The following is a 56,753-nucleotide window of genomic DNA, read 5'->3' as shown; positions in this document are numbered from 1 at the left end:
GAGGCCACCAAGGACGAGGTCGCCGACCAGTTGGAGCACGGCACGCAGCGGTCGTACGACGTGTTCGCGCAGTGCCGGGAGTGCGGGCGGGCGTACTGGAAGGGCGCGCACCACGAACAGCTGGAGGCCATCGTGGAGCGCGCCCTTCAGGAGTTCGCGGGCGAGCGCTGACCCGGTCTACTTCTTCTTCACATCACCCTTCCCGCAGGCGATGCCGTCCTTGTCGCGGTCCAGGCCGTGGCGGTCGCGGCCGGCGACGGCGAGGCCGGTGCCGTAGCCCTTCTTCTCGAGCCAGTCGCAGCGTTCGGCGATCTGGTTCACCTTCTTCGGGAAGGTCCACGGCACGCACTGGCTGACGGTGCCGTAGGAGTGGTCGCAGCCGTCGTACCCGGCGGGCATCTCGTGGCCCTCGTGGCCCTGGTGGTGCTGGACGTCGCTCTTGGCGGTGCTCTCCGGGCTCACCGTGGTCCTCTCGCTGGCGGGGACCTCGGTCAGGTCCTCCGCGAAGTCCTGCACCCGGGCCGCGGCGACCTGGCCGTCGGCGCCGACGCGCACCCACTTCGACACCGAGGGGACGCCGTTCGCGTCCACCACCGACAGCATGTACCAGCCGGGCGGCGCCAGGTCGGGGTTGCTGGTCAGGCTGAGGTCGATGGTGTTCCCCTCGACCGTCATCGGCAGGTCCACGTAGCGCTGGTTGGGGTCGGAGGAGTGGGTGATCGCGGCCGGGCGGATCAGGGACGCCTTCACCACCGGCTTGTCGACCGTGATGCGCTGCGAGGTGCCGTACGCCCACTCGGTGCCGGCCACCGAGGTGATCTGCGGCCGGTCGCCCTTGAACAGGTACGGCGGCTTGTAGATCGACACCCGCTGGTCGAAGGAGCCGTCGCCCGGGTTGTCGCCGACGCTCAGGACACGGCCGTCGGGCAGCAGCAGGGACGAGGAGTGGTAGGTCCGCGGGACGGGGTCGGTGGCCAGGCCCGGCTGGAACTCGTTGGTCGCCGGGTCGTACATCGACGCCTCGAAGACGGGGTCCTCGCGGTAGGTGTGCAGGGCGCCGCCGGTCTCCAGGACCTTGCCGTCCGGGAGGATGACGGCCGACACGTACACCTTGCCCTGGTCGCCGGTCTGCGCGGTGCCGTCCTGGTAGTGGCCCTGCGGCAGGTCGGGGCCGGGCACGTACTGCGGCGAGTCGGCCTTCATGTCGATGACGTCGGTGAGCCGGTGCGCGTCGGGCGCGACGGTGTGGTTGCCGCCGCCGATGGTGATGACCTTCTGGTCCTGGGCGGGCGGCAGCAGCACCGACATCGACTGGTCCCGCTCGTCCTTCTTGCGCAGGCCCGGTACGTCGGCGATGGCGCCGGCGTCGTAGTCGTAGACGGAGGCGCCGGTGCCGGGCAGGCCGTTGCCGAAGACATGGCTGCCGGTGTAGAAGAGGCGGCCGTCCTGGAGCAGGATCATCGACGGGTACAGGCCCCAGAACGTCCAGGCCTGCTCGGCGTCGCCGAGCGGCAGCCACTTGTTCTGGGCGTAGGAGAAGTGCTCGTTGACGACCGTGCCGGAGGAGTCCTCGGCGAGGCCGCCCAGCGAGATGACGTCACCGTTGCCCATCGCGGTCGCGGACGGGTACCAGTGGCCCGCCAGCATGTCGTTGACCTTGATGTACTGGTTCAGGTCCGGGTCGAAGACGTAGCTGGAGCGCAGGCCCTTGTAGCCGACGCTGCCGTCGGGCTCGGCGTAGTCCTTGTTGCCGCCCATGACCAGCACGCGTCCGTCGGGGAGCTGGACGTGTCCGGCGCAGAAGAAGTCCTCCGGCGTCGGGATGTCGGTGTAGGTGCCGGCCACCGGGTCGTAGACGGACGTCTTGAAGGTGCCGGCCGCGAACATGTCGAGGTCGTTGCCGGAGCCGGCGATCAGCAGCACCTTCCCGGTGTGCAGCAGCACCGAGTGGATGGCCCGGACCGGCATCTCGGTGGTCTGGACGGTCCACTCGCCCTTGCACTCCGGTCCCGTGCCGCCCGTGGCGCAGGGGTCGGGGTCGGAGGGGACGGTGGCGTCCGTCATCGCGTAGTCGTCGGTGGTGAGGGTGCCGACGCCGTAGAGGGCGCCGCCCCAGGTGATCTGATCGGTGTTCGGCGGGATCACCGGGGTGCGGACCTCGGTGCGGGTCCAGCCGGCCGACTGCTCCAGGGTCTTGAGGTCGGTCCAGTAGACCCAGCCCTGGACGGTGTCGTGGCGGAAGAGGGTGAACGCGACGTCCGGCGTCGTCGACCGGTACCAGAAGGACAGGTCGTACTGGTGGTCCGGAGTGACCTGCGGGGCGCAGGAGTTCTCCAGCATCATCGTCTTGCGGTCGCCGTCGGCGCGCCGGGTCAGCTCGACGCGGACGGCGCGGCTGCCGGAGTGGGCGTCGTCGGTGACGGTGAAGGTGAAGTCGTTGTCCCCCCAGCCCGACTTCTCGAAGCACTGGGGGAACCGCGAGGGCCCGTCGAGGATCTCCAGGCCCGGGTTCTTCACCAGGTTGGTCGCGGCGGTGGCGGGTTGGGCGCCCAGCGGGCCGAGCCCGAGGGCGGCGGCGAAGAGCATGAGGGCGGTCAGCAGCAGACGTGTCGTTCTCCCGGGCGGCAGCGGCCGCCGCCCTGCTTGACGTGCTGGTCTTCGGGCTCCGTACATCGTGTCCCCCTTGTTCACGGGCCCCTGTGTCACAGGTGGTGCGTCACGCGTCGTTCTCGATGCGGAGGATGTCGATCCGGCCGCCGCCCTCGCCGAAGGTGGCGACGGGCGTGCCGTGCGCGAACAGGGCGCGCAGGGTGGGCAGGTGTTCGCGCTCACCGCGCAGGGCCGGGGTGGACACCACGTAGTCGATGTCCCGCCAGCCGTGCGGCAGCGTCCTGGTGACCGCCGGGTCCTGGTCGAGCTTGTAGTGCCAGATGACACCGGTGCCCGGGCGGTAGCCGGCGTCGACCGCGTCGAGCCAGAGCACGCCGTCGGTGACGACGCGGACCTCGGAGCGGTCGCCGACGGGTGTCTCGCGCAGCCAGCGGGCGGCGTCGTGGTAGACGCCGTTGTCGTCGGCCCGGGTGGCGGCGCGGTCGCGGTCGTACCAGTGCGGCCCGGCGAGCAGGGCGGCGGCGGCCACGGCCGCGACGGCGGCCACGGGCCGCAGGTGCGGTTTCCCGGGCAGGCGGGCGACCACGGCCTGGGCGGTCCCGGCCAGGGTGAGCGCCAGGAACGGCAGCACCTGCACGATGTACATCTGCGGCAGGTATCCGCCGGGCCGCAGTGCCACGAGTGCCAGCACCAGGACGGCGAGGGCGGCCGGCCGCAGCCGGTGGACGGCGAACGCGCACAGGGCCGCCACGCCCCCGCCGATCAGCAGGTACGGGTCCCGGTCCAGCCAGTCCGTGAACAGCTGGTGGGCGTCGGTGCCGTCCTCGAAGGCCGATCCGCTGCCCTCGCGTCCGCCGAGCTGGAACTTGAGCGTGCCCAGCAGCGACACGTGTCCGGCGCCCGGGAACAGCTCGCCCTTGAGCAGGGCGTACAGCGGGTAGAACAGGCCGGTCAGGACGAACCCGGAGCCGAAGCCGGCGAAGGAGAACTTGCGGGTGCTGGGGTGGCTGCCCTGCCAGAGGGTGACCAGCAGCACGGGCAGCAGGACCCCGATGGTCTCCTTGGACAGGACCGCGACCGCGAACGCCGTGCCGGCCGCGACGTGGTGCCACAGGTGGCGGCGCGGGGACAGGGCGAAGGCGAAGGACACCAGCACCCACAGGACGGCGATGTTGTCCAGGTAGATCTGCCGGTGCAGGACCACGGCGAGCGGCGACAGCGCGTACAGCAGCATGGCCGCGGCGGCCGTGGGCCGGGCCAGTCCGAGGCGCCGGCCGATCACGTAGACCAGGACCATCGCCGCCGCGGCCACCGGCAGCATGGCGATCCGCCCCTGTACGAAGGTGGGCACGTCGGGCAGGAGCCAGTTCGGCAGCCAGGAGACGCCGGCGAGCTGGATCCAGCCCAGCGGCGGGTGGTCGTACCAGTAGGTGTAATGCGCGAGTTCACCTTGCTGAACGGCCCACGCCTGCGCGAGATACGTTCCCTCGTCGTCATTCGGGAATGGGTAATTGCCGATTCCGAGGACCCTCACCAGGAGGCCGACCACGAAAACGGGCGCAACCCAGAAAACATCTTTCCGTAACACGCTCCCGCGTATGGAGGCGTGCCCGCCGCCGGAATCACCGGACCCCGGACGGGAAACGGAAGAAGAACTTTCGGAAACCTGCGCCTCGGACGCATCACGCGCACGCGTGTGCGGTATGGCGGTCCCCATGCGGAATCCCCCCACCCATTTCTGGGCCTGATGGCAGCCGGGGGCCTCCCCCTTGAAACCCCCCGGAATCAGGCATGCCGGAGCATCATGACACAGCTCGGGACTTCATATGAGCAGAACCTGTGATTCCGTTTGGGGCGGTGATCATCACGGCGAGGCCACATTGCGGCGCAAAAGCCGAACCTGATAACTTCGGCCCTACTTTGCTCGTGGGCCCGAATTGATCATGCGCGAAAACTCCGGACAACCGGAGTGGGAACCGGCTGGGAACCGGACCCTCGCCGAGGGCCGTCACCGATCACGAGCACCTCTGGAAGTCCTGTCGGTCGGGGGGCCGCAGACGGACGGGATTGTTCCGCGCACGTACGAGTTGAACGACCGTTCACCAAGGATGACCAAGAAAGACCGAGGGGGGAATTCGTGGTCTCCGCCATTCTTTTCATCGATTCGATCGTCCTCATGGCCGCCGCCGGCGTGACCCTGTGGTGGATGCTGCACGCCTGGCGCACGCCGGAGACACTGGAGTCGACGGCCTTCGCCACACCCGACGGCAGGGCGGACCTGTCCTTCTCGCTCCTGGTGCCGGCCCGGCACGAGGAGGCCGTGCTGCGGCACACGGTGGAGCAGATGCTGCGCATCGACCACCCGGACTACGAGATCCTGCTGATCGTCGGCCACGACGACCCCGGCACCGCCGCCATCGCCCACGAACTGGCCGCCGAGCACCCCGACACGGTGCGCACGGTGGTCGACACCCACGCCAAGAAGAACAAGCCCCGCGCTCTCAACACCGCGCTGCCGCACGCCCGCGGCGAGGTCATCGGAGTGTTCGACGCCGAGGACGTCGTCCACCCCGAACTGCTCAGCCATGTCGACTTCGCCTTCCGGCGGGAGAACGCCGACGTCGTCCAGGGCGGCGTCCAGCTGATCAACTACGAGAGCAGCTGGTACAGCCTGCGCAACTGCCTGGAGTACTTCTTCTGGTTCCGCAGCCGGCTCCACCTGCACGCCCGCAAGGGGTTCATCCCGCTCGGCGGCAACACCGTCTTCGTCCGCTCCGCACTGCTGCGGGAGACCGGCGGCTGGGACGGCAACTGCCTCGCCGAGGACTGCGACCTGGGCGTCAGGCTGTCCAGCGGCGGCGCCAAGGTCGTCGTCGCCTATCACTCCGCGCTGGTCACCCGCGAGGAGACGCCCGACTCCATCAAGGCGCTCTACAAGCAGCGCACCCGCTGGAACCAGGGGTTCCTCCAGGTCCTGCGCAAGGGCGAATGGCGCCGGCTCCCCGGCTTCGGCCAGCGGATGCTCGCCCGCTACACCCTCAGCACCCCGTTCGTGCAGGCCGCGACCGGCGTGATGATCCCGCTCGGCGTCCTCTTCGCCGTCATCGGCGGCGTCCCGCTGCCGTTCTCGATGTTCGCCTGGCTGCCCATGCTGCCGATGGCCGCGATGATCGTCTTCGAGGCGGTCGCCCTGCACGACTTCGGCCGCGAGTACGGCTTCCGCATACGCTTCGGGCACTACGCCAGGCTCGTCCTCGGCGGTCCCGTGTACGCCGTGATCCTCGCGGCCGCCGCGCTGCGCGCCGTGTGGCGCGAGTACACCGGCCGCCGCGACTGGGAGCTGACCTCGCACGTCGGCGCCCACCTCCCCGTCCAGACCCCGCAGCCCCAGGAGGCACGGTGACGGCGCTGCCCGCCCACGTGTCCATCGTCGTCCCCACCTTCAACGAAGCCGACAACATCCGCGAGCTGCTGTCCCGCGTCCGCGCCGCGATCCCCGCCGGAACGCGCGCGGAGGTCGTCTTCGCCGACGACTCCACCGACCACACCTGCCAGGTCATCGAGGAGGAGGCGGCGTACAGCGCCGTCCCGGTGGTCCTGCACCACCGCGACACCCCCGAGGGCGGCCTCGGCGGCGCGGTGGTCGAGGGCATCGCCCGCGCGTCGGCACCCTGGATCGTCGTCATCGACGCCGACCTCCAGCACCCGCCGGAACTCATACCCGAGCTGATCGCCCGCGGCGAGGCCACCGGCGCCGAGCTGGTCGTGGCCAGCCGGTACGCGGCCGGCGGCGACCGCAGCGGCCTGGACGGCGGCTACCGCAAACTCGTCTCCAGCACCTCCACGCTGGTCACCAAGGCGCTCTTCCCGCGCGCCCTGAGCGGCCTCACCGACCCGATGAGCGGCTTCTTCGCCATCCGCCGCACCGCGATCGACCGGGCGTCGGGCCAGGACGAGGGCCTCCAGCCCCTCGGCTACAAGATCCTTCTCGAACTGGCGGTACGGTGCCGTCCGCGCGGCATCGCCGAGGTGCCGTACGCCTTCGGGGAGCGGCACGCGGGCGAGTCCAAGTCGACGGCCCGCGAGGGCATGCGCTTCCTGCGGCACCTGATCACCCTGCGCACCGCCGACCCCCGCGCCCGGGCGGTGGTCTTCGGGCTGATCGGCCTGTCGGGCTTCGTCCCCAACCTGGCGCTCCTGTGGTCGCTGACCACCTGGGCCCCCGGTCTGCACTACGCCCCGGCGGAGATCATCGCCAACCAGGCGGGGCTGCTGTGGAACTTCGCCCTCATCGATTCCTTCGTCTACCGCAACCAGCGCCGCCACCGCCGGCGCGACGTGCGCCTGCTCTCCTTCGCGGTCGTCGGCAACGCCGACCTGATCGCCCGCATCCCCCTGGCCGCGCTCCTGATCGCCGCCGGGGGCATGTCCGCCCTGCCCGCCACGGCCCTCGCCATGGCGGTCGTGTTCACGGCCCGCTTCCTGGTCGTGGACCGGTGGCTGTACGGCCGCCTGCGCCGGCGCGAGGCGGCGCTCGCCCGCGTCACGCCGGAGAAGGTGGCGGAGCCGGTACCGGACCCGCTGGGCTGACCGGTCGGAGGCGGCGGGGTGGCTCGCGGGATCCGTCCCCCGAGCCACCCCGCACACCCCGGACCGAACCGCGGGCCCCTCACCTCACGGCGTCGGCTCACCTCACGGCGTCGGCTCACCTCACGGCGTCGGCTCACCTCACGGCGTCAGCTCACCTCACGGCATCAGCTCACCTCACGACATCAGCTCACCTCACGGCGTCAGCTTCGCCCTCAGGGCGGCCGCGTCCGTCACCGGCAGATCGCAGACGAACCCCCGGCAGACGTACGCCGTCGGCTTCCCGTCGATCAGCGCGCGGTCGGCGAGCAGCGGGAACTCCCCGCTGTCCGGCGTGCCCCAGGCGACCACCGCCCCCGGCGCGGTCCCCAGCAGGGCGGTGCGGCGCAGCTCGCGGACGCCCGCGTCCTCGGCGGACGGTCCGACGACCGCCACCTCCCGCGGCCCGTCGAGCAGGGCCTCCGCCGCCGCGAGGCCCCACCCGATGAACCGGGGCACCCGCGGACCGAGCGCCTTCACGACCCCCAGCGCCCGCTCGGCCGCGAAGCGGTGCGCCTCGGAACCGGTGTGGGCCGCGTAACCGAGGAGGGCCGACGCGGCGGCGGACCACCCGGAGGGCGCCGCGTTGTCGGTCGGGTCCTGCGGGCGGCGGATGAGCCGCTCGGCGTCGGCGGCCGTGTCGTACAGGGCACCGGAGCCGGGGTCGGTGAAGCGGGTGAGGACGTGGTCGAGGAGGAACCCGGCGAACTCCAGCCAGACGCCCTCCCCGGTCACGGAGGCCAGCGCGAGGAAGCCCTCCGCCACGTCGGCGTAGTCCTCCAGCACCCCCGCGTTCGCCCCGACGCGCCCGTCCTTGCTGGTGCGGGCCAGGTGCGCCCGGTCGTCGAGGTGCACGCGGACGAGGAGGTCCGCGGCGGCGAGGGCGGCGTCGACCAGGTCGGGGCGCTCGAAGCAGGCGCCGGTCTCGGCGAGCGCGGCGACGGCGAGCCCGTTCCAGGCGGCGACGACCTTGTCGTCCCGGCCGGGGGCGGGGCGTTCCGCCCGCGCCGCGAGCAGCCGCCGCCTGACCGACTCGATCCTCTCGGCGTCGAACACGCCTTCGCTCTGCGGGAGTTGCAGGACGGAGGAGCCGTGCTCGAAGGTGCCCTCCTCGGTCACCCCGAAGTACTGGGCGGCGAGGGCGCCGTCGTCGGCACCGAGGACCTCGGTGAGCTGCTCCGGCGTCCAGACGTAGTACGCGCCCTCGACGTGCCTGCCCGTCCCGTCGTCGCTGTCGGCGTCCAGCGCGGACGCGAAACCACCCTGCTCGGTGCGGAGTTCGCGCACCATGAAGTCGGCGGTCTCCAGCGCCACCCGCCGCGCCTGCTCCGAGCCCGTGGCCCGCCACAGGTGGGTGTACACCCGGCACAGCAGCGCGTTGTCGTACAGCATCTTCTCGAAGTGCGGCACGGTCCAGTCCCGGTCGACGGAGTACCGCGCGAAGCCGCCCCCGAGCTGGTCGTAGAGGCCGCCGCGGGCCATCCGTTCACACGTGTCCGCCGCCATCTGCAACGCGCCCTCGGCACCCGTGCGGGCGTGGTGCCGCAGCAGGAACTCGATCACCATGGACGGCGGGAACTTCGGCGCCCCGCCGAACCCGCCGCGCTGCGGGTCGTACTCGCGGGTCAGCCCGAGCAGCGCCTGCGCCTGCTCCTGCTCCCTGGGCGCCACGCCCTCCCCGTACGAGATCTCCCGTCCCGCGAGGTCCCGCACGATCTTCCCGGCGACCTCGGCGACCTCCTCCCGGCGGTCGCGCCAGGCCTGGCCGACGCCCTCCAGCACCTGCCGGAAGGACGGCATCCCGTGGCGGGGGGAGGGCGGGAAGTAGGTGCCGAAGTAGAACGGCTCGGCGTCCGGCGTCAGGAACACGGTCATCGGCCAGCCGCCCTGCCCGGTGGCGGCCTGTACGGCCTCCATGTAGACGGCGTCGACGTCGGGGCGTTCCTCGCGGTCCACCTTGACGCTCACGAAGTGCTCGTTGAGGTGGTCGGCGGTCTCCTGGTCCTCGAAGGACTCGTGGGCCATCACATGGCACCAGTGGCAACTCGAGTACCCGACGCTCAGCAGCACCGGCACCCCCCGCCGGCGCGCCTCCTCGAACGCCTCCGACGACCAGGGCCACCAGTCGACCGGGTTGTCGGCGTGCTGGAGGAGGTAGGGGGAGGTCTCATGGGCCAGTCGGTTCGCCATGGGGTCCATCCTGCCGCAGTACCCCACGGGGCACGCGCGGGACATCCGCCCGCCCTCCGGCGCACTCCGGCGAGCGGACCGCGTCCGCACCCTCGCGCCCGTGCGCCCTCCGCCGCACACTTGGCCTGGACACGCTGTGGCCCGCCGGAGGGGGACGACATGCGGGAGCGCCATCGGGCGGAAGCCGAGAGGCTGTTGGCCCGGGCCGTGGAGGAGGAGGTGCGGCGCACGGGCGGCCGTACCGACCGGCAAGTGCTGACGACACGGGCGCGCGCCGCGCTCGAAACGATTCTGCAGACCGCCGCCGAGGAGTACGAGGCGTACGCGCGGGCCGACGCGGAGACCCGCACCGGGCGGCTCGCCCTGGCACAGCAGTACGCGCGGGAGGGCGGTGGCGGGCTCCCGCTGCTGGTGGCGGGCGTCGCGGCCGTGACGACCGCCGTCGCCGACCTGGCGCTGGGCACCGGTGCGGGGACCGCGCTGGGGGCCGGCGTGGCCGTCGGTGTCGTCGGCGCGGCGACGACCGTCGTGAAGGCCGCCGGCACCTCTTCGCCGTCGGCCCGGCACCGCGAGGACGAGACCGGCCGGCCCGGTGACCCGGAGCGGCTGCGGCAGCGGTGGCTGACGGCGCTGGAGGAGCGCGGGATCCGTCCGTTCCTGGACCGGCAGCGGGTGCTGGGCGCGACGACGGGCCCGAGGAGGCCGGAGCCCCGGCTTCCCGCCTCCGGGAAGCCGGGGCCGAGGCTGCGCGGCGCCGACAAGAGCGCCGCGGCGCGCGGGCGGACGGTGCTGGAGCAGTCGTACGCCCAACTGCCCGAACCCGTCACGCCGTTCGCGGGACGCCGGGCGGAACTGGAGCGGATCCGGCAGTGGGCGCAGGCGGCCCCGGCCGCCACCGGGACCCGGCCGACGGTGGTGGTCCTGCACGGCCCGCCCGGCAGCGGCCGCGGCACCCTCGCGCTACGGGCCGCGCGCGAGCTGCGGGACCGGTTCCGGGGCGCGTGCGTGGTGGACCTGCGCGGCGACGGCGCGGCGGAGGCACCGCTGTCCACCCGGGACGCGCTGCTGCAGCTGCTGAACCGGCTCGGCGCGCCCCGCGAGCAGTTGCTCTTCCGGGAGCGTTCCTCGCCGGAGCAGCAGGTGGAGCGGCTGGGCGAGCTGTACCAGCAGCATCTGACGGGCCTGTCGGTGACGGTGGTCATGGAGAACGCCGCCGACCCGGACCAGGTCCGCGCGCTCGTCCCGGAGCGCTCCGACAGCCTCGTCCTGGTCACCGCGCGGGCCCCGCTCACCCTGCCGCCCGGCCTGTCCGCCCGGGTGCACGAGCTGCCCGTCGCGCCGCTGGACGCGGCCGGCACGGAGGAACTGCTCGGCGCGGCCACGCAGGACACCTCGGCCCCGTACGACGCCGAGTCCGCCGACCGCATCCGCGAGCTGTGCGGCGGGCTGCCGCTGGCGCTGCGGGTGGCGGGCTCCTCGCTGGGCCCGCGCTCCCCGCGCCGGCTGGCGGCGGACCTGGAGGTGTACGGCCCGGTGGACCCGGTCGAGCGCGCGCTGTGGCTGCGCTACACCGACCAGCCGGAGGCAGCCCGGCGGCTGCTGCGGCGGCTGGCGCCGGCGGGCCGGGCCTCGTTCGGCGCGGCCGCCGCGGCGGCCCTCCTGGACACCGACCGCGCGGAGGCGGCCCGGCATCTCACGGCGCTCGCGCAGGCGGGCCTGGTCGACCCGGTGCGCGGCGACCGCTACCGCCTGCACGACCTGGTCCGCGCCTTCGCGCAGGCCCGCCTGGCCGACGAGGAGGAGCCGGCCGACCGCGCGGCCGCCCAGGAACGCCTGATCGTCAGCTACGCCGAGCTCGCGGACTCGGTGCTGCGCCTGGTCGACGGCAATATCTCGACCCGCTCGGACCGCTTCACCCCGCACGGCTTCGCCTCCCTGGAGGAGGCGCTGCGCTGGCTGGACGACGAGTCGGGCTCCATCACGGCGACCCTGCGGCAGGCGGAGGGCGTCGACCAGGCGGCCGTGCTGAGCCTGCTGGGCGCGCTGTGCGACCACTGCCTGCTGCGCGGCGACCTCTACCGCCTCGGCGAGATCAGCGAGCTGGCGCAGTCGGCCGGCCAGGACCCGCTGGTGCGCTCCGTGCGGTGGCGCACCGGCATCGCGGCCCGCCAGCTGGGCGAGCTCGACAAGGCCCGGACGACGCTCAGCTCCGTGGTGGACCTCTACCTCCGGGCCCACCACGACGCGGGCGCGGCCCGCGCCCTGTGCTCGCTGGGCATCACCCTGCACCACCAGGGCAACCTCACGGAGGCGGCGGCGCGGCTGCGGGAGGCCCTGGACCTCCAGGAGGCACCCGAACTGGCGACGGACCGGGCGTGGACCCTGCACGCGCTGGCCGCGGTGGAACGGGACCGGGCACGGCTGGCGGAGGCCCTCGACCTGCTCACCCGTTCCCTGGTGCTGCACCGCGAGGGCGGCTCGGTGCACGGCGAGGCGTGGGCCCACTACCAGCTCGGCCAGCTGAACCTGCGCCGCGGCGACGTCCCGCGCGCCGAGACCGAGCTGCGCCGCGCCCTCGGCCTGTACGGCCGTACCCGCGACGGCCGCGGCGCGGCCTGGGCGCTGACCCAGCTGGCCCGCGCCCGGCTGATCGCCGGCGACCCGTCCCAGGCCGTGGACGGCCTGCGCGCCGCCGCGGCCCGGCACCGCGACAACGAGGACGCGCGGGGCGAGGCCTGGACGGTCTACTACCTGGGGCTCGCGCTGGAGGAGGCGGGCGACGTCGACCAGGCGGTCCGCGAGCTGGAACGCTCCCGGTCCCTGCTCTCCCGTATGCGCGACGTCTACGGCCTGGCCTGTGCCCGCCACCACTCGGCCCGGGTCACCCGCGACCAGCGGGCGGCCCAGACGGGCTCGCTGCGGAACTCGGGCTTCGCCCGCCAGCTCCTGATGGACGCCCGCGCCGACTTCCAGCGCATCGGTGTCGCCCACGGCGAGGCCTGGTCCTGCCTGGAGCTCGCGATCGTCGACGCGGGCAACGCCCGCACCGGCCAGGCCCTGGCGCTCTGTGACGAGGCGGCGGCGCTCTTCGCCTCCTACGGCGACCGCCGCGGCGAGGACTGGGCCCGCTTCCTGCGCTGCACGCTGCTCCCGTACACGGCCCCCGGCGGCATCGACGCCGGCACGGCGGCGGCCCGTCAGGAGCTGGCCCGCCTGTCCTCGGCGGCCCATCCACTGCGCGACCCCCGGCTCACCGAGGCGGCGGACGCCTACGGCCTGCTGCTGGACCGCGGTGTCCGCCCGGAGTCCGGCTGGCAGGCGTGGCGTCTGGGAATGGTGCCGGGCAGACACGCGCGGGAGGTCATGGGGGTGGCGGTGGGGGTGGCGACGGGGGACGGCGAGGGCTGAGGGGCGCGGTGGGGCACGGTCGGGCGCGGTAGGGGCTGAGCGGCACCCGCACCGTGGCGGCCCCCATCGTGGCGGCCCACACCGTTGCGGTCCACACCGTTGCGGTCCACACCGTTGCGGTCCACACCGTTGCGGTCCTGGTGCGCCGGGCCGCACCCGGCGCACCGGGCCGCACCCCCTGGCACCGGAGCGCGCCGCGCACCGGACCGCACCCCGCGTACCACGTACCCGTGGCGGCGGACGGTGACGGACGTGTTGGATCCGCTTGGACCGCTGGATCCGCTTGGACCGCTGGATCCGCTTGGAGCCGCCCGGAGACGGGCCGCGCCCCGCGTCCGCCCGTCTCCGGGCGGCCGGGGACGGGCCTCCCGGTCCATGTCACGGCCGAGGGCCGGGATCAGCCCTTGGCCGGGGAGGCCTTCCCCGGGGTGACCTTGCCGGCAGCGCCCTGGCCGGAGGCGTCGGAGGCGTCCTCCGGGGTCTCCTCGAAGTCGACCTTGCCCATGTGCCGGTTCATGGACTTCATCAGTCCCCACACGGCCAGTGCCATCACCGCGAAGACGATGAATCCGAGGACACCCGGGGTGACCTTGTCCTCGTCCACCTCCTTCGCGAGGGTGGCGAACTGCGTCACTGCCAGGCTCACGCTTGCGCTCATATCAGGCATTGTCGCGGATGCCCGCGAAGAGGTCGTCCTCGGGGAGGGAGACGTCGACCCGCGACTTCGCGAGCTCGTACTCCTCCGTGGGCCAGACCTCCTTCTGGACGTCCAGCGGCACGCGGAACCACCCGCCGTCGGGGTCGATCTGCGTGGCGTGGGCGATCAGCGCCTTGTCGCGGATCTCGTAGAAGTCGGCGCACGGCACGTGCGTGGTCAGCGTCCGGTCCTTGTGCCCGGACTCGTCCCAGCGCTTGAGCCACTCCCCGTAGGGGGACTTCAGGCCCCGGTCCAGCATCGCCTGGTGCAGCGCCTCGGTGCGCGGACGGTTGAAGCCCTGGTTGTAGTACAGCTTCAGCGGCCGGTACGCCGGCCCGAACTCGGCCTCCGGGTACTTCTCGGTGTCGTCCGCGCCCTCGAAGGCGACCATCGAGATCTTGTGGGTCATGATGTGGTCGGGGTGCGGGTACCCGCCGTTCTCGTCGTAGGTGGTGATCACCTGGGGACGGAAGGAGCGGATCTGCCTCACCAGCTCGCCCGCCGCCTTGTCGACGTCCTCCAGGGCGAAGCAGCCCTCGGGCAGCGGCGGCAGCGGGTCGCCCTCGGGCAGACCGGAGTCGACGAAGCCGAGCCACTCCTGCTTGATCCCGAGGATCTCGCGGGCCTCGTCCATCTCCTTCTTGCGCACCTCGTGGATGTGCTCCTCGATGTACGTGTCGCCCTGCAGCTTGGGGTTGAGGATGGAGCCGCGCTCCCCGCCCGTGCAGGTCACGACCAGCACGTCCACCCCCTCGGACACGTACTTCGCCATGGTGGCCGCGCCCTTGCTCGACTCGTCGTCGGGGTGCGCGTGGACGGCCATCAGTCGCAGCTGGTCAGTCAAGACTCAATCCTCGGTAAGTCGGCGCCCCCGCGGGCAGGGGTGCGATCGGCGGCTTCTATAGTGACCGAATCGAAGGGCCAATAATTCCGGAGCCGGGCTTCGGGAGCCCTTTCGGGACATTCGTCCCACGCCTGTCGGGTCCCTCGGGAGGACGATCATGAGTACGGCGAGCACGCGCACGCCCGAGGGCCGCTACGGCCGTTCCTCGGACGAGCGCACCGACCGCACGCTCAAGCTCGTCGGCGCCGCCCTGGGCGCGGTCCTCCTCGGCGTGGTCGGCCTCCTCGGCTACCACTACGTCGCCAAGAACGAGATCAGCGGCGAGCTGATCGCCTTCTCGATCGCGGACGACGCGGTGAAGGTGCATCTGGAGGTCCGCAAGGACGCGGGGTCGAGCGGCTACTGCACGGTCCGCTCGCAGGCGGAGAGCGGCGCCGAGGTGGGCCGCGCGGACTTCCGCTTCTCCGGCCCGGACACGCGGATCGACAAGGTGGTCACGCTCCGTACGACGGCCAAGGCCACGTCGGCGGAGCTGCTCGGCTGCCACGCCGACTGACACCGCGCCCCGCCCTTCAGGAATACGTACGCCCTGACCTGCGTTGACGTAATTCTGATGGCTTATGTCCTCCCCCTTGGGCCACTGAATTGTTAGGCTCGTGGTTTCGCCCATCCCTGGAGGAACATGCTTCCGGGTAGGGCGATGCTTTGTATTCCCAGTACCGACGAGGAGCACCCTGTGACCCAGACCAGCGAGAACGTCACCTGGCTGACCCAGGAGGCGTACAACAAGCTCAAGGATGAGCTTGCGTACCTTACTGGTCCTGCGCGCACCGAGATCGCTGCCAAGATCGCGGCCGCGCGTGAGGAGGGCGACCTGCGCGAGAACGGCGGGTACCACGCGGCCAAGGAGGAGCAGGGCAAGCAGGAGCTCCGTGTGCGCCAGCTGACCCAGCTCCTGGAGAACGCTAAGGTCGGCGAGGCCCCCGCGTCCGCCGACGGTGCGGTGGCGCCCGGCATGGTCGTGACGATCGCCTTCGACGGTGACGAGGACGACACGCTGACCTTCCTGCTGGCCTCGCGCGAGTACGCGAGCTCCGACATCGAGACCTACTCGCCGCAGTCGCCGCTGGGCGCCGGCGTGACCGGTCACAAGGTCGGCGAGGACGCGGAGTACGAACTGCCGAACGGCAAGAAGGCCTCCGTGCGCATCCTCAAGGCCGAGCCCTACAACGGCTGACGGACCGCCTCCCGGTCCCCGACGAAACCCCCGGCGCCCCCGCGGCACCGGGGGTTTCGTCATGCCGCACAGCGGCCCGCGGGCCGTACGGGCGGCGTTGCGGCGTCACGCCGTGGCCGAGCGGTACTTGCGGACCGCCAGCGTGCGGAATATCAGCACGATCAGCACCGAGTAGATCAGGGAGGCCCAGACCGGGTGCTGCATGGGCCAGGCGTCGGACGTCGACTGTCCGGGGTTGGCGAACAGGACACGGCAGGCCTGCACGGTGGCGCTGAAGGGGTTCCACTCGGCGATGTGGCGCAGCCAGGGCGTCATGTTGCCGGTGTCCACGAAGGAGTTCGAGATGAAGGTGACCGGGAAGAGCCAGATCAGCCCGCCCGAGGTGGCCGCCTCGGGGGTGCGCACGGACAGGCCGATCAGGGCGCCGATCCAGGTGAACGCGTAGCCGAGGAGGAGCAGCAGCCCGAAGGCGGCCAGGACCCGTCCGGCGTCGGTGTCGCCGTCGGAGCCGACACGCCAGCCGACCAGGAGGGCGACGACGGCGAGGACGAGCAGGGTCAGGGCGGTCTGCACGAGGTCGGCGAGGGTGCGGCCGGTGAGCACCGCGCCGCGGGCCATGGGCAGGGAGCGGAAGCGGTCGATGAGGCCCTTGTGCATGTCGTCGGCGATGCCCGCGCCGGCTCCGGCGGTGGCGAACGTGACCGTCTGGGCGAAGATCCCCGCCATGAGGAAGTTGGTGTAGTCGGCGGCGCTGGTGCTGCCGCCGATCCGCATCGAGCCGCCGAAGACGTACGTGAACAGCACCACGAACATAATGGGCTGGATCAGCCCGAAGATCAACATTTCCGGAATCCGTGACATCCTGATCAAGTTGCGCTTTGCAACGACCAGCGAGTCGCGGACGGCCTGCCCGAACGGGCGGGCGGGGGCCGCGCCGCGGACGGCGTCGGGGACGGCGCTCATGTGACGGCCTCCTTGCCGCTCTCGTCGTGTTCGTCGCTCCCGGCCTCGGCCACGTGGCCCGTCAGGGACAGGAAGACGTCGTCCAGCGTGGGGCGGCGCAGGCCGATGTCGTCGATCTCGATGCCGCGGGTGTCCAGTTCGCGGATGACCTCGGCGAGGAGCTTCGCGCCGCCCGTGACGGGCACGGTGAGCTTGCGGGTGTGCTCCTCGACCGTGGTGTGCCCCTTGCCGAAGCCGGCCAGGACCTCGGCGGCGGTCGCGATGTGCTCGCGTTCGTGCACCACCACCTCGACGCGCTCGCCGCCGGTGCGGGCCTTGAGCTGGTCGGAGGTGCCGCGGGCGATGACCCGGCCGTGGTCGACGACCGCGATGTCGTGCGCGAGGTGGTCGGCCTCCTCCAGGTACTGCGTGGTCAGCAGCAGGGTCGTGCCGCCGGAGACCAGGCCCTTGATCACCTCCCACAGGAGCTGGCGGTTGCGCGGGTCGAGCCCGGTCGTCGGCTCGTCCATGAACATCACGGGTGGCGAGATCACCAGGGCGGCGGCCAGGTCGAGCCTGCGGCGCATGCCTCCCGAGTAGGTCTTCGCGGGGCGGTCGGCGGCGTCCGCGAGGTCGAACCGGTCGAGCAGTTCGGCGGCCCGGGCCTTCGCCGCCGCGGCCTTCATCTGGTAGAGCTGCCCGACCATCCGGAGGTTCTCCCGGCCGGTCAGGTACTCGTCGACGGCGGCGAACTGGCCGGACAGGCCGATGGAGCGCCGGACCTCGTCGGGGTTCTTCAGCACGTCGACGCCGGCGACCACCGCACGGCCGCGGTCGGGGCGCAGCAGGGTGGTCAGACAGCGGACCGCCGTGGTCTTGCCCGCGCCGTTCGGCCCGAGCAGGCCGAGGACGGTGCCCTCCGGGACGTCGAGGTCGACGCCGTCCAGAGCCCGTACGTCGCCGAAGGTCTTCACCAGGCCTTCGGCGAAGATGGCACCTGTCATATGAGCCTCCACGTCATTGGGGATGCTTCGGAAAGACTAGGTTCGTTCACGTTCTCGCGGTGTTCGTTGCGCCCGATGGGTGAAGGCATGCGACACACCGTATCGCGATGTATCGCGTCTCTCAATGGATTTCCCCGAACGGGGGACGAGGTGACGCCTGGGCACCACGGTCGGCGACAACGCACCGCCGCGCCTGTCGATCCGCAAGGACGCCGCTGCCCCTGCCCCCGCCCCCGCCCAGGCGCCCGCCCGCCTCAGTCGATGACCGTGTAACCTGCCGCGCGCAGGGCCTGCTCCACCTCGGCGCAGTGCGCCGGACCCTTCGTCTCCAGGTGCAGCTCCACCTCCGCCTCCGTGAGCCCGAGCCGCGGGTCGGTCCGCACGTGGCTCACGTCGAGGACGTTGGCGTCGACCGCGGACAGCACCCCCAGCAGCGTGGCCAGGGCGCCCGGCCGGTCCGTCAGCCGCAGCCGTACGGCGAGGTAGCGGCCCTGGGCGGCCATGCCGTGCCGCAGGACCCGCTGCATCAGCACCGGGTCGACGTTGCCGCCCGAGAGCACCGCGACGACCGGGCCCTCGAAGCCGCCGGGCTCGCTCAGCAGCGCCGCGACCGGGCTCGCCCCGGCGGGCTCCACGACCAGCTTCGCCCGTTCCAGACAGAGCAGCAGAGCGGCGGACAGCTCGTCCTCGGTCACCGTGCGCACCTCGTCCACCAGGTCGCCGATGATGCCGAACGGGACGTCGCCGGGCCGGCCGACCCTGATGCCGTCGGCCATCGTCGCGGGGTTCTCCACCGCGACCGGGCGCCCCGCCGCCAGCGAGGGCGGGTACGCCGCCGCCCCCGCCGCCTGCACGCCGACGATCCGCACGTCCGGCCGCAGCGCCTTCACCGCGACCGCGATGCCCGCCGCCAGACCGCCGCCGCCGATCCCGACGACGATCGTGCGCACCTCCGGGCACTGCTCCAGGATCTCCAGGCCCACCGTGCCCTGCCCCGCTATGACGTCCGGGTGGTCGAAGGGGTGGATGAACACCGCGCCGGTCCCGGCCGCGTACTCCTGCGCCGCGGCCAGCGTCTCGTCGACCACCTGGCCGTGCAGGCGCACCTGCGCGCCGTACTCGCGGGTCGCGCTGATCTTCGGCAGCGGCGCGCCCTTCGGCATGAACACCGTGGAGCCCACCCCCAGCAGCGAGGACGCCAGCGCCACACCCTGCGCGTGGTTGCCCGCGCTCGCCGCGACCACGCCCGCCGCCCGCTCCTCCGGCAGCAGCCCGGCGATCCGGACGTACGCGCCGCGCAGCTTGAACGAACCCGTCCGCTGGAGGTTCTCGCACTTGAAGTGCACCGGCGCCCCGACGAGCTGGGAGAGGTGCCTGCTGCCCTCCATCGCGGTCATCCGCGCGACGCCCGAGAGCATCTTCTGGGCGCCGCGCACATCATCGAGGGTGACGGGCAGCGAGGAGTCAGCCGTGCCGTAGCTCATGGCTCCAGCATCGCAGTTCACGGGCGGGAACGACCGCCGTGCCCAACCACCGAGACCGGTTTCGCCGGCGCCGGTACGGCCTGCCGTCCGGCCGCGTACCCTGTCCCCCAACCCAGCACCCCCTTCCTGAAGTGAGCCCCCGGCCATGCCCACAACACCTGAAATGTCGATGGACATGACGACCGTCGGTGACACCGGTCTTCTCGACACACTGCAGCACGAGATGGCGCTCTTCGCACGCCGTGCCGAACAGACCCGGCTCGGCGGTGTCGGGCAGGTGCGCAACTCCATGGACCGCGCCGCGTACCTGCTGCTCAACCGCCTCGACAAGGAGGGCCCGATGGGCGTCAAGGCGCTCGCCTCGAGCATGGGCATCGACTCCTCCACCGTCACCCGGCAGGTGGCTCCGCTCGTCGACACGGGCCTGGTCAAGCGCACCTCGCACCCGGAGGACGGGCGGGCCGTGGTGCTTCAGCTGTCCCCGCGCGGGATGTCGCGCCTGGAGGAGGTGCGTTCCTCCCGGCGCCAGCTGATGGCCGAGCTGACACAGGACTGGGCGCCGGAGGAGCGCGAGGCGTTCTGCGCCCTCCTCACCCGCCTCAACGGCGCGCTCTCCGCCCGGATGGCCTCCCCGGGCGTCCCCGGCGCGGAGCCCTCGCAGTCTTCCTGACGCCCCGCGCGCGCGGGGCGTCAGGCCCGCGCGTGCGCCACCCTCAGGAGACGGGCCGGCCGAGGGCCTGCTGCAGGTCCTCCAGGAGGTCGTCGACGTTCTCGATGCCGACGGAGAGGCGCACCAGGTCGGCCGGGACCTCCAGGGCCGAGCCCGCCGCGGAGGCGTGCGTCATCCGCCCGGGGTGCTCGATCAGGGACTCGACGCCGCCCAGGGACTCCCCGAGGGTGAACACCCGGGCGCGGTTGCACACCTCGACGGCCGCCTCCTCGCCGCCCTCCACCTGGAACGACACCATGCCGCCGAACGCCCGCATCTGCTTGGCGGCGACCTCGTGGCCGGGGTGGTCCGGCAGGCCCGGGTAGAGCACACGCGTCACGCGCGCGTGCCGGGTCAGCATGTCGGCGACCTTCACGGCGTTCTCGCTGTGCCGGTCCATGCGCACCGACAGCGTCTTGGTGCCGCGCAGCACCAGCCAGGAGTCGAAGGGTCCGGCGACCGCGCCCATCGCGTTCTGGTGGTACGCCAGCTCCTCGCCGAGCTCCCGGTCGCTCACGATCAGCGCGCCGCCGACGACGTCCGAGTGGCCGCCCATGTACTTGGTCAGCGAGTGCACGACCACGTCGGCGCCGAGGGCCAGCGGCTGCTGGAGGTAGGGGGTGGCGAAGGTGTTGTCGACGACGAGCCGGGCGCCCGCGTCCCGGGCGACCTGCGCGACGGCGGCGATGTCGGTGATCCCGAGCAGCGGGTTGGAGGGGGTCTCCACCCACACGGCCTTGGTCCGCGGCGTGATCGCGGCCCGTACGGCGGCCGGGTCGGCGGTGTCGGCCACCGACCACTCCACGCCCCACCGGGAGACGACCTTCGCGAACAGCCGGAACGTGCCGCCGTACGCGTCGTTCGGGATGACCACGTGGTCCCCGGGGCCGAGCAGCGTGCGCAGCAGGCAGTCCTCGGCCGCCAGTCCGGACGCGAACGCGAGGCCCCGGACGCCGCCCTCCAGGGCCGCCAGGTTCTCCTCCAGGGCGGTCCTGGTCGGGTTGGCGCTGCGGCTGTACTCGTAACCGCCCCGCAGGCCGCCGACGCCGTCCTGCTTGTAGGTCGACACCTGGTAGATCGGCGGGACCACCGCGCCGGTCAGGGGGTCGGCGGTGTTGCCCGCGTGGATGGCGAGGGTCTCGAAGTGCTGACTGATGTGCCTGTCGCTCATGGGCACCGAGCGTAGTGCGCCGGAGGCCGGGTCGCGGGACGGCCGGGCGCGGGGCCGGGCGCTTCTGACGGATCTCCGTGGGAGAAGGAGCGGCGTTCGGTGCGTGCCCTCGGCGTGCGGTGTGCGGGGTCGTGTGGCGGAGCCACCTGGCCCTTCACACCGTGCGGTGAGGGTGCGTGCCGGGCGTCGCGACGCCGCGGAGATCCGTCAGCAGCGCCCTGGGGGGTTGGCCAATTGTCGGCGGCGTCTGGAACCCTTGAGGCATGGAGATTCTCTGGGTCCTGATGGCGCTGGTCCTGTTCGGCTTCGTGCTGCTGCCGTTCCTGCGGCGCAGGCGCGGCATGATCGAACAGGTTCCGGCCGGTCACCCGGACGCCGCGGACCCGGCGGACTACGGCTTCGCGCGGACGGAGGAGCTGGACGTCCGCATGCCCGGCGCCGACCAGGACCTGCTGGACGTCCTCGACGTGGTGCAGCGGACCCAGGACTACCGCGCGGCGCAGCAGCTGCTGGCGGGGACGGAGGCCGGGGGAGAGCTGCGCTGGCAGCGCGTGCAGGCTTTCGCGGGCTCGGCCTCGCTGGAGCTCCAGCAGCGGCCCGGCGGGGTCGGCGACCTGCCGGGCGGGCAGTGGCTGCGGGTGTGGCGCACGGAGGCGCCCAAGGACGCGGGCGGCGCGGCGGTGCACGCCGAGTTCCTGGTGCAGCAGGCGTGGCGGACCTCGACGCCCGGCACGGACGACTTCCGGATCATCATGGAGGAGGCCAGGGACGCGTGCGGCCAGGCGGCGCTGCTCGCCCCCGGTGACCCGATCCCGTACATCGTCGAACTCTCGGTGGCCCGCGGCCTGGGCTACTCGCAGGCGGAGTTCGAGCAGCTCTGGCTCAGGATCCTGGACCGGGCACCGGCGCACATGGGGGCGCATCTGGCGGCCCTGCACTACTGGTGCGAGAAGTGGCACGGCTCGCGCGAGACGGCGATGTCCTTCGCCGAGGCCGCGGCGGCCCGCGCGCCCCAGGGGTCGCTGCTCGCGGCGATGCCCCTGTTCGCGGTGTTCGAGCACCTTCCCGAGGTGAACCTGGTCAGGGGTTTCTACCAGAGCGAGGTGGTGACGAAGGCCGTCCACGGCGCGCTCTTCGCCGTCCACGCCGCCCGCCCCGACGACCCCATGCTGGCGCACGTGCGCCATCTCCTCGTCTTCTTCCTGGTGCGCGCCGAGCGCTGGGCGGAGGCCATGAACCAGTTGGTGCACGTCGACGGGCACGTCGGCGCACTGCCCTGGACCCTGTCCCCGGACCCGGCGGCGGAGTTCGCGGTGTACCGGGCGCTGGCGGTGGCCGGCTACGAGGCGAACGGCGGCAGCCCGGCGTCCCTCCCGCACTGAGGGGTACCGCCGATCCGGCCACGGCGAACTTTCCGCCGCGGGCCGCCTCCCGCCGGGCCGCCCTCGTGGTCGGCCCGGGCGGTCTCACGGCCTCGCGGTCAGCCCTCCCTGCGGGCGGGCAGCCGCCATCCCGGGCGCGGGAAGTGGCAGGTGTAGCCGTTCGGGTAACGCTGCAGGTAGTCCTGGTGCTCGGGCTCGGCCTCCCAGAAGGGGCCGACGGGCTCCACCTCGGTGACGACCTTGCCGGGCCACAGTCCGGAGGCGTCCACATCCGCGATCGTGTCCTCGGCGATCCGCTTCTGCTCGTCATCCACGTAGTAGATCGCCGAGCGGTAGCTGAGGCCGATGTCGTTGCCCTGGCGGTTCTTGGTGCTCGGGTCGTGGATCTGGAAGAAGAACTCCAGGATCGCGCGGAAGTCGGTCTGCGCGGGGTCGAAAAGGATCTCGATGGCCTCCGCGTGCGTGCCGTGGTTGCGGTACGTCGCGTTCGGCACGTCACCGCCCGTGTATCCGACCCGGGTCGCCGTCACGCCCGGGAGTCGGCGGATCAGCTCCTCCATCCCCCAGAAGCATCCGCCGGCCACCACGGCCCTCTGCGTCTGCGCCGCCATCACGGCCCCTCCATGTCTGTCAGTTCGGTCTTTCGGGCTGCTCGGCTCTCACACCGCCGGCATCCCCTGCACACCGTCCTCAACGCGGGAGGGTTCCCAGCGATTCCGTGCCCGTCCGACCCGCCCCGCGATCGCCGACCACCGATCGCCGGCCACCAGCCACCGACCACCGGGTCAGCTGACGCTGAAGTCGGCCGCCTCGGTGTCCAGGGTCGTGGTGCCGTCCTGCGCGGTGGCCAGGACGGCGACGTGCCAGAGACCGTGCGGGGACGACGCCGCGTCGGAAGCGGCCACCTCGACGGTGTAGGTGCAGCGAACGGTGTCCTCCCCGGAGGGCTCGCAGACGGCCGACTCCACGGCGGCCATGTCCTTGGCCGTCAGCTCCTCCTCGGCAAGGGACGAGTTCTCCGGCCATGCCAGCACCTTCACGCTCTTGACGCCGGAGGACGCCGTGACGTCGGTGACGAAGGTCAACGAGCCGGCGCGGTCGCCGTCGGGCGCGGTGTAGCGGACGGTACTGTCCGCCAGCGACGGCGGCTGCTCCCCGGCGTGGGCGAGGGCGAAGGCACCGGCACCGCCGAGGGCGACGACACCGGCGGCCACGGACAGGGCAATACGTCGGGACATGGGATTCTCCGCAACTGTCTCAGCTGGATCGGGTCGGCGCCGTTCGACCGCGCCGTTTCCCCGATGCTCGCCGCGCAAGGGGCTGCCGGACATGAGTGCACGTACTCAACCCGGTCTGAGCAGGCCGACCGGGTCGCCCCCCTCCTCCCCGTCCGGTCAGGGCACTTCAGCAGGTCCGGGTCACACGCTCTGCTACTTCTGAGTCACCCGTGCGGTCATGTAGCGTCCGGAACCGTTTGATCCGTTTCTCTGCCGCCGCTCCTGATGAGGACTCATGCCCGCCTGTGCCGACGCCCCGATCGCCGCGCCGCGAAGACGCGACCCCATGAGCGATGCCGCCCCGCGGTCCGCCGACGGGAAACGGTCCCCCGTATCCGATGGGGGAGCGCTGGCCCCTTGAGATTCCGGTTCAGCCGCTCGAACAGCACATCCGCGCACCCGTCACCGGAGCACTCGGCACCCACCCCGGCCGCCCATGCCGGGGAAGACGAGGTCGTCGAGCCCGAGGTCGTCGAGCCACCTCTGTCGGCCCACGAGCAGGCCCTCATACGCGCCTCCGTCTCGGTGGTCGAGCCGTTCGCCGCGGAGATGACGGTCTACTTCTACGCGATCCTCTTCGCCCGCTATCCCGAGGTCCGGTCCCTGTTCCCGCAGACCATGGACGCCCAGCGCGACCGCCTGCTGCGCGCGCTGCTGCGCATCGTGGACCTGGTCGACGACCCCGAGGGCCTGGTGCGCTTCTGCGGACACCTCGGACGCGATCACCGCAAGTTCGGCACGCTCAGCGCGCACTACCCGGCCGTGGGCGAGTGCCTCCTCGCCTCGCTGGCCCACTACGCCGGCCCCGCGTGGACCGCGGACATCGCCGCCGCCTGGACCAAGGCGTACGGCGCGGTCGCCGACGTCATGATCAGCGCGGCCGAGCAGGACGAAGCGGTCCGGCCCGCCGTGTGGCCCGCCACGGTCGTCCATCGTGTGGCGCGGGGACACGGCATCGTCGAGATCACGGTGCACCCCCACATGCCCTACGAGTACGCCGCCGGACAGTACGTGGGCGTCGAGACCCCTTGGTGGCCGAAGCTGTGGCGCTACTACTCTCCCGCCAACGCGCCCCGTGAGGACGGCACTCTCACCTTCCACGTGCGCGCGGTGCCCGGCGGCGCCGTCAGCGGCGCGCTGGTGCACCGGGCCGCGGTGGGCGACGTGATCCGGCTGGGGCCCCCGCGGGGCGACATGGTCCTGGACGCCGCCACCTACAGCGACCTGCTCCTCGTGGCCGGCGGCACCGGTCTCGCCCCCATCCGCGCGCTCGTCGAGGAGGTCGCCCGGCGCGGCGGACGCCACCAGGTCGACCTGTTCCTCGGCGCCCGGACCAGCGCCGAGCTGTACGGGGTCGACGACATGCTCCGGATGGCGCAGCGGCACCACTGGCTGTCCATCAGGGGCGCGGTCTCCCAGGAGTACATCCCCGGGATCAGGGGGTCCCTGCCCGAGGTGCTGGCCGAGTACGGGCCGTGGTACCAGCACGACGTCTACCTGAGCGGCCCGGCCCAGATGGTCGTCGCCGCCACGAAGGCGCTCGCGCAGGGCGGCACCTCACGCGACCGCATCCATCACGACCCGTTCGACACGCCCGTCCTGTCCTCCCGCTGAGCCAAGCGCTTGCCCGTCCCGCCAGGAGAACGCCCCGTGACCTTCCCTCCGCCGTCCTTCGGATCAGCAGGTGAACACCGGCTGCAGCAGCAACTGGGCACCGCCGACCGCGCCGCCCGGTTCTACGATCGACAGGTACGCCCCTGCCTCACAGCCGAGATGCGGGACTTCATCGGCCGGCAGTCCATGGTCTTCCTGGCCACCGCCGACTCGCACGGAGAGTGTGACGCCAGCTTCCGTGCCGGACCGCCGGGATTCGTCCACGTGATCGACGACCACACGCTCGCGTACCCCGAATTCCGCGGGAACGGTGTACTCGCCAGCGCCGGGAACATGACGGAGAACCCCCACCTCGGCATGCTCTTCGTGGACTTCACACACCATCACGTGGGACTCCACGTCAACGGCACGGCCCGGCTCTACACCGACGCGGGCCTGCGTTCCCTCCATCCGGGCCTGCCCACCGACGTCGCGCCCGGGCGCAGCCCCGAGATGTGGGTCCACCTGAGCGTCGAGGAGGCCTACATCCACTGCTCCAAGTACATACCCCACCTGGAACCGGCTCCCCGCCCCACCGGCCATGACGCGACGCGAGCCAAGGACGCGGACTATTTCACCGGGCCCCGACCCGGCGCCGCCGGCCAGGTCCCGCGCGCGCGGAGCAGCGTGCAACGGCCCGGGTGACGCGAGAGCGGTGCCTGTGGGCCGCTTCGCGGACCGCCCCGGACTCCGGCCGGCCGCCGAGGACGTCTCCTCCGGCCGGCCGGGGACGTCTCCCCCCTCCGGCCGGCCGGGGCGGGCAGCGGCCGATCGGACGCGTGACGCACGGACACGGACGCACGGACCCACGGACCCACGGACCCACGGACCCACGGACCCACGGACCCACGGACCCACGCGACACGGTTCACGCGTTCGGCCCACTCGAGCCATCCATCGAGCACCGTCTGTGATGACCTGATCACAGGACGGAGCGCAGTGGACGGCACTGCCCGTGACCGTCCGGGCACCGGGTGGCCTCGGGTCCGTCCGTCGTGAAGCCTCCTCCGGCGGGCCCGGATCGCCTGGGCGCACGAGGAAGGCATGGCGATGACCTCTGTACGAGACACTGACCGCCGCACACCTGACGTCGCCCGAATACCCGGGCGGAAGCTGCGCAACAGGGTGGCACTGCTGGGCGCCTGCGGGCTGCTGCTGACCGCCCCGTACGCCGCCTGGCCCGGAGCGGCCCCCGCCTTGCGGCCGGCCGGGGCGGACGGCACCGCCGCCACCGACGCGGCCGTCCCGCCGGCACTGCGGCGCTACCACCAGCAGAAGCTCCTGTGGGAGCCCTGCCCCGGCTCCCCCTCGTTCCAGTGCACCACCGTGAAGGTGCCGTTGGACTACGCCCGTCCGGACGCGGGCGACCTTCTGCTGAAGGCCACCCGGAAGAAGTCCACCGGCGACGGCGCACGGACCGGCTCGCTGCTGGTCAATCCCGGCGGCCCCGGAGCATCGGCGATCGACTACCTGGTGGGCGGCGGTGCCGACCTCTTCTCCCCGTCCGTGCGAGCCTCCTACGACCTGGTCGCGATGGACCCGCGCGGCGTGCAGCACAGCACCCCGGTGGACTGCGGGCTCAGCACTTCCACGAGCCCCTCGGGGGTCGGCCGCCTCCTCTCGGCCGACTCGACGGAGTTCGCCGCCTACGACACGGGATACGAGCAGCTCACCGACGCGTGCGCACAGCACTCCGGGCGGCTGCTTCCCCATGTCGGCACCCTCGACGCGGCCCGGGACATGGACGTGCTGCGTGCGCTCGTGGGCGACGACCGGTTGCACTACGTCGGCTTCTCCTACGGCTCCTATCTCGGCACGACCTACGCGGACCTCTTCCCGTCCCGGGTGGGCCTGATGGTGCTCGACGGTGCCGTCGACCCCTCCATGGACGGGTACCAGGACTTCCTCCAGACCGCGGCCGGCTTCCAGATGGCCTGGGAGTCCTTCGCCGCCGACTGCGCCGCCCGCGCCGATTGCCCGCTGGGCCACTCCGTCGAGGAGATCAGCCGCGGACTGGACACGCTTCGCCAGTCCCTGGACCGCGTCCCCCTCCGGCAGGGCAAGGACATCTCCGTCGCGGGGGACGACCTCCTCATCGCGATCACGACGGCGCTGCGCGCCCCCGAGTGGGAGCTGCTGCGCGCCGCGCTCCGGGAAGTGGCGGCCGGTGACACCACCACGCTGCAGCAACTCCTCGGCGCCGCGACGGACACCTCCAGCAATGCCGCCGACGCGTTCTACGCCATCAGCTGCCTGAGCTCCCCCCTCGCCCCGCGGTTCACCTCCGCGGAGGTCCAGGCGGCGCTGCCGCGTTTCCTGCGCGCCTCGCCCCAGTTCGGGAGGCTGTTCGCGACCCCACTCATGCAGTGCGCCCACTGGCCCGTCCCGCCGACCCAGCCCGCGCGCACCGTCTCGGCGCCAGGTGCCGCCCCCATCCTGATCGTCGGCACCACGCGCGATCCCGCCACCCCGTACTCCTGGGCCAAGGCGCTCGCCCGCCAGCTCTCCTCCAGCCGTCTGCTCACCTACGACGCCGACGGGCACGCCGCCTACCATCGCGGCAGCACCTGCGTCGACACCGCCGTGGACGGCTATCTGACACAAGGCCAGCTCCCACCCGCCGGCACAGTCTGCACCTGACAGACCCCCACCCGCCCGACCCGGGCGCCGACCCGCCCCGCTCCCCCGCACCGTCGGGCACGCCGTGACCTTTTGCGGTGGTGTGCGGGGTTACGGTCGGCGGCATGAACGGTGATCGTCGAGGGTGGCTCCAGTGTCTGCTCGCCGGGGCGGTTTTCGCCGTGTGCATGGCCGGGACCACGCTGCCGACTCCGCTCTACGGCCTCTACCAGGAGAAGTTCGGGTTCTCCGAGGTGACGGTGACCGTCGTGTACGCCGTGTACGCCTTCGGGGTCATCGGTGTGCTGCTGCTGGCCGGCAACGCCTCGGACGCCGTGGGCAGGCGGCCGGTGCTGCTGTGGGGGCTGGGGTTCGCCGCGGCGAGCGCCGTCTGTTTCCTGTGTGCCACCGGGCTGGGGTGGCTGTACGCGGGGCGGCTGCTGTCGGGGCTGTCCGCCGGGCTGTTCACCGGGGCCGCCACGGCGTACGTGATGGAGTCGGCGCCCCGCGGCGGCGCCTCCCGGGCCACGTTCGTGGCGACGGCCGCCACCATGGGCGGGCTGGGCTGCGGTCCGCTGCTCGCCGGGGTGCTCGCGCAGTACGCGGCCCGGCCGCTGTACCTGCCGTTCGCCGTGCACCTCCTCCTGGTGGCCGGCTCGGCCGCGATCCTGCTGCGCCTCCCGGAGACCGTCCGGGAGCGGCGGCCGCTGAACGCGGTACGGCCGCGGCGGCCGGCGCTGCCCCCGCAGGTGCGGGCGGTGTTCGGGCCCGCGGCGATCGCCTCGTTCGTGGGGTTCGCGCTGTTCGGGGTGTTCACGTCGGTCAGCCCGGCGTTCCTCGCGCAGTCGCTGGACGTCGACAACCACGCCGTGAGCGGGCTGGTCGTCGCGCTGGCCTTCTTCGCCTCGACCGCCGGGCAACTGGCGGTGGGCCGGGTCGGGGCGGGGCGCTCGCTGCCGCTCGGCTGCGCCGGCCTCCTCGCCGGGCTGGCGCTGCTCGCGGGCGCGCTGCGGTGGGACCTGCTGCCGCTGGTGGTGCTGAGCGCGCTCGTCGGCGGTGGCGGGCAGGGGCTGGCGTTCCGCGGAGGGCTGTCCGTGGTCGCCGGGGCGTCACCCGAGGACCGGCGCGCGGCGGTGATCTCGACGCTGTTCGTGGTGGCGTACGCGGGGATCTCGGTCCCCGTCATCGGTGTGGGCGTCCTGACGGTCCCGCTCGGCCTGGAGGGCGCGGGGCTGGTGTTCATCGCCTGCATGACCGTCCTGGTATCGGTCGCGACCGTCTACCTGCTCCGCTGGCCGGTACGGGGTGAGCGCGCACCGGCGCGGTGACCTCGCCGCCGACCGTCGCACACGGTGAATGCCCGAGCGGACGGGACGCCGGTCGTGCGTTACTTGGCCGCGTACATCGGACGACCGGCCGGAGGGGCACACGCGTGAGCAGCCACAGCGCAAGCGGTAGCGGGAGGAACAGCAGGGGGATCGACGACAGGGCCGGCGGTGAGGTGTTCCTGATCGGTGGTGGGCGGGACGAGTCCGTCGCCGAGGCCGTGTACGGACCGTTCCTGCGGGCCACCGAGGTGCCGGTGCCGCGCGTGCTGTGCGTGCTGGTCGACGAGGGTGACGGGGCCGAGCAGTTCGCGCGGTACGACGCGGTGCTGCGGAGGGCCGGTGACTGTACGCCCGTGCCGCTGCTGGTGCCGGTCGGGGAGCCGTTCGGGCCGGGGGCGCTGACGGGCGACGTGGACGGGGTGTTCGTCTGCGGCGGGCTGACGCCGGCGTACCAGGAGGCGTTCGCCGGGTGCCGGGACGCGCTGGCGGCGCTGGTCGCCGAGCGGGGCGTGCCGTACGCCGGGTACTCCGCCGGTGCCGCGGTCGCGGCGCGGGACTCCGTGGTCGGGGGATGGCTGGTCGACGGGGTCGCGGTGTGTCCGCCGGAGACCGCGGAGGACCTGGAGGAGGTGGAGGTGCGGCCGGGGCTCGGGCTGGTGCCGTTCGGGGTGGACGTGCACGCGGCGCAGTGGGGGACGCTGCCGCGGCTGGCCGCCGTCGTCGCGGACGGGCGGCTCGGGCACGGGGTCGCCGTCGACGAGCACACCGTCGTGCGGGTCTCGGGGGACGGGACGGCCCGGGTCGCCGGACGGGGGCGCGCCCACTCCGTGCGTCCGGCGCCGGGCGGCGGGGTGCTCGTGCGGTCCTACGGGGCCGGGGAGTCCTTCGCCGCCCTGTAGGACCCCGGCCCCGTAGGACCCCGGCCCCGTAGGACCCCGGCCCCATAGGACCCCAGCCCCATAGGACCCCAGCCCCATAGGGCCCCGGCGCGGTGCGGTGCCGGGGCCCCTGGGCGGTCGTCACGGTGCCGGCCGGACCTACGTCCGCGCCGAACGAAGGAGAAGTGAAGGCGTTCGGCGTCCGGGCGTTCAGATGGTCGCCGTGTCGATCACGAACCGGTAGCGCACGTCGCTGGCGAGCACCCGCTCGTACGCCTCGTTGATCTCGGACGCGCCGATCAGCTCGATCTCCGCGCCGAGGCCGTGCGCGGCGCAGAAGTCCAGCATCTCCTGGGTCTCGCGGATGCCGCCGATGGCGGAGCCGGCCAGGGTCTTGCGGCCGCCGATCACCGAGAACAGGTTCAGGGCGACGGGCTCCTCGGGCGCGCCGACGTTCACGAAGGCGCCGTCCGTGCGCAGCAGGGACAGGCAGGCGCCCAGGTCCAGCGGGGCGGAGACGGTGGACAGGATGAGGTCGAAGGTGCCGGCCAGCTTCCGGAAGGTCTCGGGGTCGCTGGTGGCGTGGTAGTGGTCGGCGCCCAGCTTCAGACCGTCGTCCTTCTTGCGCAGGGACTGGGACAGGACCGTCACCTCGGCGCCGAGCGCGTGGGCGATCTTCACGGCCATGTGGCCGAGGCCGCCCATGCCGAGGACGGCGACCTTCTTGCCGGGGCCGGCGTTCCAGTGCCGCAGCGGGGAGTACGTGGTGATGCCGGCGCAGAGCAGCGGGGCGACCACGTCGAGCGGCAGCGCGTCGGGAATGCGGACGACGAAGTTCTCGTCGACGACGATCTTCTGCGCGTAGCCGCCGTAGGTGGGCTCGCCGTTCTTGTCGAGGGCGTTGTAGGTGCCGACGCTGCCGCCGGTGCAGTACTGCTCCAGGCCCGCCCGGCAGTTGTCGCACTCACGGCAGGAGTCGACGAGGCAGCCGACGCCCACCCGGTCGCCGACGGCGAACTTCGTCACGCCGGGGCCGGCCTGCGAGACGACGCCCGCTATCTCGTGGCCGGGCACCATCGGGAAGATCGCCTCGCCCCAGCCCTCCCGGGCCTGGTGGATGTCGGAGTGGCAGATTCCGGAGAACTTGATGTCGATCAGTACGTCGTACTCGCCGACCGCGCGGCGCTCGATCGTGGTGCGCTCCAGCGGAGCCTTGGCGGCGGGGGCGGCGTACGCGGCGACGCTGGTCGTGCCGGTGGTCATGCGGGGGTCTCCTAGCGGGTCGTACGCCCGGTCCGCGATCGGACCGGGTACGGCGACCAGCCTGCCGCGCCGCACGGCGGCCACCCAGCCCCCGCCCGTACCTACGACCACTGTGCGTACCACTGGCAAGGTCAGGATCGTGTGCGTACGACCAGGAATACTGGACGCATGGACGCACAGCCCGAGCCCCAGCCCGAGCCCGAGTTCGCGCCGGGGACCGGCTCGCCCGGCGCACCCGGCCCGACGGGCGCACGCGGCGCGGCCGGCGCGGGGCTGGACCGGCGTGCCGAGCTCAGCGAGTTCCTGCGCACCCGGCGGGCCCGGCTGAAGCCGGAGGACGTGGGGCTGCGCGACTTCGGGCGGCACCGCCGGGTGCCGGGGCTGCGGCGCGAGGAGCTGGCGCAGCTGGCCGGGGTGTCGGTGGCGTACTACACGCGCCTGGAGCAGGGCAACGGGCGGAACGTGTCGGCGGAGGTGCTGGACTCCATCGCCCGCGCGCTGCGGCTGACGGACGCCGAGCACGCGCACCTCACCCACCTCGCCAAGCCCAAGCAGCACAAGAAGAAGCCGGTGGCGCGGGCCCGGCAGGTGCGGCCGTCGCTGCGGCAGCTGCTGGACGCGATGGACGGGGTGCCCGCGTACGTCGCCGGACGGCGGGCCGAGATCCTGGCGTGGAACCGGATGGCGGCGGCCGTCTTCGGGGACTGGTCGGAGCTGCCGGCCGCCGAGCGGAACTGGGCGCGGCTGGTGTTCCTGCGGCCCGACTACCGCGAGCTGTACGTCGACTGGGAACAGAAGGCGATCGACATCGTGTGCGCGCTGCGCATGGACGCCGGCTGCTACCCGGACGACCCCCGGCTCTCGGCGCTGGTGGGCGAGCTGTCGGTGAAGAGCGAGGACTTCCGGCGGCTGTGGGCCACGCACGACGTCAAGGAGAAGAGCCACGGCGTGAAGCTGCTCCGTCATCCGCTGGTCGGGGAACTGTCCCTGAACTTCGAGGGGTTCCGGATCGCGGGCGACGGCGAGCAGTCGCTGGTGACGTATCACGCGGAACCGGGATCGCCCTCGGCGGAGGCGCTGCGGCTGCTGGCGAGCTGGGGGGCCGACGCGACGAGGGCGGGGGCGGGCTCCCAGGCCCCGTCCGTCTGAGGGGCAGGGGAGCGGGACTCGTAGGGAGCCCGTTGTCATACGCGCACCCCCCGGCGCCGGAAGGCCGCCGGGAGGGTGCGGGGTATGCGGGGTGGTGTGGGGGTGGTGCGGGGTGGTGCGGGGTGGTGCCGGGGGGGGACGCTCGGTGCGCCGCGAAAGAACGCGAAAGAACGCGAACGAACGCGAACGAACGCGAAAGAACGCGAACCTCAGGAAGCAGCGGCCTTCTTCGCGTCCTCGTCCACCGTGTCCGTCCCGCCCTGCTTCGCCGAGCCCTTGGCCTTCTCCGCCGCGGCGATCTTGGTGTTCTCCTTCACCGTGATCTTCCCCTTGCGGATCGTCGCCAGGCGCGGTGCCTTCTTCGCGATGGACGAGTCGTGGGTGACCATGATGAAGGTGAGCCCGTGCTCCTTCCACAGGGTCTCCAGCACGTCCATGATCTCGTCGCGCATCGACTCGTCGAGGTTGCCGGTGGGCTCGTCGGCGAGCAGCACCTTCGGCTGCTTCACCAGCGCGCGGGCGATCGCCACGCGCTGCTGCTGCCCGCCGGACATCTCGCTGGGCAGATGCCCGAGCCGCTCGCCGAGCCCGACCGACCGCAGTGCCTCGGCGGCCCGCTCGCGCCGCTCCCGGGTCTTCACGCCGAGGGGGACGAGGGCGGTCTCGACGTTCTCCTGGGCGGTGAGCGTCGGGATGAGGTTGAACGACTGGAAGACGAAGCCGATGTTCTCGCTGCGCACCTTCGTCAGGCGGGACTCGGAGAGCTTGGCCAGGTCGGTGCCGTCGAGGACGACCTCGCCCCCGGAGGGCCGGTCGAGTCCGCCGAGCATCTGCAGCAGCGTCGACTTGCCGCCGCCGGTGGGACCCTGGATGACGAGCCGGTCGCCGTCCGGGATGGTCAGGTCGACGCCGTCGAGGGCGTGGACGGTCTCCTTGCCGCGCGTGTAGCGCTTGGTGACGCCTCTGAGTTCGTACATGGGTCAACTCCTGGAGTGGATGAGGGGGTTGCGGTGGCGGCTCCGGCTGCGCGACGCGGCGGGCTACTCGACGCGGCGCAGCGCGTCGGCCGGCCGCAGCCGGGAGGCCCGCCAGCCACCGAACGCCCCCGCGATCAGCCCACCGGCCACGGCGAGCGCGACGGCGATCGCCACGGTCGTGACGCTGACGGGCGCGGTGAGCGCGACGTCGAGCGTCTGGGAGGCCGTCTGCCGGCCGCCACCGCCGCCGAAGCCGCCACCGCCGCCGGGGCCACCGCCCATGCCGCCCCCGCCGCCCATGCCGCCGCCACCGCCGCCGGAGCCCAGCTGGGCCTGGAGGGTGGGGCTGATGGCCGTGACGACGTAGGCGCCCGCCAGGCCTAGCGCGATGCCCAGCGCGCCGCCCAGCAGCCCGTTGACCATCGCCTCTCCGACCACCTGGCGGGTGACCCGCCCGGACTTCCATCCGAGCGCCTTGAGCGTGCCGAACTCCCGCACGCGCCGCGAGACCGCCGAGGAGGTCAGCAGGCCGGCCACCAGGAACGCGGCGATCAGCACCGCGATGGACAGCCACTTGCCGACGCTGGTGGCGAGGGAGGACGCCGTGGAGAGGGAACCGGAGACGGTGTCCGCGAGGTCGGCGGAGGTCGTCACCGTCGTACCGGAGACGTTCTTCTGGATCGCGGACTTGACGCTGTCGATCTGCTGCGAGTCGGTCGCCTGGACGTAGATCGTGGTGACCTTGTTCTTCGAGTCGCTGAGGGTCTGAGCCTGCGTCAGCGGGATGTAGACGTTGGCGGCGGAGTCGCCGCTGTCGGCGGTGGCGATGCCGATCACGCTGAACTTGACGCTCTTGATGGTGACGGTGGAGCCGACCTTGAGCTCCTTCTCCTTGGCGTACGCCGAGTCGACGACCGCGACCTTCCCGGCGGTCTCCGTCGTCTTGAACGTACGACCGCTGGTGATCTTGGAGGAGGTCAGCGGGCCGAGCGCGGGCTCGGTGACGTCGGTGCCGTAGACGGAGTAGTTGTTGACGTCGAAGTCGGCGCCGCCGCCCTGCACTTCACCCTGCGGCTGGCCGGAGCCGCCGCCGGTGCCGCCCGGACCGCCCTGCTGGCCGCCGCCGTTGCCGTCCTGCTGGAACTGGCCGCGGGTGAACTGGCCGCTGACCTTGATGACTTGGAGGCTCAGTCCGCCGACCGCGTCGGCGACGCCGTTCTGCTTGCCGACCTTGGTGACGGTCGAGGTGGACAGGGTCTGGAAGCCCTGGACCATGACGCGGTCGCTGCTCTGTTCCTCGTCGGAGCCGTCCTCCTGCGCGTCGAACTGGAAGCGCGGGCGTTCCGAGGAGTTCGCGGTGGGGGCGGCGGCGGCCTTGGTGACCGTCATGTCCGTGCCCAGGCCGTACAGGGACTGCAGGACCTTGTCCTGGGCCTTCCCCATGCCGGCGGACACGGAGGTGACCACGATGACCAGCGCGATACCCAGCGCGAGGCCGGAGGCGACGACGAGGGCCGCTTTTCTGCGGCGGCGCAGTTCGCGCCTCAGGTAGGTGAAGAACATGCGCCGCAAGCTAGGGACAGACCGTGATGAAGGGATAAGGCGAATATAAGAGAACGATGAGAAGGCTGTGAACAACCCCGGAAACACCGGTGCCGCCCCTGGGGGCGGCACCGGAACGTTGTGAATCGGCCCAGGGCCGGGGCGGGTCAGACGGCCGAACCGGCCTTCCACTGCGCCCAGTCCATGTTCCAGCCGTTGAGGCCGTTGTCCGGGGAGACGGTCTTGTCGCCGGTGTTCTGGACGACCACCACGTCACCGATGATGGAGTTGTTGTAGAACCAGGCGGCCGGCGTGCTGTCGTCGTCGGCGCCCTTGGTGTCGGACAGGCCGACGCAGCCGTGGCTGGTGTTCACCGAGCCGAAGATGGACTTCGCGCCCCAGTAGTTGCCGTGCACGAAGGTGCCGGAGGTGGTCAGGCGCATGGCGTGCGGCACGTCCTTGATGTCGTACTCGCCCTTGCCGTCGTCGTCGGTGAAGCCGACCGTCGCGCCGTTCATCCGGGTCTCCTTGAACTTCTCGGAGATCACCATCTGGCCTTCGTACGTCTTGTTGTCGGGCGAGCCGGCGGAGATCGGGATGGTCCGGACCGTCTTGCCGTCCTGCGTGACCTTCATCTGCTTGGTCTTCGCGTCGACGTACGTGACCTGGTTGCGGCCGATCGTGAAGGTGACCGTCTTCTGCTGGACGCCGTAGACGCCGTCGGCGCCCTCGACGCCGTCGAGCGCGAGCTTCAGCGTGACGGTGGAGTTCTCCTGCCAGTACTCATCGGGGCGGCAGTCCATGCGCTGGGTGTTGAACCAGTGGCAGACGACCTCCTGGCCGCTGCTGGAACTGACCGTGACGCCCTTCTGGACGGCGGCCTTGTTGGTGATCTCCTTGTTGAAGTTGATCGACACCGGCATGCCCACGCCGACGGTGGAACCGTCCTCCGGCGTGAAGTTGCCTATGAAGCTGTTGTCGGGGGAGACCGTGGTGAAGGACGCGTTCTCGTGGGCCTCGCGGCCGTCGGAGTCCTGCGCGGTCGCCGCGACCTTGTAGGTGGTGGAGCGCTCCAGTTGGTCGCTGGGCTTCCAGGTGGTCTTGTCGGCGGAGAGCTCGCCCGCCACGGCGGTGCCGTCGGCGGTGGTCATCGTCACCTCGGTGAGCGTGCCCTTGCTCACCGTGACGGCCGCCGAGTTGTTGATGGAGGCGTTGTCCGAGCCGTCCGCGGGCGTGATCTTGATCTGGGCCTCGGAGGCCTTCTGGGCCGCCGCCTCGTCGGCCTGGGCCTGCGAGGAGCTTCCCGCGCCGTCCGAGGCGCTGCTGTCGCCACTGGAACACGCGGTGAGCACCAGAACACCGCCGAGCAGTGCGGACGCGGTCATCAGACCCCTGCGCCGCCTACTGTCCGTCATCACACGCTTCTCCATCGTTGCCGAATCCCGAACTACCCCGAGGGTCCCCGTTAAAAAGCCTCAACGCCACGACCGGTTCGTCCCGTTCCACATTTCCCCGATGTGTGGGCCACACCACGTCCGCGGCAGCGGTGGGCCCGCCCGGGACCCGTGGTGCGGTGTCGGTCAGCGCATCGCTCGGGGCGCATTGCCTGAGACGACGGAACCCCGGGCGCGGTTGCCGTCCGGAGTCAAGAATTCCCCGATACGGCCGGCCGATGCCGCCTGTGCGGCCACCGTCTTCGGTGTCCGCCCCGTCGTCCGTCCACCATCATCCTCGGCCGGGCCCCCGCAGGGCGAGTGGGAGTCATGATCGAACGGTGCGCGAGGCCGGGAGACTTGGTGAAGTCCGGCTCCCGGCACCGCGCTGACCAGCCGGTACGGGGTGGTGGGGGCGCCGGGCTCCGCCGCGGTGTCTTCGGTCACAGCGGCCGGACATTCCCCCGCCGATGCAAAATCCGTGTGAATCAGGACATAGCAGGGCGCTTTTTGGCGTTCCCTTCCGGAGCGCATGCCTGTCGGCTCCCGCAACTTTCCCGCGACCCGCGCCTTTCATTAGCATCGGGACACACGGCCAATTCGCCAGCGTCACAAGGGGATCGATATTCCGTGTCATCCGCTCGCCGTCCGTTGCTGACCGCCGCCGCCGCGGGGACCCTGTTGGGCGCCCTGTGGTTCGTCCCGAACGCCAACGCGACGCAGGACGCCCCGGCGAGAACGAACGCGGCGTCGCAGACCACCCGGGCGCAGTCCGGCGGCCAGGCACAGTCCGCCGGCCAGGCGCAGTCCGGCGGCCAGGCACAGTCCGCCGGCCAGGCACAGTCCACGCAGGTCACCACCCAGGCGCGGGCCGCCTCCACGGACCTCTCGGAGAGCGGGGACGGCACCCGCCTCGCCGACACCGGCAGCTTCGACACCACGCCCTATGTGGCCGGCGGGACCACGCTGCTCGCGCTGGGGGCGGGGTTCGTGGTGTATTCCGTGCGCCGTGAGCGCCTCGGTTTTTGAAAAGACTTGACGTTCTCTTCACAGGGACCTCATAGTCCCGATCATGAACAGATCATCGGGGGCGCGGCTGTGCGCCGCGGCTGTCGTGGGGGCGCTGTCGCTCGCACTCGTCACGGGGTGCTCCAGCGACGACGGGAAGAAGGACAAGGGGTCCAAGGGGTCCGGCTCAGGTTCCGGTGCCGCCGCCTCGTCGTCGGCTCCGGCCGCCGAGGCGCTGACCGCGGCCGAACTGGAGAAGCTGCTCCTCGTCCAGGGCGAGGTCAAGGGGCTCAACGTCGAATCGGGCGACGACACGCTCCCGAAGTCCAAGAGCACGGTGCAGGTCGACGACGAGGCGTGCGCGCCGCTCGCCTACGCCATGGCCGCCCTGCCGCCGGGTGAGACGGACGCCGGCGCGAGCAACACGGTGACGGAGGACAAGTCGGCGGACGCCACCACGTCGGTGGAGGACCTCACCGAGGCCGACATCGAGAACGCCTTCGACGTCGCCGCGACGTTCGTGGGTCTGTCCTCCTACGCGGGGGACGGCGCCGAGAAGGCCCTGCAAGCCGTCGTCGACGGCATCGACGCCTGTTCCGGCGGGTTCGGCATCACCGCCGACGGCGAGGACCAGAAGATCACCAAGATCACGGCGGACAAGGCCTCCGTGGCGGGCGACGGGTCCGCCGCGTTCGCCGCCGTGGTCGACACGGGCGGCGACGGCCCGGCCACGTTCCACGTCGAGGTGGTCCGCAGCGGCGGCACGCTGGCCACGTTCTACGCGATCAACCTGTCCGCGCTGGCGAACGGCGGCGAGAGCGAGGTGCCGGCCGCCGTGGTCGAGGCGCAGGTCGCCAAGCTGAAGTGACCGCCCGGGGCCCCGCCGTGCGCGTGCGCGCGGCGGGGCCCCGGCGCGTCGCCCACCGCGGCGGCCCATAGCCATCCCCCGGCCGCTACCGCAACGGCCCGTCGACCGTCCCCCGGCCGCTACCGCAACGGCCCGGTCACCGTCTCCGCGGCCGCGACGAGCCGCCCCTCGCGCACGAACCCGTCCGCCGCCGCGAGGTCGGGCGCGAGGAACCGGTCGGGGCCGGGCCCCTGGACGCCCGCCTCGCGTACGGCGTCGATGACGGCCCGGGTCGCGGGCGCCGGGGTGAGCCCCTCGCGCAGTTCGACGGCGCGGGTGGCGGCGTAGAGCTCGACGGCGAGCACACGCGCGAGGTCGTCGACGGCCGTACGCAGCTTGCGCGCCGCCGACCAGCCCATCGACACATGGTCCTCCTGCATGGCGGAGGACGGGATCGAGTCCGCCGAGGCGGGTACGGCCAGCCGCTTCATCTCGGCGACCAGCGCGGCCTGGGTGTACTGGGCGATCATCAGCCCGGAGTCGACACCGGCGTCGTCGGCGAGGAACGGCGGCAGCCCGTGGCTGCGGTTCTTGTCCAGGAGCCGGTCGGTGCGCCGTTCGGCGATCGAGGCGAGGTCGGCGGCGGCGACGGCGAGGAAGTCGAGGACGTAGGCGACCGGGGCGCCGTGGAAGTTGCCGTTGGACTCCACCCGTCCGTCGGGAAGCACCACCGGGTTGTCGACGGCCGACGCCAGTTCCCGCTCGGCGACCAGCCGGGCGTGCGCCAGGGTGTCCCGTCCGGCGCCGGCGACCTGCGGGGCGCAGCGCACCGAGTAGGCGTCCTGGACGCGGGGCGCGTCGTCCTGGTGGTGGCCGGTCAGCTCCGAGCCCTTCAGCACGGCCAGCATGTTGGCGGCGCTGGCCGCCTGTCCCGGGTGCGGGCGGATGGCGTGCAGTTCGGGGGCGAGCACCTTGTCGGTGCCGAGCAGGGCCTCCAGGCTGAGGGCGGCGGTGACGTCGGCGGACTTGTAGAGGGTGTCGAGGTCGTCCAGGGCCATGAGCAGCATGCCGAGCATGCCGTCGGTCCCGTTGAGGAGGGCGAGCCCCTCCTTCTCCCGCAGTTCGACGGGGGCGATGCCGTGCTCGGCGAGCAGGTCGGCAGCGGGCCGTACGACGCCGTCGGGGCCCTCGGCGTCCCCCTCCCCCATGAGCGTCAGGGCGCAGTGCGACAGCGGGGCGAGGTCGCCGGAGCAGCCGAGGGAGCCGTATTCGTGGACGACGGGGGTGATGCCGGCGTTCAGCAGGTCCGCCATGGACTGCGCGACCTCGGGGCGCACTCCGGTGTGCCCGGAGCAGACGGTCTTCAGCCGCAGGAACATCAGGGCCCGGACGACCTCCCGCTCGACCCGCGGCCCCATGCCGGCGGCGTGCGAGCGGACGATGTTGCGCTGGAGCCGCGCGCGCAGTTCCGGGCTGATGTGCCGGGTGGCGAGGGCGCCGAATCCGGTGGAGACGCCGTAGACGGGTTCGGGCTTGGCCGCCAGCGCGTCCACGATCTCGCGGGCGGCGGCGAGGGCCGCCACCGCCTCCCCGGAGAGCTCGACCCGGGCGCCGCCGCGCGCCACGGCGAGCACGTCGGACGCGGTCACCCCGGACGTCCCCACCACCACAGTATGCATATCCATATTCAGGAGCGTACGCAGTGAAGACGAAGATGTCACCCGTGGGACCGGGGTTCGCCCCTTACCGATAGGTCACACCGCCGGTTCGCTCACGTCACACCGCCGGTTCAGTTCGCTCACGTCACACCGCCGGTTCGGTTCGCTCACGTCACACCGCCGGTCCGGTTCGGCAGCCCCCGGAAGCTCCGCCGCTCGGCGGCCGGGCCCCGCGGCGGCTCGTCGGCGAGGCGTACGACGGGGTCGTCGGGCCCCTCCCGCCCCGCGACCACCGGCCGGGCGGCCCGTACGGCCTTGGCCCGGTACTGGGCGGCGTCCGCGAGCCGGAACAGCCGTCGGGCCGAACACACCGGTCCGATGGGGTCGTCCGTGGAGGCGACCCCGCAGGCCACACCCTCACCGAGTTCCAGCTCGGCGGCCCGCCGGCACAGTTCGCCGGCGACCTTCACCACGTCGTCGGCCGACGGCCCTACGGCGAGCAGGCAGAACTCGTCCCCGCCGAGCCGCGCGGCCAGCGCGCCGGGCAGCATGGCCCCGCACAGCGACAGCACCGACCCGAACCGCTCCAGCAGCCGGTCGCCCACGGCGTGCCCCTGGGTGTCGTTGACCCGCTTGAGCCCGTTGAGGTCGCACACGGCGAGACTGACCGTCTCCCCGTGCGTCCGGTGCCGCTCGACGGCCTCCTCCAGCCGTACGTCGACGGCGCGGCGGTTGGCCAGGCCGGTGAGGGCGTCGGTGAAGGCGAGCCTGCGGGCCTCCTCCAGCCGCTCCGACTGCGCGAGCCCGGCGGCGACGACGGCGGCGAGGACGGTGGCGAAGTCGGCGTCCCCGCGGTCGAAGACGGGGGTGCCGGTGGAACGGGCGACGTACAGCTCGCCCCACGCGCGGCCGTGCAGCACGATCGGCGCGACCACGCAGGAGCCGCGGCCGCGCCGGCGCAGGGCGGCGACGCGCTGCTGGCAGTAGCCGGGCCGCCCGGCGGCGGGCCCCTGCGCCGTCTCCACCCAGGCGTTGGGCTCGCCGCCGGCCACCCAGCGCTCGTGCAGGAACTCGGTGATCTCCGGGAACTGGTGCACCGGATAGGCCTCACCGTCGGGGAACTCGTCCTCGTCCGGCGCCCGGTCCCCCACGTTCGCCAGGACCCGCAGCCGCCCGAGGTCCCGTTCCCACACCGAGAGCGCGGCGAACGCGCCGGCCAGCGCCCGGCACGCGCCGAGCGCCGCCGCCCGCCACGACTCGCGGGGCGTGTGCGCGGCCGCCATCCCCTGCGCCAGCGCCACCACGGCCGCGAGGCGTCTTTCCTCACCCATTTCACCAGGTTAGGGACTTTCGCCTACGAAGGTGGTAGCGGAGGGCGCCGGAGGGACGCGCCCGTGTCCGCGTCCTCCTTTCCCGGCCGGAGGGGGCCGTGTCACTCGCCCGGCCACCGCGGCTTCCGCTTCTCGTTGAAGGCCGCCACGCCCTCCGCCCGGTCCCCCGAGAACGCCACCGCCCGCCAGGCCGCGTCCTCGACCTCCAGCCCGGCCCGCAGATCCAGCCCCTGCCCCAGCCGCAGCGCCCGCTTGGCCGCCCGCAGCCCCACCGGGGAGTTCGCGCCGATCCGCGCGGCCAGCACCAGCGCCTCCTCGCGGTCCCGCCCCTCCTCCACCAGTACGTCCACCAGCCCCAGCTCCCGCGCCTCCCCGGCCTCCACCCGCCGCGCACTGAAGATCAGCTCGGCCGCGCGCGCCGCCCCCACCCGCCGGGGCAGCAACTGCGTCCCGCCACCGCCCGGGATCACCCCGACCGACACCTCGGGCAACCCGACCACGGCCGTACGGTCCGCCACGATCACGTCGCACGCCAGCGCCAGCTCGAACCCGCCGCCCAGCGCGAACCCGTGCACCGCGGCCACCGTCGGCACCGGCAGCTCCAGCACCCCGGTGTACGCCCCCCGTGCCACCGGTCGCTGCCGCACCAGCTCGGCGTCGGTGAGGGAGTTCCGCTCCTTCAGGTCGGCGCCGACACAGAAGGCCCGCTCGTGCGTGGAGGTCACCACGACCACCCGCACCTCCCGGTCGCCGCCCAGCGCCGCGCAGGCCGCCGCGACCGACCGGGCCAGCTCCGTCGAGACGGCGTTCATGGCCTTCGGCCGGTCCAGGGCCAGCTCCGCGACATGCCCGTCCCCGTGCCGCCGCACCAGCACGAACTCCCCGTACCGCTCCTCACTCACGACACCGTTCGCGCCACCGCTCACATCACCGCTCACGACACCCTCCGGATCGACCCTGGTTAACGTGGGTTAACACCTACCGCCGGCCTGATCATCGCAGGCCGGATGGGCCGGGGGAAGGGCGGGCGCGGCGGGGCAGCGGCGGGGGGCGGGTGCGGGCGGTTCCGTCCACCCGTTCGAGTGACATCCCGTGCGAACTGCCGCCCCGCCGCCCACGGGAGCGCATAACGTGCGTCCGCCCCGGCGCATCGGGGGCGCGACCGCACCCGGGGAGGGAACGCGATGACGAGCACGCCGGTGAGCACGCCGACCGCGGACGGCGTCCGCGACGGCTTTCGTGACGGCTTCCGCGACGGCTTCAGCGACGGCTTTCGCGACGGCTTTCGGGAGGCGCCGACCCGGCCGCGGCGGGCCGCTCCCCGGGGCCGGCACCGCCGGTCCCGTCCCCGCAGGATGCTGTTCGCCGTCGGCGCTCTCGTGCTGGCCGCCGCCGCGCTGGGCCTCGTCCGTCTGTCGCCCGACCCGGGCGTCGGCGGCGCCGGCGCGACGGGAGCGGTTCCCCGGCCCGCCTCCGTCACGGACCCGGGCCGAAATCCGGACGCGGAACCGGACGCCGGCCGTCCGGCCGACGCCGCCGCCGGCACCGTCGCCCCGACGGCTCCCGGCGCCCTGGGCGGGACGAGCACCGGCCCCGCCCCCACGCACACGCCCCTGCCCGGCATCCCCGGTGCGCCGATCTCCGTCGCCCTCACCCCGGACACCACCCACACCCCGGCCGCCCCCGGCGTGGCACCCGCGTCCACCGCGCCCCGCGCCTCCGTCACCCCTCCGGCACCCGCGCCCGCCCCCGTCACGACCACCGACCCGCGCCCCACGTCGGCGCCGGCACCACCGCCCGCGCCGGCCACCGCGCCTCCCGCGCCCCTGCCCCGGCCCCAGCCCCGGCCGCCGGGCCGACCGGGGCTGTGGTGCGTCCCCGTCGTCGGCCTGTGCGTCGACCCGCTCGGGTCGTAGCTCGGTCCTGGCTCGGCGGATCGTGCTCGGTCCTGCTCGGCCCTGGCTCGGCGGGTCATGCTCGGGTCCTGGCTCGGGCCCTGCTCGCTCCTGACTCGGGGCGTGCTCGGGTCCCGGCTCAGGTCCTGCTCGCTCCTGACTCGGGGCGTGCTCGGGTCCCGGCTCAGGTCCTGCTCGCTCCTGACTCGGGGCGTGCTCGGGTCCTGGCTCAGGTCCTGCTCGCTCCTGACTCGGGGCGTGCTCGGGTCCTGGCTCAGGTCCTGCTCGGGTCCCGGAGGGACGTCGTCACCGGCCGCCGTCGTCGCGGCGGGTCAGCAGCCAGGGCTCGACGACGCCGAGGCCCCGCACCGGCCGCTGCCACATCGGCTGGAGCGCGAACCGGTAGACCGGCGGCTCCCTGCCCTCCTTCTCCGCGGCGGCGGCCTCCTCGGCTGCCTCCGCCTCGGAGGCGGGCGCGTCACCGGTGCGGATGACCTCCTCGGCGAACGCGCTGTCGACGAGCACGGCGTCCCGCGGCGCTATCGACGTCAGCCGCGAGGCCAGGTTGACGGTCGTGCCGAAGACATCGCCCATCCGGGTGGTCACCGTCCCGAACGCCATGCCGACGCGCAGCTCGGGCATCGTCTCGTCGTTGCTCATCGTCTCCACGAGACGCAGCGCGATGTCGGCGGCGGTACCGGCGTCGTCAGCCGCGTACAGCACCTCGTCGCCCAGCGTCTTGATGAGCCGCCCGCCCCGCGCGGCGACCAGGTCGGCGGCGGTCGTCTCGAAGGCCTCGACGAGCTCGCCGAGCTCCTCCTCCTCCATCCGGCGGGTCAGCCGCGTGAACCCGACCAGGTCGGCGAACCCGACCGCGAGCCGCCGGTCGACCATCTCCTCGTCGTCCGCGGCCTGCACGACCCGCCCGGCCGAGGCGGCGAGCTGCCGGCGCCAGACGTAGACGAGGAACTCCTCCAGCTCGGGCAGCAGCAGCTCGACGATCGGATACGTGACCTCGGTGCGGGTCATCCCCGGCTCGGGCGGCTCGGTCAGCCCCTCCAGGAAGGAGTCGATCTGCCACTCCGCCAACCGGGCGGTGGTCTGCCCGGTCGACCGGGCCACCTGCACCGCCATCGCCTCGCTCAGCAGGCCCGCCTCCACCAGACCCGCGAGCCGCCGCAGCGCCAGCACGTCTGCCTCGGTGAGCGCCTTGGCCTGCCCGATGTCGGCGAACCCCATCGCCCGCCAGAAACGGGACGCCAGCTCCATGGAGACGCCGGCGCTGCGGGCCGCCTGAAAAGGGGTGTAGCGCCGTTCGGCGCCGAGGATGAGCTGCTCCAGACGCAGGGCGAGCGGGTCGTCGCCGGACTCGGGGGCCTGGGGGTCCCCCCGCTCGAGCGAAGCCGAGTGCGGGGGATGGTCAACCCGGCCGTCCGCGCCCGCGCCGGAGCCCGTGTCGTCGACGGTCACGCCTGCTGCCCTTCCGATCTACAGCGGTCAGGTATCGACCGGCCTCAACTCTACGGCAGGTGTGCGCCAGCTCACTCCGTCAGCCGGAACCGGACGGCGACCCGCCGACCGGGTGGAGACGCCCGGCGCGAACGGGTACCACCGGGGCACTTCGGCACCCACCGGCGTCCGTCACGACCGTCCGGCTCCCGCCCCACCCGCCCCGCCAGCCCCGTAGGCACCGCCCGCCCCGTGAGCACCACACCGGCACCATCGGCACCACCGTTCACCTGCACCCCACCGGCACCACCGGCACCACCGCCACCGGCGTTCACGCCGGGCGCAGATGCACCACGTCCCCCGCCCCCACCGGCTCCTGCACCCCCTTCTCCGTGGCGATCACGAGCCTGCCGTCGCCGTCGACCGCGACCGCCTCGCCCACCAGGGAGCGCCCGCCCGGCAGCTCGGCCCGCACCGAGCGCCCCAGGGTCGCGCACCCCGCCGTGTACACCTCCTGAAGTCCGCTGTCCGCCGGGTCGCCGTCGGCCGCGCGCCAGCGCCCGTACCACTCCTCCAGCGACCGCAGGACGGCCCGCAGCAGCGGATCCCGGTCGGTGCTCACCGCCCCGGCCAGCGCCAGCGACCCCGCCTGCGGCACCGGCAGTTCGGTGGCGCGCAGGGTGACGTTGATGCCGACGCCGACGACGACGCCGTCCTCCCCGGCCCGCTCGGCGAGGATGCCGCCGGCCTTGCGCTCCTCGCCGCCCACGGTCACCAGCAGGTCGTTGGGCCACTTGAGTGCCGTGTCCACGCCCGCCGCGCGGGCGAGGCCGGTCGCCACCGCCACGCCGGTGAGCAGCGGCAGCCAGCCCCAGCGGGCCACCGGGATCCCGCTCGGTTCGAGCAGGACGGAGAAGAACAGCCCGGAGCGGGGCGGTGCCGTCCACCGCCGGTCCAGGCGCCCCCGTCCGGCGCTCTGCTCCTCGGCGACCAGGACCGCCCCCTCGGCCGCCTTCCCGGCGACCGCCAGCGCCACCAGGTCGGAGTTGGTGGACCCGGTCCGCGCCACGACGTCCAGCCCGGTCCACAGCCCGCCCTCCCGTACGAGCCCGCGCCGCAGCGCCGCGGCGTTGAGCGGAGGCCGGTCCAGGTCGGACCAGCGGCTGTGGGGGTCGTCTGATGCATCTCGCGGCGTCATGCAAGCCACCCTAGGTGTGGTAAACACCGCACTGCCGACCAGTAGGGCCACCACTACGCTACGGATGAGTAACCGTCCCCCCTTTTGAGCAGGCAGGGAGCCGTATCCCGATGTCCGAGCCGGAAGAGCGCCAAGAGATCGACATCCACACGACCGCGGGGAAGCTCACGGATCTCCAGCGCCGCGTCCAGGAGGCGACGCACGCCGGCTCCGCACGTGCCGTCGAGAAGCAGCACGCCAAGGGCAAGCTGACGGCCCGTGAGCGCGTCGAACTCCTCCTCGACGAGGACTCCTTCGTCGAACTGGACGAGTTCGCCCGCCACCGCTCGACCCACTTCGGCCTGGAGGCCAACCGCCCCTACGGGGACGGCGTCGTGACGGGCTACGGCACCGTCGACGGCCGGCCCGTCGCCGTGTTCTCCCAGGACTTCACCGTCTTCGGCGGGGCGCTGGGCGAGGTCTACGGACAGAAGATCGTCAAGGTCATGGACTTCGCGCTGAAGACCGGCTGTCCGGTCATCGGCATCAACGACTCCGGCGGCGCCCGCATCCAGGAGGGCGTGGCCTCGCTCGGCGCGTACGGCGAGATCTTCCGCCGCAACACCCATGCCTCCGGAGTGATCCCGCAGATCAGCCTGGTCGTCGGCCCGTGCGCGGGCGGAGCGGTCTACTCGCCGGCGATCACCGACTTCACGGTGATGGTCGACCAGACCTCGCACATGTTCATCACCGGCCCGGACGTCATCAAGACGGTCACCGGCGAGGACGTCGGCTTCGAGGAACTGGGCGGCGCCCGCACCCACAACGCGATGTCGGGCGTGGCCCACCACATGGCCGGCGACGAGAAGGACGCCATCGAGTACGTCAAGCAGCTGCTGTCGTACCTGCCGTCGAACAACCTCTCCGAGGCCCCGGCGTTCCCGGAGGAGGCGGACCTCACCGTCACCGGCGAGGACCTGGAGCTGGACACGCTCGTCCCGGACAGCGCGAACCAGCCGTACGACATGCACACGGTGATCGAGCACGTCCTGGACGACGCCGAGTTCTTCGAGACGCAGCCGCTGTACGCGCCGAACATCCTCACGGGCTTCGGCCGCGTCGAGGGCCGTCCGGTCGGCATCGTCGCCAACCAGCCGATGCAGTACGCGGGCTGCCTGGACATCAAGGCATCCGAGAAGGCGGCGCGCTTCGTCCGGACGTGTGACGCCTTCAACCTCCCGGTGATCACCTTCGTCGACGTGCCGGGCTTCCTGCCCGGCGTCGACCAGGAGCACGACGGCATCATCCGCCGCGGCGCGAAACTGATCTACGCCTACGCGGAGGCCACCGTCCCCCTGATCACGGTCATCACCCGCAAGGCGTTCGGCGGGGCGTACGACGTGATGGGCTCCAAGCACCTGGGCGCCGACCTCAACCTGGCCTGGCCCACCGCCCAGATCGCGGTGATGGGCGCGCAGGGCGCGGTCAACATCCTGCACCGCCGCACCCTCGCGGAGGCCGAGGCGAGCGGTGAGGACGTCGAGGCGGTCCGGGCCCGGCTCATCGAGGAGTACGAGGACACCCTCCTCAACCCCTACGTCGCGGCCGAGCGCGGTTACGTGGACGCGGTGGTCATGCCGTCGGACACCCGTCGGCACATCGTGCGCGGGCTGCGTCAACTGCGGACCAAGCGGGAATCCCTCCCTCCGAAGAAGCACGGCAACATCCCCCTCTAAGGAGCCGCTGTGATCAAGGTCGTACGGGGCAACCCGACCCCGGAGGAGTTGGCCGCCGCCCTGGCGGTGGTCAGGGCCCGCGCCGCGGCGGCGGCCGCCACGCCGCCCGGCGCGCAGGGCTCCCGCGACTCCTGGTCGGACCCGTCCCGCATCGCCGCCCACCGCCTGCCCCAGCCGGGCCCGGCCACCTGGGCGCGGACGTACTGGCCCGGATAGGACGCGCGGCGGGAAGTTGAGTACGCGTACTCAGGCGCCGGCCACGACGTCGCCGCACGCTGGACACCATGCTGTGGTCCGACCCCGAGAACGAGCCGCCCAAGGAACTGCGCGACATGCAGGAGATGCTGCGGCGGCTCGGGCTCCTCATGGCGCTGGCCATGGTGCTCGCGATGATCGTGATCGGCGTGCGGTGACCGGTCGGCCGCGAAGGGACCGACCGGCCCGGGGCGTCGCGGGTGCCGTGTGACGGGTGTGAAGGCCGTGCGGCGCGCCGATACGCTGGCCGCATGACTGATCAGCCGCGCCGCCGACTCGTGCTCGCCTCCCAGTCCCCCGCCCGGCTGGGCCTGCTGCGGCAGGCCGGGCTCGACCCCGAGGTGATCGTGAGCGGGGTCGACGAGGACGCCGTCTCCGCTCCCACGCCCGCCGAGCTGGCGCTCGCCCTCGCCGAGGCGAAGGCCTCCGTCGTCGCCGCGAAGCCCGAGGTCAAGGGCGCTCTGGTGATCGGCTGCGACTCGGTCCTCGACCTGGACGGCGAGGCCCTGGGCAAGCCCGCGGACGCCGAGGAGGCCACCGCCCGCTGGAAGGCCATGCGCGGGCGGGCGGGCACGCTCCAGACCGGGCACTGCGTCTACGACACCGCCACCGGCCGGTACGTCTCCGGCGTCGCCTCCACCGTGGTCCGCTTCGGTGAGCCCACGGACGAGGAGATCGCCTCGTACGTCGCCTCGGGCGAGCCGCTGCACGTCGCCGGGGCGTTCACCCTGGACGGCCGGTCGGCCCCGTTCGTCGACGGCATCGACGGCGACCACGGCAACGTCATCGGCATCAGCCTGCCCCTCGTCCGGCGCCTGCTGGCCGAGCTGGGGGTCGGCATCACGGAGTTGTGGGCGCCGGCGGAGTGACCGGAGCGGGCGCGTCGCCCTGCGGGCCGCCGTCGCGCGGCTCCGGGGCGCCCGCGTCCCCGCCCCCGTCCGCGTTCGCGTCCGCCGGACGGTCGTACGTCATCAGCAGCAGCACGATGAGCGCCAGCACGGCCATCATGAAGACGAACGCCGCCGGGCCCACCAGCCCCCACAGGAAAGCGCCCAGCAGCCCGTGCACCACCGCGGCGCTGATCAGCAGGACGCGCCCGAACCCGGCGGGCTGCCGGTCGCGCACCGCCACCAGCAGGGCGACCAGGCCGCACAGCGCGAAGTAGAGGCCGAAGACGATGCCGCCGGCCTTCGACGAGGTCGACATGGTGTCCGGGTCCAGACCTGCCAGGGACATGTCCTGCCGGTCCACGACGATCCCGAGGAACCAGTTCAGCGCCGCCACGCCGAGCGCCTCCACGAAGAGCACGAGCGCCACGATCGCCGCCACGGGTCTGCGCACCACCGGTTCCCCACCCACTCTCGTCCCAGCCCTCGGAGGGACTGTGGTTACCCCTAGTACGTTCGAGACGTCGGGAACGCTACTAACGGGTAAACCGCGGGACAAGGGTCCGGCGGTCGGCAAAGAATCGTTGGGCCATTCGTAGGGACTCGACAAAGAAACGGAGTGGGCCGCAGCACGCCCTCACAGAGACCTTGGCCACAGTAGAGGGCTAGGGTTTCCGAAAGGAGTGCTGCGTACGGCGGTACTGCAAGGGATTTCGCGGTCGAGTGAGCCTCGCATCACGCTCCGTGTGGGCAAGCTCACCTGTGGGGACGGGTCGAAGAGCCGTGTCGGCAGTCCCTAAACTCGGCTTGTTTCAAGGAGGGAGCCTCAATCGTGCGCAAGGTGCTCATCGCCAACCGTGGCGAAATCGCAGTCCGCGTGGCCCGGGCCTGTCGGGATGCCGGCATCGCGAGCGTTGCCGTCTACGCGGAGCCGGACCGGGACGCTCTGCATGTCCGCGCCGCGGATGAGGCGTTCGCCCTGGGCGGTGACACTCCGGCGACCAGCTATCTCGACATCGACAAGGTGCTGAACGCCGCGCGCGAGTCCGGCGCGGACGCCATCCACCCGGGGTACGGCTTCCTCTCCGAGAACGCCGACTTCGCCCAGGCGGTCCTGGACGCGGACCTGATCTGGATCGGCCCGCCCCCGCAGGCCATCCGCGACCTCGGCGACAAGGTGGCGGCCCGTCACATCGCCCAGCGCGCGGGCGCGCCCCTGGTCGCCGGTACGCCCGACCCGGTGTCCGGCGCCGAGGAGGTCGTCGCCTTCGCCAAGGAGAACGGGCTCCCGATCGCGATCAAGGCCGCCTTCGGTGGCGGCGGCCGCGGCCTGAAGGTGGCCCGCACCCTCGACGAGGTCCCCGAGCTGTACGACTCCGCCGTCCGTGAGGCCGTCGCCGCCTTCGGCCGGGGCGAGTGCTTCGTCGAGCGCTACCTCGACCAGCCGCGCCACGTCGAGACGCAGTGCCTCGCCGACCAGCACGGCAACGTGGTGGTCGTCTCCACCCGTGACTGCTCCCTCCAGCGCCGCCACCAGAAGCTGGTCGAGGAGGCGCCCGCGCCGTTCCTGTCCGACGAGCAGATCGCCGAGCTGTACTCCTCCTCGAAGGCCATCCTGAAGGAGGCCGGCTACGTCGGCGCCGGCACGGTGGAGTTCCTCGTCGGCAACGACGGCACGATCTCCTTCCTGGAGGTCAACACCCGTCTCCAGGTCGAGCACCCGGTCACCGAGGAGGTCGCCGGCATCGACCTCGTCCGCGAGATGTTCCGCATCGCCGACGGCGAGGAGCTCGGCTACGGCGACCCGGTGCTGCGCGGTCACTCGTTCGAGTTCCGCATCAACGGCGAGGACCCGGGCCGCAACTTCCTGCCCGCCCCCGGCACGGTCACCGCGTTCGACCCGCCGGCCGGTCCCGGCGTGCGGCTGGACGCGGGCGTGGAGTCCGGCTCGGTCATCGGCCCGGCCTGGGACTCCCTGCTGGCCAAGCTGATCGTCACCGGCCGCACCCGCCGGGAGGCCCTGGAGCGGGCCGCCCGTGCCCTGGAGGAGTTCCAGGTCGAGGGCATGGCCACGGCGATCCCGTTCCACCGCGCGGTGGTGAGGGACCCGGCGTTCGCTCCCGAGCTGACCGGCTCCGCCGACCCGTTCACGGTCCACACCCGCTGGATCGAGACCGAGTTCGTCAACGAGATCAAGCCCTTCGCCTCGCCGGCCGACACCGAGGCGGAGGAGGACAGCGGCCGTGAGACGGTCGTCGTCGAGGTAGGCGGCAAGCGCCTGGAGGTCTCCCTCCCGGCCTCGCTCGGCATGTCCCTGGCCCGAACGGGCCTGGCGGCCGGCGCCAAGCCGAAGCGCCGCGCGGCGAAGAAGTCCGGCCCCGTCGCCTCCGGCGACACCCTCGCCTCCCCGATGCAGGGCACCATCGTCAAGGTCGCCGTCGAGGAGGGCCAGGAGGTCGAGGAGGGCGATCTGATCGTCGTCCTGGAGGCGATGAAAATGGAGCAGCCGCTGAACGCGCACCGCTCCGGCACCGTGAAGGGCCTGGCGGCCGAGGTCGGCGCGTCGATCACGTCGGGCGCGGCGATCTGCGAGATCAAGGACTGAGCCCCGGCACCCTCACCGGCGTCCAGGCGCCCGGCGGACCGCACTCCCGGCCCGCCGGGCGCCTCGCTTTCCGGGCCACGCCCCGCAGGCTCCGCAGCGGCCCCGCTCTCCGGCGGGCCCGCGCCGCCCTCGGCTCCGGCTCCGCCGCTCCGCCGCTCCACCGCTCCACCGGATGCTTCGCGCTCGGGCGATCCGTCCGCCGTGGACAGCGCAGCGCCGGGCAAGCCGTCGTCACGACGGCTTCATGGGCGTACGGCAGCGGCCTCCGCCGCTTCGCGCGAGCGGCGGCGGGCGGAGGGGCCGGAGTGGCTCCACGGGCGCCGGGGCGGCTTCACGGGCGCCGGAGTGGCTCCACGGGCGCCGCAGTGGCGTCACGGGCGCCGGGAAGGCGTGCCGGTGTGCCGACGGCCGTGGGTGGTGCGCGGGCGGGCGCACGGTGACCTGGCCCTGGGCCACCTAGTACTGCAACGGTTCTTGTTCTGATCGCTGGGCAGTTTTCAGGGGCTGTGTCCGCGTCGTTTGTAGTGGCTGATGCGGGCTTGGTGCCGGCGGTCCTCGCGGTGCCAGGGGCGGACCTCGACGCGGGCCCAGCCGCCTTTCGGCCGGTGGCGGCGGCGTGCTGGTGGGCCCGGACGATGGTGGAGTCGATCTGGACCAGCCAGTCGATGTCACCGGCCGCGTCCGCCCGGACCTGGATCTGCCGCAGGGCCGGACCCTAGATGGCGGCCCCGGCTTCGAGGTCGAAGGGGACACCTGTGAGCTGCTCGCTCACCGTCCACAGCCGCCTGCCCTCCGCGGGGTCGTCGGCGCCTGTGGGGAGCTTGGCGGGCTTGGGGGTGCCGGAGGTCTGGTCCCGTCCGGCGGGGCCGATGAACCTGCCCGACTGGACGTACGGGCTGGTCGCCGCGTACAGGGAGGGCCAGGCCGCACCCTCGGCCGAGCCCATGAGCAGGCGTGCGGCGATCGGGGTGATCATGCGGCTCAGAGCGCCGTTGCCGTGCTGCTGCAGACCGGTCATCGCCGAGCCCGGGTGGACGACGAGCGCCTCGACGGGGCTGCCGGCAGTGCGGCGCGCGAGTTCGAGGGTGTAGACGATGTTGGCGCGCTTGGACTTGGCGTAGGCGCCCATGGCGCGGTAGCTCTTCTCGCTCATCAGGTCGTCCAGCCTGCCCATCGGCCACCGCGCCGCGATGGCGCTGACGGTGACCACGCGCGGTGCGGACGAGCGGCGCACGGCGGGCCAGACCTGGGCGTCGAAGGCGAAGTGGCCGAGGTGATTGGTGCCGACCGTCATCTCGAGGCCGTCGTGGGTGGTCCGCCGCTCGGGCAGGTTCATCACGCCGGCGTTGTTGAAGAGCAGGTCGACCGTCTCGGTCTCGGCGATTCGGGTGGCCGCGTCGCGGACGGAGGAGAGGTCGGAGAGGTCGAGCACGAGGGTGTCCGTCCGGGCCTCGGGGGTCGCGGCGCGCACAGCCTCCGCGGCCTGGTCCAGCTTGGTCCGGCTGCGGCCGGCCAGGATGACGCGGGCCCCGTGCCGGGCGAGCGCGCGGGCGGTCTCGAGTCCGATCCCTCCGCTCCCGCCGGTGATCAGCGCCGTGCGGCCGGTCTGATCGGGGATGTCGTCGGGAGTCCAGTGGTTCACCGTTGTTCACGCTCCTCGGATTCGTCGATTCGTGCTCGGTCATGCGGCGCTCGGCAGTTTCGTGATACCGAGCTGGAAGAGCGTGCCGAGGATGTCCTCGGCGAAGGCGGCTTCGGCGACGACCTGGATGACGTCCAGGCCCCTGCCGCTGAAGGCGCCGGCGGCACTGGGCCGCCATGAACTTCCTGTAGGCGTCGGTGCCGCGGCGTTCTCCCAGGCTGCCGCCGCGCCAGATCATGTCGTCCGCCCAGAGTTGGCCGACAACGTCGAGACAGCCCCCGTTGACGACTTCGTAGGGAAGGGCGTCGGTCCTGGTGCGCAGCCCAAGACCCACCCCCTTTTCAGACCGGTGGTCTGTTTGACTGCGACCCAACGTAGAAGACCACCGGTCTGATGTCAAAAGACCGTCAGTCTGTAACCTGGGGGCATGACGAACTTCCAGCGCGCGCGCAGTGAGGAGCAGCGTGAGGTACGGCGCCAGGCCATCCTCGACACCACCGCCGCCATGCTCGAGGAGATGCCCATCGGCGAGATCAGCCTGAACGAGCTGAGCCGCCGCGTCGGGCTGGCGAAGTCCAATGTGCTGCGCTACTTCGAATCGCGTGAGGCGATACTGCTGGAGCTGCTCGACCGTGCCTGGCGGCAGTGGGTGGCCGACTTGCCTGCCCTTGTGCACGCCGGCATCGACCAGGACGCTCCGGTGAGCCGGCGTGGTGAGCAGTTCGCCGCCGTCATCGCGGGCTCCCTCGCCCAGCGCCGGGTCCTGTGTGACCTGCTGAGCGCGCAGGCGGGCGTACTGGAACACAACGTTTCCCCGCAGGTGGCCGCCCGCCATAAGCGCGCGGCCGTGGCCAACGTCGCCGACATCGCGGCGTTGGCTCACCAGCACCTTCCTGAGCTGGGCAACAGTGCACCGCAGTTGACCGCAGCCATGATCATGGCCGTCGGCGCCGTGTGGACACACGCACGGCCCTCCCCGGCGATGCTCGCCGCCTACGAAGCCGACCCCTCACTCACCGCGTTCAAGTTGGACTTCGTGACTGCCCTGCAGGAGATGCTGGTCACACTCACCGCGGGCACCATCGCCCGCGCCTCCGCCTGAGCTCGTCCGGGCAGTAGCCGTGGGCCGGGCCGCGGTGGCCGGCGCGCGGTGGCGCGTCGCGACCAGGTACGACAAGACCGCCAGCTCAGGACGAGCGAGAGCCCTTCGCCCTTGAACAGCAGCACCGGCGCCGCGCCGTGTCCCCCAGTGCGGCGGCAGCCGCCCGCAGGTGCGCCTTTCGCCCTTGAACAGCAGGCCCGCAGCCTGCCCGCAGCCGCGCGATGTCCGCAACCCCGGGCCCAGTGCCGCCCGCAGGAACGCGCGCATCACCGACAGATGCGTCACAAGTGCGCGTATTACGCGTTCGGGTCCCAGTCTGCGAGCTGCTCCATCGGCTCGGTGTCGCCGGTGGTCTCCAGGCCGTCGAGCGGGACGCGCTCGTAGAAGTAGAGGACCAGTTCGCTCGCTGCGCCTCGCATCGCCATGTCGCCCGGCTCCGCGTCGGCGGCGAGGTCGTCGCAGCGGACGCCGTCGGCGTTGAGGGTCAGGCGCCAGGAGCGGCCCTCGGTCGTGTGCAGGTCGATGGTCGCCGGCTTGAACGGCCAGGGGACGGTCGTCGCCGAGACGGTCGTCAGGAACTCGTCGACGCCCTCGACCGCGACGTCCGTCGGCAGCGGCTGTGCGGCGCCCTGGGTGAGCTGGGCGTCGTAGGTGTGGACGGCGATCTCCTGGATCTGGTGCCGGGCCACGGCTCCGCTGGTCTCCGGGGCCTGCGAGCGGCCCCACCAGGTCCAGCAGCCGCGGTCCGGGCCGGCCTCGCGCATCGCGTCGAGCATGAGCTCGGTCGACTCGGCGAGCCAGGCGTCCAGGGCTTCGCGGTCGCGGGGCGCGGTCGGGGCGCCCTTCGGGTCCGTCCTCGCCGGGGGCTCAGCGCCCGGGCCCGCCGCGACGATGGCGGCCTGGCGGCGGCGGCCGTCACCGAGGTGCTGCGCCAGTTCGCGCAGCGTCCAGTCCGGGCAGGTCGGGACCTGGACGTCAAGGTCGGGGGCGGACGCGATCGCAGCGCGGAACGCGGCCGAGCGGTCTTCGATCAGCCGCAGGACCCCGGGGAACTCCAAGATGTTCTGCACGGCGGTTGTGTACCACGGCGCTCCGGCCGCCGGGTAGCGAATGTGTCGGACGAACGCGTCGACGACCGGGCGGAGCGCCGGCGCCGAAGCCGTCCTGAAAATCCGCGCACTGCTCGCCAACGGCGACTTCGACCGCTACTGGACCTGCCATCCGGGCCAAGAGCACCAGCGCAACCACCAGGCCCGCTACCAACTCGCTGCTCGACCTGCGAAGTCACTCCCGGCAGTCCGCACCCCTGGCCGATGTCAGCGGCCTGAGTAGTGTGTGCGGCCCGGCGGCGCCAGCGCCCCGTCGTCCATCGCCGTGGGCCCGCGCACGGCGCGCCGACCGGTGGCCCCGCCACGGCGACCACGCCCGTCGGGGCGGTCGCGGCGGCCACGCCCGTCAGGGCGCTCGCGCGGCCACGCCCGTAAGGGCGGGCCCCTCTCACCGTCGGCGCAGGTCGGCCACCCTGGCCCGGTCTCCGCCGGGGGCCTGTTCGCCCAGGACCGTGGTGGCGCGGAGGCCCGACGGGCCGCCGGGGACCTGGCCGCGGCGGGGTGCGGGCAGGGGGACGTCCCGGCGCTGCTGCTGGCGACGCGCCGGGACCGCGTCACCCCCCGGGTTTCCCGACGCCCCGGCCACCGCGATCTGCACCCCCTGGTCCGCCAGGGCCTGCAACTCGGTCTGGGCGCGGTCGTCCTGGGTGGGCGGCTCGTCCGTGACCAGGCGGGTGATGACGTCGGTGGGGACCGTCTGGAACATCGTGTCGGTGCCCAGCTTGGTGTGGTCGGCGAGGACGACGACCTCGGCGGCCGCCTGGACGAGGGCCCGGTCGACCGAGGCCGACAGCATGTTGGACGTGGAGAGCCCGCGTTCGGCGGTGAGGCCGCTGCCGGAGAGGAAGGCCCGGGAGACCCTGAGCCCCTGGAGGGACTGTTCGGCTCCGCTGCCGACGAGGGCGTAGTTGGACCCTCTGAGCGTGCCGCCGGTCATCACGACCTCCACCCGGTTGGCGTGGGCCAGCGCCTGGGCGACCAGGAGGGAGTTGGTGACCACGGTGAGCCCGGGCACCCGGGCGAGCCGGCGGGCCAGCTCCTGGGTGGTGGTCCCCGCCCCGACCACGATGGCCTCGCCCTCTTCGACGAAGTTGGCGGCGAGGTCGGCGATGGCGGTCTTCTCGGCGGTCGCGAGATGGGATTTCTGCGGAAAGCCGGACTCCCGCGTGAAACCGCCCGGCAGTACCGCACCGCCGTGCCGGCGGTCGAGGAGTCCTTCTGCCTCCAGTGCGCGCACGTCCCGCCGTACGGTCACTTCGGAGGTCTGGACGACGCGGGCGAGCTCACGGAGCGACACGGCCCCGTTCGCTCGCACCATTTCGAGGATCAATTGGCGACGTTCTGCAGCGAACACGAAACTGACAGTAACGCGGACGACCGTCTGCTTTCAGCTCTTTGCGCCGAATAATAGAAGTTGTTCGCACAGCCGGGTGGGAGGTGGTATAGGGGTTTAGTTCTGATGCCTATGCCACCCGCACGGTCCACAACTCCCCGTGACCAGCGGGGAATCGATTCCGGCCGCAGGTCACGCCCTCTAGTACTGCAACCGCATCTGGCGTGACGGGGTGTATCAGGTGGTCGTTGATACGACTGTGTGCTGACGCGTTGACGATGGAGCAGGTCGAGTCG

47 protein-coding genes (1 of these 47 running past the window's edge) are annotated in these 56,753 nt (G+C 72.4%); 23 read left to right on the top strand and 24 right to left on the bottom strand.

The features are described 5' to 3' along the window. Positions 1-171, top strand: partial view of a Mut7-C RNAse domain-containing protein gene (locus tag ACFV9M_RS32575; protein ID WP_385070429.1) — the 3' portion only. It extends 561 nt beyond the left edge of the window; only the last 171 of its 732 coding nucleotides appear in the window; its start codon lies beyond the left edge, outside the window; the stop codon is at positions 169-171. A 6-nt stretch (positions 172-177) separates the two neighbouring features. Here ACFV9M_RS32575 and ACFV9M_RS32570 read toward each other — a convergent pair whose 3' ends face one another. Both ACFV9M_RS32570 and ACFV9M_RS32565 read right to left on the bottom strand, forming a co-directional pair. After that, positions 178-2,586, bottom strand: a complete 2,409-nt coding sequence (locus ACFV9M_RS32570; protein ID WP_385070554.1) for a galactose oxidase-like domain-containing protein — start codon at positions 2,584-2,586, stop codon at positions 178-180. A 130-nt stretch (positions 2,587-2,716) separates the two neighbouring features. Beyond that, positions 2,717-4,144, bottom strand: a complete 1,428-nt coding sequence (locus tag ACFV9M_RS32565) for an ArnT family glycosyltransferase (protein WP_385070432.1) — start codon at positions 4,142-4,144, stop codon at positions 2,717-2,719. Positions 4,145-4,786: 642 nt separating this feature from the next. On the opposite strand from ACFV9M_RS32565, the gene ACFV9M_RS32560 reads away from it, so the two are divergent. Together ACFV9M_RS32560 and ACFV9M_RS32555 are read left to right on the top strand one after the other, a co-directional pair. Continuing rightward, positions 4,787-6,013: a glycosyltransferase gene (locus ACFV9M_RS32560; protein ID WP_385070557.1), complete on the top strand. Its 1,227-nt coding sequence runs from the start codon at positions 4,787-4,789 to the stop codon at positions 6,011-6,013. Beyond that, a complete protein-coding gene (locus tag ACFV9M_RS32555; RefSeq protein WP_385070435.1) occupies positions 6,010-7,200 on the top strand; it encodes a glycosyltransferase in 1,191 nt (396 codons plus the stop codon). The genes ACFV9M_RS32560 and ACFV9M_RS32555 overlap by 4 nt, the downstream gene beginning before the upstream one ends. Positions 7,201-7,392: 192 nt before the next feature. Here ACFV9M_RS32555 and ACFV9M_RS32550 read toward each other — a convergent pair whose 3' ends face one another. Continuing rightward, the gene (locus tag ACFV9M_RS32550) at positions 7,393-9,426 is read right to left on the bottom strand and encodes a thioredoxin domain-containing protein (protein ID WP_385070438.1); all 2,034 of its coding nucleotides are present in this window, start codon (positions 9,424-9,426) and stop codon (positions 7,393-7,395) included. A 159-nt stretch (positions 9,427-9,585) separates the two neighbouring features. On the opposite strand from ACFV9M_RS32550, the gene ACFV9M_RS32545 reads away from it, so the two are divergent. After that, positions 9,586-12,834 (top strand): tetratricopeptide repeat protein, encoded by a 3,249-nt coding sequence (locus tag ACFV9M_RS32545; RefSeq protein ID WP_385070441.1) that lies wholly within the window; start codon positions 9,586-9,588, stop codon positions 12,832-12,834. A 397-nt stretch (positions 12,835-13,231) separates the two neighbouring features. Here ACFV9M_RS32545 and ACFV9M_RS32540 read toward each other — a convergent pair whose 3' ends face one another. Both ACFV9M_RS32540 and mca read right to left on the bottom strand, forming a co-directional pair. Beyond that, a complete protein-coding gene (locus tag ACFV9M_RS32540; protein WP_385070444.1) occupies positions 13,232-13,501 on the bottom strand; it encodes a hypothetical protein in 270 nt (89 codons plus the stop codon). Continuing rightward, positions 13,494-14,354, bottom strand: a complete 861-nt coding sequence (mca, locus tag ACFV9M_RS32535; RefSeq protein WP_385070560.1) for a mycothiol conjugate amidase Mca — start codon at positions 14,352-14,354, stop codon at positions 13,494-13,496. Before mca ends, ACFV9M_RS32540 begins: the two co-directional genes overlap by 8 nt. Positions 14,355-14,532: 178 nt before the next feature. Between mca and ACFV9M_RS32530 the strand changes: the two genes are divergently transcribed. Both ACFV9M_RS32530 and greA read left to right on the top strand, forming a co-directional pair. Next, complete coding sequence (locus ACFV9M_RS32530; protein WP_385070447.1) at positions 14,533-14,931, top strand: DUF4307 domain-containing protein; 399 nt, start codon at positions 14,533-14,535, stop codon at positions 14,929-14,931. 180 nt (positions 14,932-15,111) lie between these two features. Further along, entirely contained in the window at positions 15,112-15,612 is a 501-nt protein-coding gene (gene greA, locus ACFV9M_RS32525) for a transcription elongation factor GreA (protein WP_385070451.1), read from the top strand. A 105-nt stretch (positions 15,613-15,717) separates the two neighbouring features. Here greA and ACFV9M_RS32520 read toward each other — a convergent pair whose 3' ends face one another. The 3 genes from ACFV9M_RS32520 to ilvA form a co-directional block, all read right to left on the bottom strand. Then, a complete protein-coding gene (locus ACFV9M_RS32520; protein ID WP_385070453.1) occupies positions 15,718-16,575 on the bottom strand; it encodes an ABC transporter permease in 858 nt (285 codons plus the stop codon). Further along, a complete protein-coding gene (locus tag ACFV9M_RS32515) occupies positions 16,572-17,558 on the bottom strand; it encodes an ATP-binding cassette domain-containing protein (RefSeq protein WP_385070456.1) in 987 nt (328 codons plus the stop codon). Before ACFV9M_RS32515 ends, ACFV9M_RS32520 begins: the two co-directional genes overlap by 4 nt. Before the next feature lie 254 nt (positions 17,559-17,812). Then, positions 17,813-19,042: a threonine ammonia-lyase gene (gene ilvA, locus ACFV9M_RS32510; protein ID WP_385070458.1), complete on the bottom strand. Its 1,230-nt coding sequence runs from the start codon at positions 19,040-19,042 to the stop codon at positions 17,813-17,815. Positions 19,043-19,205: 163 nt separating this feature from the next. Between ilvA and ACFV9M_RS32505 the strand changes: the two genes are divergently transcribed. Further along, positions 19,206-19,712: a MarR family winged helix-turn-helix transcriptional regulator gene (locus ACFV9M_RS32505; RefSeq protein WP_385070461.1), complete on the top strand. Its 507-nt coding sequence runs from the start codon at positions 19,206-19,208 to the stop codon at positions 19,710-19,712. Between the two features lie 43 nt (positions 19,713-19,755). On the opposite strand, the gene ACFV9M_RS32500 is transcribed toward ACFV9M_RS32505, so the two are convergent. Continuing rightward, complete coding sequence (locus tag ACFV9M_RS32500) at positions 19,756-20,922, bottom strand: cystathionine gamma-synthase (RefSeq protein WP_385070464.1); 1,167 nt, start codon at positions 20,920-20,922, stop codon at positions 19,756-19,758. Between the two features lie 263 nt (positions 20,923-21,185). Between ACFV9M_RS32500 and ACFV9M_RS32495 the strand changes: the two genes are divergently transcribed. Next, on the top strand, positions 21,186-22,304 hold the full coding sequence (locus ACFV9M_RS32495) for a hypothetical protein (protein ID WP_385070466.1): 1,119 nt from the start codon (positions 21,186-21,188) through the stop codon (positions 22,302-22,304). A gap of 98 nt (positions 22,305-22,402) precedes the next feature. Here ACFV9M_RS32495 and msrA read toward each other — a convergent pair whose 3' ends face one another. Next, positions 22,403-22,915 (bottom strand): peptide-methionine (S)-S-oxide reductase MsrA, encoded by a 513-nt coding sequence (msrA, locus tag ACFV9M_RS32490; protein WP_385070469.1) that lies wholly within the window; start codon positions 22,913-22,915, stop codon positions 22,403-22,405. A 174-nt stretch (positions 22,916-23,089) separates the two neighbouring features. Next, a complete protein-coding gene (locus ACFV9M_RS32485) occupies positions 23,090-23,542 on the bottom strand; it encodes a DUF5707 domain-containing protein (protein ID WP_385070472.1) in 453 nt (150 codons plus the stop codon). A gap of 396 nt (positions 23,543-23,938) precedes the next feature. Here ACFV9M_RS32485 and ACFV9M_RS32480 point away from each other — a divergent pair, with 396 nt between their 5' ends. From ACFV9M_RS32480 to ACFV9M_RS32460, 5 genes are all read left to right on the top strand, one after another. After that, positions 23,939-25,195: a globin domain-containing protein gene (locus ACFV9M_RS32480; RefSeq protein WP_385070475.1), complete on the top strand. Its 1,257-nt coding sequence runs from the start codon at positions 23,939-23,941 to the stop codon at positions 25,193-25,195. A gap of 36 nt (positions 25,196-25,231) precedes the next feature. Next, positions 25,232-25,879, top strand: coding sequence for a pyridoxamine 5'-phosphate oxidase family protein (locus ACFV9M_RS32475; RefSeq protein WP_385070477.1), 648 nt, complete (start codon positions 25,232-25,234; stop codon positions 25,877-25,879). 405 nt (positions 25,880-26,284) lie between these two features. Next, positions 26,285-27,874, top strand: coding sequence for an alpha/beta hydrolase (locus ACFV9M_RS32470; RefSeq protein WP_385070480.1), 1,590 nt, complete (start codon positions 26,285-26,287; stop codon positions 27,872-27,874). A 104-nt stretch (positions 27,875-27,978) separates the two neighbouring features. Next, positions 27,979-29,181 carry an MFS transporter gene (locus tag ACFV9M_RS32465; RefSeq protein WP_385070483.1) on the top strand — a complete coding sequence of 401 codons (1,203 nt, stop codon included), beginning with the start codon at positions 27,979-27,981 and terminating at the stop codon, positions 29,179-29,181. Between the two features lie 104 nt (positions 29,182-29,285). Beyond that, positions 29,286-30,080 (top strand): Type 1 glutamine amidotransferase-like domain-containing protein, encoded by a 795-nt coding sequence (locus ACFV9M_RS32460; protein WP_385070486.1) that lies wholly within the window; start codon positions 29,286-29,288, stop codon positions 30,078-30,080. A 189-nt stretch (positions 30,081-30,269) separates the two neighbouring features. On the opposite strand, the gene ACFV9M_RS32455 is transcribed toward ACFV9M_RS32460, so the two are convergent. Further along, positions 30,270-31,322, bottom strand: coding sequence for an NAD(P)-dependent alcohol dehydrogenase (locus ACFV9M_RS32455; protein WP_385070488.1), 1,053 nt, complete (start codon positions 31,320-31,322; stop codon positions 30,270-30,272). A 168-nt stretch (positions 31,323-31,490) separates the two neighbouring features. Here ACFV9M_RS32455 and ACFV9M_RS32450 point away from each other — a divergent pair, with 168 nt between their 5' ends. Beyond that, a complete protein-coding gene (locus ACFV9M_RS32450) occupies positions 31,491-32,471 on the top strand; it encodes a helix-turn-helix domain-containing protein (RefSeq protein WP_385070491.1) in 981 nt (326 codons plus the stop codon). Between the two features lie 209 nt (positions 32,472-32,680). Here ACFV9M_RS32450 and ACFV9M_RS32445 read toward each other — a convergent pair whose 3' ends face one another. The 3 genes from ACFV9M_RS32445 to ACFV9M_RS32435 all read right to left on the bottom strand — a co-directional run bounded on the left by ACFV9M_RS32445 (position 32,681) and on the right by ACFV9M_RS32435 (position 36,405). Then, complete coding sequence (locus ACFV9M_RS32445; RefSeq protein ID WP_385070494.1) at positions 32,681-33,448, bottom strand: ABC transporter ATP-binding protein; 768 nt, start codon at positions 33,446-33,448, stop codon at positions 32,681-32,683. 63 nt (positions 33,449-33,511) lie between these two features. Next, entirely contained in the window at positions 33,512-35,011 is a 1,500-nt protein-coding gene (locus ACFV9M_RS32440; RefSeq protein WP_385070497.1) for an ABC transporter permease, read from the bottom strand. A gap of 146 nt (positions 35,012-35,157) precedes the next feature. After that, positions 35,158-36,405: an Ig-like domain-containing protein gene (locus tag ACFV9M_RS32435; protein ID WP_385070500.1), complete on the bottom strand. Its 1,248-nt coding sequence runs from the start codon at positions 36,403-36,405 to the stop codon at positions 35,158-35,160. Positions 36,406-37,053: 648 nt separating this feature from the next. On the opposite strand from ACFV9M_RS32435, the gene ACFV9M_RS32430 reads away from it, so the two are divergent. Both ACFV9M_RS32430 and ACFV9M_RS32425 read left to right on the top strand, forming a co-directional pair. After that, the gene (locus ACFV9M_RS32430; protein WP_385070503.1) at positions 37,054-37,452 is read left to right on the top strand and encodes an LAETG motif-containing sortase-dependent surface protein; all 399 of its coding nucleotides are present in this window, start codon (positions 37,054-37,056) and stop codon (positions 37,450-37,452) included. Positions 37,453-37,495: 43 nt separating this feature from the next. After that, complete coding sequence (locus tag ACFV9M_RS32425; protein WP_385070506.1) at positions 37,496-38,299, top strand: hypothetical protein; 804 nt, start codon at positions 37,496-37,498, stop codon at positions 38,297-38,299. Positions 38,300-38,418: 119 nt separating this feature from the next. Here the strand turns inward: ACFV9M_RS32425 and hutH are convergent, their stop codons facing one another. From hutH to ACFV9M_RS32410, 3 genes are all read right to left on the bottom strand, one after another. Next, positions 38,419-39,957, bottom strand: a complete 1,539-nt coding sequence (gene hutH, locus ACFV9M_RS32420) for a histidine ammonia-lyase (RefSeq protein WP_385070562.1) — start codon at positions 39,955-39,957, stop codon at positions 38,419-38,421. Between the two features lie 146 nt (positions 39,958-40,103). Then, positions 40,104-41,267: a diguanylate cyclase domain-containing protein gene (locus tag ACFV9M_RS32415; RefSeq protein ID WP_385070508.1), complete on the bottom strand. Its 1,164-nt coding sequence runs from the start codon at positions 41,265-41,267 to the stop codon at positions 40,104-40,106. Positions 41,268-41,368: 101 nt separating this feature from the next. Further along, a complete protein-coding gene (locus ACFV9M_RS32410) occupies positions 41,369-42,169 on the bottom strand; it encodes an enoyl-CoA hydratase/isomerase family protein (protein WP_385070511.1) in 801 nt (266 codons plus the stop codon). 282 nt (positions 42,170-42,451) lie between these two features. Between ACFV9M_RS32410 and ACFV9M_RS32405 the strand changes: the two genes are divergently transcribed. Further along, positions 42,452-43,183 carry a hypothetical protein gene (locus ACFV9M_RS32405; RefSeq protein WP_385070514.1) on the top strand — a complete coding sequence of 244 codons (732 nt, stop codon included), beginning with the start codon at positions 42,452-42,454 and terminating at the stop codon, positions 43,181-43,183. Positions 43,184-43,468: 285 nt separating this feature from the next. Here the strand turns inward: ACFV9M_RS32405 and ACFV9M_RS32400 are convergent, their stop codons facing one another. Further along, positions 43,469-44,632 carry an adenylate/guanylate cyclase domain-containing protein gene (locus ACFV9M_RS32400; protein WP_385070517.1) on the bottom strand — a complete coding sequence of 388 codons (1,164 nt, stop codon included), beginning with the start codon at positions 44,630-44,632 and terminating at the stop codon, positions 43,469-43,471. A gap of 310 nt (positions 44,633-44,942) precedes the next feature. Further along, entirely contained in the window at positions 44,943-45,809 is an 867-nt protein-coding gene (locus ACFV9M_RS32395) for a biotin--[acetyl-CoA-carboxylase] ligase (RefSeq protein WP_385070520.1), read from the bottom strand. Positions 45,810-45,919: 110 nt separating this feature from the next. On the opposite strand from ACFV9M_RS32395, the gene ACFV9M_RS32390 reads away from it, so the two are divergent. From ACFV9M_RS32390 to ACFV9M_RS32375, 4 genes are all read left to right on the top strand, one after another. Continuing rightward, positions 45,920-47,524, top strand: coding sequence for an acyl-CoA carboxylase subunit beta (locus tag ACFV9M_RS32390; RefSeq protein ID WP_385070523.1), 1,605 nt, complete (start codon positions 45,920-45,922; stop codon positions 47,522-47,524). Between the two features lie 9 nt (positions 47,525-47,533). After that, positions 47,534-47,740 carry an acyl-CoA carboxylase epsilon subunit gene (locus ACFV9M_RS32385; protein WP_385070526.1) on the top strand — a complete coding sequence of 69 codons (207 nt, stop codon included), beginning with the start codon at positions 47,534-47,536 and terminating at the stop codon, positions 47,738-47,740. Positions 47,741-47,808: 68 nt separating this feature from the next. After that, positions 47,809-47,937 (top strand): morphogenic membrane protein MmpB, encoded by a 129-nt coding sequence (mmpB, locus tag ACFV9M_RS32380; RefSeq protein WP_385070529.1) that lies wholly within the window; start codon positions 47,809-47,811, stop codon positions 47,935-47,937. Positions 47,938-48,030: 93 nt separating this feature from the next. Then, positions 48,031-48,648, top strand: a complete 618-nt coding sequence (locus ACFV9M_RS32375) for a Maf family protein (RefSeq protein ID WP_385070531.1) — start codon at positions 48,031-48,033, stop codon at positions 48,646-48,648. Here ACFV9M_RS32375 and ACFV9M_RS32370 read toward each other — a convergent pair. Continuing rightward, positions 48,620-49,123, bottom strand: a complete 504-nt coding sequence (locus ACFV9M_RS32370) for a hypothetical protein (protein WP_385070534.1) — start codon at positions 49,121-49,123, stop codon at positions 48,620-48,622. The genes ACFV9M_RS32375 and ACFV9M_RS32370 overlap by 29 nt on opposite strands. A gap of 375 nt (positions 49,124-49,498) precedes the next feature. Here ACFV9M_RS32370 and ACFV9M_RS32365 point away from each other — a divergent pair, with 375 nt between their 5' ends. Next, positions 49,499-51,271 carry a biotin carboxylase N-terminal domain-containing protein gene (locus ACFV9M_RS32365; RefSeq protein WP_385070537.1) on the top strand — a complete coding sequence of 591 codons (1,773 nt, stop codon included), beginning with the start codon at positions 49,499-49,501 and terminating at the stop codon, positions 51,269-51,271. 715 nt (positions 51,272-51,986) lie between these two features. Here ACFV9M_RS32365 and ACFV9M_RS32360 read toward each other — a convergent pair. Further along, positions 51,987-52,913, bottom strand: a complete 927-nt coding sequence (locus tag ACFV9M_RS32360; RefSeq protein WP_385070540.1) for an oxidoreductase — start codon at positions 52,911-52,913, stop codon at positions 51,987-51,989. 427 nt (positions 52,914-53,340) lie between these two features. On the opposite strand from ACFV9M_RS32360, the gene ACFV9M_RS32355 reads away from it, so the two are divergent. Continuing rightward, on the top strand, positions 53,341-54,015 hold the full coding sequence (locus ACFV9M_RS32355) for a TetR family transcriptional regulator (protein ID WP_385070542.1): 675 nt from the start codon (positions 53,341-53,343) through the stop codon (positions 54,013-54,015). A gap of 296 nt (positions 54,016-54,311) precedes the next feature. Here ACFV9M_RS32355 and ACFV9M_RS32350 read toward each other — a convergent pair whose 3' ends face one another. Then, complete coding sequence (locus ACFV9M_RS32350) at positions 54,312-55,085, bottom strand: maleylpyruvate isomerase N-terminal domain-containing protein (RefSeq protein WP_385070545.1); 774 nt, start codon at positions 55,083-55,085, stop codon at positions 54,312-54,314. Positions 55,086-55,512: 427 nt separating this feature from the next. Beyond that, positions 55,513-56,478 (bottom strand): DeoR/GlpR family DNA-binding transcription regulator, encoded by a 966-nt coding sequence (locus tag ACFV9M_RS32345; RefSeq protein WP_385070548.1) that lies wholly within the window; start codon positions 56,476-56,478, stop codon positions 55,513-55,515. Between the last annotated feature and the right edge of the window lie 275 nt (positions 56,479-56,753).

Origin of the sequence: Streptomyces sp. NPDC059895, assembly GCF_042731035.1 — a bacterium.
Lineage (GTDB): Bacteria > Actinomycetota > Actinomycetes > Streptomycetales > Streptomycetaceae > Streptomyces.
Note: the sequence above shows the minus strand (reverse complement) of the source record. Positions and strands in the feature narration are given on the sequence as shown.

Bases quoted from the DNA above. Each gene is read 5' to 3' on its own strand.
- ACFV9M_RS32375 (WP_385070531.1), top strand. From the start codon at position 48,031: ATGACTGATCAGCCGCGCCGCCGACTCGTGCTCGCCTCCCAGTCCCCC.
- ACFV9M_RS32560 (WP_385070557.1), top strand. From the start codon at position 4,787: ATGGCCGCCGCCGGCGTGACCCTGTGGTGGATGCTGCACGCCTGGCGC.
- ACFV9M_RS32435 (WP_385070500.1), bottom strand. From the start codon at position 36,405: ATGACGGACAGTAGGCGGCGCAGGGGTCTGATGACCGCGTCCGCACTG.
- hutH (WP_385070562.1), bottom strand. From the start codon at position 39,957: ATGCATACTGTGGTGGTGGGGACGTCCGGGGTGACCGCGTCCGACGTG.
- ACFV9M_RS32570 (WP_385070554.1), bottom strand. From the start codon at position 2,586: ATGCTCTTCGCCGCCGCCCTCGGGCTCGGCCCGCTGGGCGCCCAACCC.
- ACFV9M_RS32520 (WP_385070453.1), bottom strand. From the start codon at position 16,575: ATGAGCGCCGTCCCCGACGCCGTCCGCGGCGCGGCCCCCGCCCGCCCG.
- ACFV9M_RS32500 (WP_385070464.1), bottom strand. From the start codon at position 20,922: ATGAGCGACAGGCACATCAGTCAGCACTTCGAGACCCTCGCCATCCAC.
- mmpB (WP_385070529.1), top strand. From the start codon at position 47,809: ATGCTGTGGTCCGACCCCGAGAACGAGCCGCCCAAGGAACTGCGCGAC.
- ACFV9M_RS32455 (WP_385070488.1), bottom strand. From the start codon at position 31,322: ATGACCACCGGCACGACCAGCGTCGCCGCGTACGCCGCCCCCGCCGCC.
- ACFV9M_RS32445 (WP_385070494.1), bottom strand. From the start codon at position 33,448: ATGTACGAACTCAGAGGCGTCACCAAGCGCTACACGCGCGGCAAGGAG.
- ACFV9M_RS32425 (WP_385070506.1), top strand. From the start codon at position 37,496: ATGAACAGATCATCGGGGGCGCGGCTGTGCGCCGCGGCTGTCGTGGGG.
- ACFV9M_RS32355 (WP_385070542.1), top strand. From the start codon at position 53,341: ATGACGAACTTCCAGCGCGCGCGCAGTGAGGAGCAGCGTGAGGTACGG.
- ACFV9M_RS32545 (WP_385070441.1), top strand. From the start codon at position 9,586: ATGCGGGAGCGCCATCGGGCGGAAGCCGAGAGGCTGTTGGCCCGGGCC.
- ACFV9M_RS32485 (WP_385070472.1), bottom strand. From the start codon at position 23,542: ATGTCCCGACGTATTGCCCTGTCCGTGGCCGCCGGTGTCGTCGCCCTC.
- ACFV9M_RS32550 (WP_385070438.1), bottom strand. From the start codon at position 9,426: ATGGCGAACCGACTGGCCCATGAGACCTCCCCCTACCTCCTCCAGCAC.
- mca (WP_385070560.1), bottom strand. From the start codon at position 14,354: ATGGCCGTCCACGCGCACCCCGACGACGAGTCGAGCAAGGGCGCGGCC.
- ACFV9M_RS32470 (WP_385070480.1), top strand. From the start codon at position 26,285: ATGACCTCTGTACGAGACACTGACCGCCGCACACCTGACGTCGCCCGA.
- ACFV9M_RS32390 (WP_385070523.1), top strand. From the start codon at position 45,920: ATGTCCGAGCCGGAAGAGCGCCAAGAGATCGACATCCACACGACCGCG.
- ACFV9M_RS32495 (WP_385070466.1), top strand. From the start codon at position 21,186: ATGGAGATTCTCTGGGTCCTGATGGCGCTGGTCCTGTTCGGCTTCGTG.
- ACFV9M_RS32415 (WP_385070508.1), bottom strand. From the start codon at position 41,267: ATGGGTGAGGAAAGACGCCTCGCGGCCGTGGTGGCGCTGGCGCAGGGG.
- ACFV9M_RS32540 (WP_385070444.1), bottom strand. From the start codon at position 13,501: ATGCCTGATATGAGCGCAAGCGTGAGCCTGGCAGTGACGCAGTTCGCC.
- ACFV9M_RS32405 (WP_385070514.1), top strand. From the start codon at position 42,452: ATGACGAGCACGCCGGTGAGCACGCCGACCGCGGACGGCGTCCGCGAC.
- ilvA (WP_385070458.1), bottom strand. From the start codon at position 19,042: ATGAGCTACGGCACGGCTGACTCCTCGCTGCCCGTCACCCTCGATGAT.
- ACFV9M_RS32465 (WP_385070483.1), top strand. From the start codon at position 27,979: ATGAACGGTGATCGTCGAGGGTGGCTCCAGTGTCTGCTCGCCGGGGCG.
- ACFV9M_RS32530 (WP_385070447.1), top strand. From the start codon at position 14,533: ATGAGTACGGCGAGCACGCGCACGCCCGAGGGCCGCTACGGCCGTTCC.
- msrA (WP_385070469.1), bottom strand. From the start codon at position 22,915: ATGGCGGCGCAGACGCAGAGGGCCGTGGTGGCCGGCGGATGCTTCTGG.
- ACFV9M_RS32395 (WP_385070520.1), bottom strand. From the start codon at position 45,809: ATGACGCCGCGAGATGCATCAGACGACCCCCACAGCCGCTGGTCCGAC.
- ACFV9M_RS32450 (WP_385070491.1), top strand. From the start codon at position 31,491: ATGGACGCACAGCCCGAGCCCCAGCCCGAGCCCGAGTTCGCGCCGGGG.
- ACFV9M_RS32440 (WP_385070497.1), bottom strand. From the start codon at position 35,011: ATGTTCTTCACCTACCTGAGGCGCGAACTGCGCCGCCGCAGAAAAGCG.
- ACFV9M_RS32515 (WP_385070456.1), bottom strand. From the start codon at position 17,558: ATGACAGGTGCCATCTTCGCCGAAGGCCTGGTGAAGACCTTCGGCGAC.
- ACFV9M_RS32505 (WP_385070461.1), top strand. From the start codon at position 19,206: ATGTCGATGGACATGACGACCGTCGGTGACACCGGTCTTCTCGACACA.